General features: G+C 54.0%; 47 protein-coding genes and 2 pseudogenes (1 of these 49 running past the window's edge). 30 read left to right on the forward strand and 19 right to left on the reverse strand.

Translation table 11 applies throughout. The features are described 5' to 3' along the window. Nucleotides 1-189 precede the first annotated feature (189 nt). The 7 genes from NOV86_RS22425 to NOV86_RS22455 all read left to right on the forward strand — a co-directional run bounded on the left by NOV86_RS22425 (nucleotide 190) and on the right by NOV86_RS22455 (nucleotide 4,926). A complete protein-coding gene (locus NOV86_RS22425) occupies nucleotides 190-1,011 on the forward strand; it encodes a DNA-binding protein (protein ID WP_267644096.1) in 822 nt (273 codons plus the stop codon). Nucleotides 1,012-1,153: 142 nt separating this feature from the next. Further along, complete coding sequence (locus tag NOV86_RS22430; protein ID WP_267644097.1) at nucleotides 1,154-2,617, forward strand: hypothetical protein; 1,464 nt, start codon at nucleotides 1,154-1,156, stop codon at nucleotides 2,615-2,617. Nucleotides 2,618-2,716: 99 nt separating this feature from the next. Continuing rightward, nucleotides 2,717-2,992 (forward strand): DUF7389 domain-containing protein, encoded by a 276-nt coding sequence (locus tag NOV86_RS22435; RefSeq protein ID WP_267644098.1) that lies wholly within the window; start codon nucleotides 2,717-2,719, stop codon nucleotides 2,990-2,992. 17 nt (nucleotides 2,993-3,009) lie between these two features. Further along, nucleotides 3,010-3,270: a DUF8069 family protein gene (locus NOV86_RS23450; RefSeq protein ID WP_464379909.1), complete on the forward strand. Its 261-nt coding sequence runs from the start codon at nucleotides 3,010-3,012 to the stop codon at nucleotides 3,268-3,270. A gap of 65 nt (nucleotides 3,271-3,335) precedes the next feature. After that, nucleotides 3,336-4,313 carry an ImmA/IrrE family metallo-endopeptidase gene (locus NOV86_RS22445; protein ID WP_267644158.1) on the forward strand — a complete coding sequence of 326 codons (978 nt, stop codon included), beginning with the start codon at nucleotides 3,336-3,338 and terminating at the stop codon, nucleotides 4,311-4,313. Between the two features lie 57 nt (nucleotides 4,314-4,370). Then, nucleotides 4,371-4,592 carry a hypothetical protein gene (locus NOV86_RS22450; RefSeq protein ID WP_267644100.1) on the forward strand — a complete coding sequence of 74 codons (222 nt, stop codon included), beginning with the start codon at nucleotides 4,371-4,373 and terminating at the stop codon, nucleotides 4,590-4,592. Between the two features lie 136 nt (nucleotides 4,593-4,728). Further along, nucleotides 4,729-4,926 (forward strand): hypothetical protein, encoded by a 198-nt coding sequence (locus NOV86_RS22455; RefSeq protein WP_267644102.1) that lies wholly within the window; start codon nucleotides 4,729-4,731, stop codon nucleotides 4,924-4,926. A gap of 25 nt (nucleotides 4,927-4,951) precedes the next feature. Here NOV86_RS22455 and NOV86_RS22460 read toward each other — a convergent pair whose 3' ends face one another. From NOV86_RS22460 to NOV86_RS23350, 3 genes are all read right to left on the reverse strand, one after another. Then, entirely contained in the window at nucleotides 4,952-5,428 is a 477-nt protein-coding gene (locus NOV86_RS22460; protein WP_267644103.1) for a hypothetical protein, read from the reverse strand. A 134-nt stretch (nucleotides 5,429-5,562) separates the two neighbouring features. Next, the gene (locus NOV86_RS22465) at nucleotides 5,563-6,984 is read right to left on the reverse strand and encodes a hypothetical protein (protein WP_267644104.1); all 1,422 of its coding nucleotides are present in this window, start codon (nucleotides 6,982-6,984) and stop codon (nucleotides 5,563-5,565) included. A 180-nt stretch (nucleotides 6,985-7,164) separates the two neighbouring features. Beyond that, nucleotides 7,165-7,317, reverse strand: a complete 153-nt coding sequence (locus tag NOV86_RS23350) for a DUF6884 domain-containing protein (protein WP_368408814.1) — start codon at nucleotides 7,315-7,317, stop codon at nucleotides 7,165-7,167. Between the two features lie 266 nt (nucleotides 7,318-7,583). Here NOV86_RS23350 and NOV86_RS22470 point away from each other — a divergent pair, with 266 nt between their 5' ends. From NOV86_RS22470 to NOV86_RS22480, 3 genes are all read left to right on the forward strand, one after another. Next, nucleotides 7,584-8,510, forward strand: coding sequence for a transcription initiation factor IIB (locus NOV86_RS22470; protein ID WP_267644106.1), 927 nt, complete (start codon nucleotides 7,584-7,586; stop codon nucleotides 8,508-8,510). Between the two features lie 290 nt (nucleotides 8,511-8,800). Next, nucleotides 8,801-10,654, forward strand: coding sequence for a hypothetical protein (locus tag NOV86_RS22475; protein ID WP_267644108.1), 1,854 nt, complete (start codon nucleotides 8,801-8,803; stop codon nucleotides 10,652-10,654). A 165-nt stretch (nucleotides 10,655-10,819) separates the two neighbouring features. After that, on the forward strand, nucleotides 10,820-12,094 hold the full coding sequence (locus NOV86_RS22480; protein WP_267644109.1) for a hypothetical protein: 1,275 nt from the start codon (nucleotides 10,820-10,822) through the stop codon (nucleotides 12,092-12,094). Nucleotides 12,095-12,268: 174 nt separating this feature from the next. Here NOV86_RS22480 and NOV86_RS22485 read toward each other — a convergent pair whose 3' ends face one another. Then, nucleotides 12,269-13,897, reverse strand: a complete 1,629-nt coding sequence (locus tag NOV86_RS22485; RefSeq protein ID WP_267644110.1) for a DUF7845 domain-containing protein — start codon at nucleotides 13,895-13,897, stop codon at nucleotides 12,269-12,271. Nucleotides 13,898-14,099: 202 nt separating this feature from the next. On the opposite strand from NOV86_RS22485, the gene NOV86_RS22490 reads away from it, so the two are divergent. From NOV86_RS22490 to NOV86_RS22500, 3 genes and pseudogenes are all read left to right on the forward strand, one after another. Then, nucleotides 14,100-14,528, forward strand: coding sequence for an SWIM zinc finger family protein (locus NOV86_RS22490; RefSeq protein WP_267644111.1), 429 nt, complete (start codon nucleotides 14,100-14,102; stop codon nucleotides 14,526-14,528). 46 nt (nucleotides 14,529-14,574) lie between these two features. After that, on the forward strand, nucleotides 14,575-15,063 hold the full coding sequence (locus tag NOV86_RS22495; protein WP_267644112.1) for a DUF7995 family protein: 489 nt from the start codon (nucleotides 14,575-14,577) through the stop codon (nucleotides 15,061-15,063). Nucleotides 15,064-15,115: 52 nt separating this feature from the next. Continuing rightward, nucleotides 15,116-15,801: pseudogene (locus tag NOV86_RS22500) on the forward strand (DNA-binding protein); the annotation flags it as partial. A 250-nt stretch (nucleotides 15,802-16,051) separates the two neighbouring features. Here NOV86_RS22500 and NOV86_RS22505 read toward each other — a convergent pair. Both NOV86_RS22505 and NOV86_RS22510 read right to left on the reverse strand, forming a co-directional pair. After that, nucleotides 16,052-18,283: a hypothetical protein gene (locus tag NOV86_RS22505; RefSeq protein ID WP_267644115.1), complete on the reverse strand. Its 2,232-nt coding sequence runs from the start codon at nucleotides 18,281-18,283 to the stop codon at nucleotides 16,052-16,054. A 192-nt stretch (nucleotides 18,284-18,475) separates the two neighbouring features. Further along, nucleotides 18,476-19,009, reverse strand: coding sequence for a hypothetical protein (locus tag NOV86_RS22510; RefSeq protein ID WP_267644117.1), 534 nt, complete (start codon nucleotides 19,007-19,009; stop codon nucleotides 18,476-18,478). Between NOV86_RS22510 and NOV86_RS22515 the strand changes: the two genes are divergently transcribed. The 3 genes and pseudogenes from NOV86_RS22515 (at nucleotide 19,008) to NOV86_RS22525 (ending at nucleotide 21,941) form a co-directional block, all read left to right on the forward strand. Further along, a complete protein-coding gene (locus NOV86_RS22515; protein WP_267644119.1) occupies nucleotides 19,008-19,799 on the forward strand; it encodes a hypothetical protein in 792 nt (263 codons plus the stop codon). The genes NOV86_RS22510 and NOV86_RS22515 overlap by 2 nt on opposite strands. Nucleotides 19,800-20,145: 346 nt before the next feature. Then, nucleotides 20,146-20,682 (forward strand): annotated as a pseudogene (locus NOV86_RS23355) (transcription initiation factor IIB); the annotation flags it as partial. 245 nt (nucleotides 20,683-20,927) lie between these two features. After that, entirely contained in the window at nucleotides 20,928-21,941 is a 1,014-nt protein-coding gene (locus tag NOV86_RS22525) for a DUF6610 family protein (protein ID WP_267644120.1), read from the forward strand. Nucleotides 21,942-22,101: 160 nt separating this feature from the next. Here NOV86_RS22525 and NOV86_RS22530 read toward each other — a convergent pair whose 3' ends face one another. Continuing rightward, a complete protein-coding gene (locus NOV86_RS22530) occupies nucleotides 22,102-22,614 on the reverse strand; it encodes a DUF8154 family protein (protein WP_267644121.1) in 513 nt (170 codons plus the stop codon). Then, the gene (locus tag NOV86_RS22535; RefSeq protein ID WP_267644122.1) at nucleotides 22,607-23,302 is read right to left on the reverse strand and encodes a nucleotidyltransferase domain-containing protein; all 696 of its coding nucleotides are present in this window, start codon (nucleotides 23,300-23,302) and stop codon (nucleotides 22,607-22,609) included. Before NOV86_RS22535 ends, NOV86_RS22530 begins: the two co-directional genes overlap by 8 nt. A 467-nt stretch (nucleotides 23,303-23,769) precedes the next feature. On the opposite strand from NOV86_RS22535, the gene NOV86_RS22540 reads away from it, so the two are divergent. Together NOV86_RS22540 and NOV86_RS22545 are read left to right on the forward strand one after the other, a co-directional pair. Beyond that, a complete protein-coding gene (locus NOV86_RS22540) occupies nucleotides 23,770-24,084 on the forward strand; it encodes a DUF6788 family protein (protein WP_267644123.1) in 315 nt (104 codons plus the stop codon). An 894-nt stretch (nucleotides 24,085-24,978) separates the two neighbouring features. Then, complete coding sequence (locus NOV86_RS22545; RefSeq protein WP_267644124.1) at nucleotides 24,979-26,217, forward strand: orc1/cdc6 family replication initiation protein; 1,239 nt, start codon at nucleotides 24,979-24,981, stop codon at nucleotides 26,215-26,217. Between the two features lie 86 nt (nucleotides 26,218-26,303). Here NOV86_RS22545 and NOV86_RS22550 read toward each other — a convergent pair whose 3' ends face one another. After that, complete coding sequence (locus NOV86_RS22550) at nucleotides 26,304-26,549, reverse strand: hypothetical protein (protein WP_267644125.1); 246 nt, start codon at nucleotides 26,547-26,549, stop codon at nucleotides 26,304-26,306. A 298-nt stretch (nucleotides 26,550-26,847) separates the two neighbouring features. On the opposite strand from NOV86_RS22550, the gene NOV86_RS22555 reads away from it, so the two are divergent. Next, entirely contained in the window at nucleotides 26,848-28,191 is a 1,344-nt protein-coding gene (locus tag NOV86_RS22555) for a DNA cytosine methyltransferase (protein ID WP_267644126.1), read from the forward strand. Between the two features lie 13 nt (nucleotides 28,192-28,204). On the opposite strand, the gene NOV86_RS22560 is transcribed toward NOV86_RS22555, so the two are convergent. Together NOV86_RS22560 and NOV86_RS22565 are read right to left on the reverse strand one after the other, a co-directional pair. Continuing rightward, nucleotides 28,205-28,966, reverse strand: a complete 762-nt coding sequence (locus tag NOV86_RS22560) for a CBS domain-containing protein (protein ID WP_267644127.1) — start codon at nucleotides 28,964-28,966, stop codon at nucleotides 28,205-28,207. 267 nt (nucleotides 28,967-29,233) lie between these two features. Beyond that, on the reverse strand, nucleotides 29,234-32,176 hold the full coding sequence (locus NOV86_RS22565) for a helicase-related protein (RefSeq protein WP_368408815.1): 2,943 nt from the start codon (nucleotides 32,174-32,176) through the stop codon (nucleotides 29,234-29,236). Between the two features lie 106 nt (nucleotides 32,177-32,282). Here NOV86_RS22565 and NOV86_RS22570 point away from each other — a divergent pair, with 106 nt between their 5' ends. Next, complete coding sequence (locus tag NOV86_RS22570) at nucleotides 32,283-33,329, forward strand: HNH endonuclease (protein ID WP_267644129.1); 1,047 nt, start codon at nucleotides 32,283-32,285, stop codon at nucleotides 33,327-33,329. Nucleotides 33,330-33,387: 58 nt separating this feature from the next. Here NOV86_RS22570 and NOV86_RS22575 read toward each other — a convergent pair whose 3' ends face one another. After that, nucleotides 33,388-33,939 (reverse strand): TATA-box-binding protein, encoded by a 552-nt coding sequence (locus NOV86_RS22575; RefSeq protein WP_267644130.1) that lies wholly within the window; start codon nucleotides 33,937-33,939, stop codon nucleotides 33,388-33,390. A gap of 126 nt (nucleotides 33,940-34,065) precedes the next feature. Next, the gene (locus NOV86_RS22580; protein WP_267644131.1) at nucleotides 34,066-38,379 is read right to left on the reverse strand and encodes an Eco57I restriction-modification methylase domain-containing protein; all 4,314 of its coding nucleotides are present in this window, start codon (nucleotides 38,377-38,379) and stop codon (nucleotides 34,066-34,068) included. A 273-nt stretch (nucleotides 38,380-38,652) separates the two neighbouring features. On the opposite strand from NOV86_RS22580, the gene NOV86_RS22585 reads away from it, so the two are divergent. From NOV86_RS22585 to NOV86_RS22595, 3 genes are read left to right on the forward strand one after another with little or no spacing between them, the layout of a single operon-like run. Next, on the forward strand, nucleotides 38,653-42,456 hold the full coding sequence (locus NOV86_RS22585; RefSeq protein WP_267644132.1) for a helicase-related protein: 3,804 nt from the start codon (nucleotides 38,653-38,655) through the stop codon (nucleotides 42,454-42,456). Further along, complete coding sequence (locus NOV86_RS22590; RefSeq protein ID WP_267644133.1) at nucleotides 42,414-44,417, forward strand: DUF8724 domain-containing protein; 2,004 nt, start codon at nucleotides 42,414-42,416, stop codon at nucleotides 44,415-44,417. Before NOV86_RS22585 ends, NOV86_RS22590 begins: the two co-directional genes overlap by 43 nt. A gap of 43 nt (nucleotides 44,418-44,460) precedes the next feature. Then, nucleotides 44,461-45,405, forward strand: coding sequence for a phospholipase D-like domain-containing protein (locus NOV86_RS22595; protein ID WP_267644134.1), 945 nt, complete (start codon nucleotides 44,461-44,463; stop codon nucleotides 45,403-45,405). A 107-nt stretch (nucleotides 45,406-45,512) separates the two neighbouring features. Here NOV86_RS22595 and NOV86_RS22600 read toward each other — a convergent pair whose 3' ends face one another. Continuing rightward, nucleotides 45,513-46,376, reverse strand: a complete 864-nt coding sequence (locus NOV86_RS22600; RefSeq protein WP_267644135.1) for an Nmad3 family putative nucleotide modification protein — start codon at nucleotides 46,374-46,376, stop codon at nucleotides 45,513-45,515. Between the two features lie 58 nt (nucleotides 46,377-46,434). Here NOV86_RS22600 and NOV86_RS22605 point away from each other — a divergent pair, with 58 nt between their 5' ends. Further along, the gene (locus NOV86_RS22605) at nucleotides 46,435-47,019 is read left to right on the forward strand and encodes a hypothetical protein (RefSeq protein ID WP_267644136.1); all 585 of its coding nucleotides are present in this window, start codon (nucleotides 46,435-46,437) and stop codon (nucleotides 47,017-47,019) included. A gap of 46 nt (nucleotides 47,020-47,065) precedes the next feature. Here NOV86_RS22605 and NOV86_RS22610 read toward each other — a convergent pair whose 3' ends face one another. Continuing rightward, entirely contained in the window at nucleotides 47,066-47,845 is a 780-nt protein-coding gene (locus NOV86_RS22610) for an HhH-GPD family protein (protein ID WP_267644137.1), read from the reverse strand. Nucleotides 47,846-48,019: 174 nt separating this feature from the next. On the opposite strand from NOV86_RS22610, the gene NOV86_RS22615 reads away from it, so the two are divergent. Then, nucleotides 48,020-50,263, forward strand: a complete 2,244-nt coding sequence (locus tag NOV86_RS22615) for a DNA cytosine methyltransferase (RefSeq protein WP_267644138.1) — start codon at nucleotides 48,020-48,022, stop codon at nucleotides 50,261-50,263. A gap of 106 nt (nucleotides 50,264-50,369) precedes the next feature. Here NOV86_RS22615 and NOV86_RS22620 read toward each other — a convergent pair whose 3' ends face one another. The 4 genes from NOV86_RS22620 to NOV86_RS22635 form a co-directional block, all read right to left on the reverse strand. Beyond that, entirely contained in the window at nucleotides 50,370-50,807 is a 438-nt protein-coding gene (locus NOV86_RS22620; protein ID WP_368408819.1) for a DUF8160 family protein, read from the reverse strand. Between the two features lie 14 nt (nucleotides 50,808-50,821). Further along, nucleotides 50,822-51,733 carry a ParA family protein gene (locus tag NOV86_RS22625; protein ID WP_267644140.1) on the reverse strand — a complete coding sequence of 304 codons (912 nt, stop codon included), beginning with the start codon at nucleotides 51,731-51,733 and terminating at the stop codon, nucleotides 50,822-50,824. Between the two features lie 443 nt (nucleotides 51,734-52,176). Beyond that, the gene (locus NOV86_RS22630) at nucleotides 52,177-53,484 is read right to left on the reverse strand and encodes a tyrosine-type recombinase/integrase (RefSeq protein WP_267644141.1); all 1,308 of its coding nucleotides are present in this window, start codon (nucleotides 53,482-53,484) and stop codon (nucleotides 52,177-52,179) included. Between the two features lie 818 nt (nucleotides 53,485-54,302). Next, on the reverse strand, nucleotides 54,303-55,193 hold the full coding sequence (locus tag NOV86_RS22635; RefSeq protein WP_267644142.1) for a DUF8172 family protein: 891 nt from the start codon (nucleotides 55,191-55,193) through the stop codon (nucleotides 54,303-54,305). A gap of 240 nt (nucleotides 55,194-55,433) precedes the next feature. On the opposite strand from NOV86_RS22635, the gene xseA reads away from it, so the two are divergent. From xseA to NOV86_RS23365, 5 genes are all read left to right on the forward strand, one after another. Beyond that, nucleotides 55,434-56,480 (forward strand): exodeoxyribonuclease VII large subunit, encoded by a 1,047-nt coding sequence (gene xseA / locus NOV86_RS22640; RefSeq protein ID WP_267644143.1) that lies wholly within the window; start codon nucleotides 55,434-55,436, stop codon nucleotides 56,478-56,480. Between the two features lie 2 nt (nucleotides 56,481-56,482). Then, complete coding sequence (locus tag NOV86_RS22645) at nucleotides 56,483-56,665, forward strand: exodeoxyribonuclease VII small subunit (RefSeq protein ID WP_267644144.1); 183 nt, start codon at nucleotides 56,483-56,485, stop codon at nucleotides 56,663-56,665. A gap of 210 nt (nucleotides 56,666-56,875) precedes the next feature. After that, on the forward strand, nucleotides 56,876-57,073 hold the full coding sequence (locus tag NOV86_RS23360; RefSeq protein ID WP_368408816.1) for a hypothetical protein: 198 nt from the start codon (nucleotides 56,876-56,878) through the stop codon (nucleotides 57,071-57,073). A 174-nt stretch (nucleotides 57,074-57,247) separates the two neighbouring features. Continuing rightward, nucleotides 57,248-57,493: a hypothetical protein gene (locus NOV86_RS22655; RefSeq protein WP_267644146.1), complete on the forward strand. Its 246-nt coding sequence runs from the start codon at nucleotides 57,248-57,250 to the stop codon at nucleotides 57,491-57,493. A 16-nt stretch (nucleotides 57,494-57,509) separates the two neighbouring features. Further along, nucleotides 57,510-57,671, forward strand: the 5' end (the start) of a protein-coding gene (locus NOV86_RS23365; protein ID WP_368408817.1) for a DUF7985 family protein. The gene runs 249 nt beyond the window's last position; 162 of the gene's 411 nt are visible here — the first part of the coding sequence; the start codon lies at nucleotides 57,510-57,512; its stop codon lies off the right edge, out of view.

Below are 57,671 nucleotides of genomic sequence, written 5' to 3' on the forward strand. Positions count from 1 at the left end.
CGCGGTTCTGGTAACTTGTTCTCTTCTGGCGCGCTCTCGCTCGCGCCCCAGGGGACGCGAGCGAAGGCGCAAGCGAGAGCGCGCGATGGATGAGTTGGTCGTCGACGAGAGCCAGGGCTGGAGAGTCGTGGTGGTCGGGAAAAGACGCCGAGTGAGCGCCTTCTGCGGTAATTCGGATCAGAACTACCAATGTATAATAGCAACAAGCTCAGTGAAGAAGGTTCGGTTCCAGAACGATACAGAGACCCCACGGATGCGTACGTGGTTGAGGAGACGCCGACGCTCGAGGCGACTGTGGAACTGGAGATCCAAGCGAAGGTGGACTGCAATCACCCCGACGTGAACCCGGAAGCGATGACTCTCGAAGCAGAGGAACGGATGGTGGCGCGCGAGCTGGAGATAGGGCGAACGCGAGAACGGTTGGATCGGTCACAGGAGTCGACTCGTGAGGCGGAGTGTCGAACCGACGTAGAAGCGCAGGCAGCGACGCTGGAGGGCGTCTGGGAGCCCCAACCCGACCCGAGAGAGAAGCTCAGTCGCGAAGAGCTGGGGAAGGTGAACGAGAAGGCGGCGAAGATTCACAGTCGCATCGAACACGGCAGTTCTAGGGCAGCCATCGCCAGGCAGTTGGCAGAGCGCGTCGCAGACGGTGGGAGCGTCCTGAGCGCAATCATTGCCGTGAGTGAAGCCGAGCGTGACCGGCCTGGTACCATCGTCCCCATCGCCAGTCTCAAAGACGTGCAGCGGCGCGAGGTGAGTATTCAGGGTCGTGTGAAAACGCTGTGGGAGCCTGCTCACCCATCGATTCAGCAAGTCGGGCTCATCGAGGACGAAACTGGAACGACGAAATTTACGTCCTGGGTCAGGAGCAACGCGAAAATGGTCGAAGAAGGTGAGCTCGTTCGGATGCGGAACGTCGCGAAGAACTGGTATCAGGGGCGCGTCTCGGTGGCCGTGACGGGCTGGTCGCGGCTGATCTTCCCCGAGCGCGGCCGGTGGTGGGAACAGTAGTCGACGCCGGCGGTCCTTTCTTTTTCGTCGACTCCACCACCCAACACCCACCTCCCCACCCACCGCTCCGTGCTCGCTGCGCTGCGCGCGCAGCCACGACCTTCATTGATGAAGTTACCGAACGCTTACAACTAAGAGAGGTGTGGCTAATAAACAACATCTGACTATGACCTCTGCTTGGCAATCAAAAATCCGTTCCGTGCTGTGGTTCTCTTTCCTGAGCCTTTGCATTATAGCGTCTCTCTCAATTCTCTCAGCTCCCGTATTTTCTACAGGACAAAGTCAAATTGAAGAAAAATATCCAGTCCAGACCGCTCCAGAGAAATGCATCTCATCCAGTGGGTCACCACTGCCAGCTGACCGGAGTTTCACTGCTAGTCAATACGGCTCATCTTCGGATTTCCCAATCACTGCTTCTGTTTCGAGGATTGAATCGAATGCGTCCCTCTTCAGAATCAATTACTCCATCAGCCCGTCCTACGATGGAAACTTACAATTAAAACCATTGAAAGGTGCGGCTCCAGTCGAAAACCACGGTTTCGTAAAGGGCTCATTTGGATCAGGATACATCTGGAACAAGTCGACTCGCACACCATCACTCGTTTTCGAGCTAGTCTCATTTGAAGACGGTCTCGAATACCCTCGAGGAGAGAACTGGATGATCGGCCCCTCGCTGCAGCATACAGGAAACGTAACACTCCAGATGAACCCAAACGGTTCGATTGGCCCCGACTTCATGTACATCGGAGATTACTCTACTGAAATAAAGAAGGTGGGATGCCAGAAACTACTCTTAGTTGTCCCCGACCCTTTGAAACCTGAGCTGAGTGTCTCGAAATCCAGAATCGTGAATACCGTCGCTGAGTCTTCTAGACGGTTGAATGTTGGTGCTGCACGTAACGTCGTCCGAATGTATGCGGTTGAAGGAAGTTTAGGTCAGTATGGGAATAATGAACCTAGCGGGTATACAACCACATCTGGAAATTTCCTTGCAACAGCATCTCAAGGCTTCGATCGCGCAGATAACGTCTGGATTCACGAGTACGTACATACTCGTCAAGATTATATTGCCATATCAGGCTCCCAGTGGACTGTCGAGGGAACAGCAACGTATCTTACCGCTCGACTGGCGGTAGAACAGGGTCTTGCTACGCCCAGGCAGTACGATTCGGTACTCGCACGTTCTGAAGTTTTACCGAACGGGACCAGTCTCAATGAAAATCATCAGCGGACAAAGTACGCTTATTTCTGGGGTGCCAGCACGCTTTCCTCGCTGGAACATGAATTGGACGAATCAAATGCAACAATAGAAGACCTGCTACGGTTCATGAACCGTCAAGCCACAGTACAACAACCAATGTTGGACGACTGGTCCAAAGAAAGGACAAATAAGAATTACAGCCTGCACACTGTGGTCTTCTCCGGAAAGTCGCCGGAACCTCGGTATCTACTAGGGCCATCATGGTTGCCACCTGAAGCCAGAATCGTTATACCTCTATTCGCAACTTTGCCTTTGAGAATCTTCTCACTGGCTCTATTGATTATCAGTCTCTACCGACTCAATGAAGGCTACGTCGGTATCTCTCTAGAAGATATTCAAGACTGAATCTAAATCCCCTAGTTCGTCATTTGACAACCTCCTCTGAAATTCGAGCCTTTCCCACAGCATTTTATCGCTCCCTCAGGGGTGAGGGAGAATCCTCAGATGTCGACAGACACAGACCCAACTAACGACGAACAGAACAGACTTCCAGACGATTTCGAGACAACCGAGCACGTCACGCGAACCGACACGGGAGCATCAATCAAGCTCACGATGACCCGGGGGACGGGCACTCGGGACCAAGACCGACTCGAAGGGAAGGTGAAAGCACCGACTGTCGAGCAGGCGAAAGCAGACGTCGACGTGCTGTTCCCGAAACTGTGCCGCCTCGCTGAAGCCGCACGAGCGTTCGACCCGAGCATCGACACCAGCGAATAAGCATCCTCTCACGACCCATGACACCACATCCATACGAATCCGACAGCCACGAACAGTTCGAACGACGCCAGCTCGCCCGAGACCGTGACCCTACCAGTGCACTCCAAATCGCAGAGGAGGACGCCCGACACATCGTCACCGACCTCGTCGACGCCGGCATCGTCGCCCCCAATCCAGAAACGAAGCAGTTCAGACACCGTCCGACCGGAGAGGTATTCCGCTCTTGCATCTGTCTCGCGTACTTCCATCGCGGTTGGCTAGCCGGCGTCGACAGCTGAGCCATTTTATCTCCCCCTGGCGGGTGAGGGGGACTTCGAGTTCTCCTCGGAGACATTCGATGTCGATAGAATCCTACCAGACAGAGGCTAGTGGCAACCGCACCAAAAACCAGGAGACCACCCACACGCAGTTCGACGACTCTGACACCCGTCGCGACGAGATGCACGGCTCACTCGAAGCGTGGGTCGAACAGTTTGCGGAGCTCTCAGACGAAGCCAGAGCAAGCGCAGAACTGCAGGAGTGGTTAGACGTCCAGTCGCACTTCCACGACTACTCCTACCGGAACACGCTGCTCATCAAGCACCAGTGTCCCGACGCGACGAAGGTCGCCGGATACAACACATGGCTGAACGAGTTCGACCGCCACGTCCAAGAGGGCGAATCCGCCATCTGGATCTGGGCACCCATCATCACGAGCAAGTGTCCCGGCTGTGGGAATTCACCGTCCTACCACGACAGTATCGACTGTGAGTACGACGAAACGCCGCCAGACGAGTGGAACGATGGTCTCGTCGGGTTCAAACCTGTTCCAGTGTTCGATGTCTCTCAGACAGACGGTGAACCACTCCCCGAACTCGAAACCGAATCACAGAGTGACGGGAGCGAAGAGGGACTCCTCGATGCACTCCTGAGTGCGGATTCGAGCCTCGGTGCCCGTGCGGCCATTGTCCCACCTGAAGACTGGGAACATGGAGGTGCTGCCGGCGTCTGTACTGAACGAAGTGCCTACGACTGCTCGCTGCGCGTCGAGGTGAAAGACGACGAGAACGAAGCACAGGTCGCGAGTTTACTCGCCCACGAGTACGCACACGCACTCCTGCACTTCGACGTGGAGGACCGGGAGGAACAAAAGAAACGCGAGGTCGAAGCTGAGAGCGTAGCCTACGTCGTCTCACAGCACTTCGGTCTGGATGCCTCGAACAGCGCGCTGTACGTTGCTGCTTGGGACGGTGATCCAGCCGAAGCGATTCGTGGACGTCTTCAGCGTATAGTACAGGCCGCTCGGGAGATTGTGAATACGGTCGAACGAAACATAGCCTGAATCAGTAGGGGATAGCTCTATTGGACTCGAACGAATATAGGAGGACGAATTGGACCCATGCAAGGCGAATCAACGCCGATACCCCCCTTCGCCGAGGACTGTCTCGATGTCCTTTCCGGGACTATCTCCCCGCCTGAGCCGGGCATCGACGAAGCAAGCGCGAAAGACGCGCTCATGAACGAAGGCTTCACACGAGCCAATGCTCGCGAGGCGCTCGAAGTACTGGAGATGCGTGGGTACATCTATCGCGTCAACTCCGAGATTCGAGTTACAGACTAAGAAACTCATTTTCGGGACCTAATCTGACTGTCCTCTTCCGCACACAGTACCGACTATGTCGTCGATACGGGCACCTCAGCTTCGAGACTCAAAGAGTGAGCCATCTTTTAAATACCAGACCGACTCCAACCAAATTATGACAGGCAAATCGTGGTACAACGCTGACCTTGACCTAGCTGACCTCGTCGATGGACTCGATGAGGAATACGTGGTTGCACGCATCAAAGTTCAAAAAGATATCTCAGATGAAGAACGCCAGATCCTGGCATCCCATTTCCGTGGACTCGCTGCATCACTATCTGAAAGAACCCACCAAGAAAGACGTGGTCACTAAGACCGTCCACACGCGGTAGTTCCCGTTATCGTATATCCGCTGGTGTCCACGAAGGGTCAGTCGACAGATACTGATCGACTATATCTACGGGCTCGCTAGCCTCTATTTCATACTTAGTGATAGAATCTCCGTCGGGAATGTCCATCTCATAGTAGTCAGCTTCCAGTTGGATGGATTCGCCTGTTTCAGTCTCTTCGATGGTCAACGTACACGGTTTGGGAGCTGGACCAATTCCCTCTTCTAAGTTTGCAGATGCGAGCAAGTATCTAATCTTACCATCGTCTCCATCCTCACGTCGGATGCTTAGGTATCCAGGGAGGTATTTGATTGTGTCTTCATCTTGGTCTGCTGTTATTTTTAGCACACTGCCCGGTGGTGCAGTCAAACTAATAATCCTTCTGGCAGGTATAGCCCTGATTCCTGTCACGGAAAAACAGAGATACGCAAGAGATTCGAAGTCTGACAGTGCCCCGACTTTATACACTAGTGTTTGAATTATCATAGACACAGTCAGGTTTCGTCTTAGCCGTGTCCCTAAGGAGATATGCCGAAAAAATACTAGAGTAACCTCCGCAGACCCCAGTTCAAACAGTGGGATGGTGGAGTCAACCGAATGGAATAGATGCGGACTTGAGTTCACCCACCATGTGGCCACTCTGAGAGAATCTGATTACACTCAGGGGAATCTACGATATCATCCAATTGCATGTAATCGGCGATACCGTCTTCGTTGAGAAGTTGATACTGCCGAATCCACCGGACTATCTTTGAGTCGGAAAACCAATATCCTGCGTTGGAGCTATAGTACTCAATCACCCTCTTCGATTTACTCCTGAGATATTCCTTCAATGTCGGAGCCACTTGCTCTAGGAGGGCATAAACGCCATTGATGATTAAGAGGTAAAGCCTCTTTCCACCGACTTTTCTTATATAGCCTAGTAAGAATTCATCAAGTGCAGACACGATAGTTGAGGAAACACGGGCCACAACTCCATAGCTGAGTAATGCGATATCTGCTACCAAGAAACCTAATGAGATTATGAAAGACTCCATCAGAGTGGTTGCTTTCTCGCTTTCTAAATTCCCTTTATTTAATTCCTGTACACGGCAAGCGTTCGAACAAACAGAGACAAGAGAACCTAGGATAGGAGCATAACTAGCTGTCCACCGAGAAGCAGATCGGAGCATCTGATCCAGATTCTCTGGTATCTCTACATCATAGATAGAAAGAGCGGACATAACCCTATTTGTGACATTGGCTATCCTCGAGGCTTCAGAAGACAGTTCAGTAGTTGTTTTCGTACTTATTGCCCCGACACCTGAAAGGCCACAGATTGTTCCTGCCAACTGATGAAGCTCCCTTTTCGGTTCTGCTGCCTCCAACATCTGCTTGTAGAGGTTATTCATGTTCTCGGCAGCTCGTCTTTCTGCCCTTGCATATTCGTCACTGAGTATTCTAAGGTGGACATCGGCCGAAAGAGAAGTATATTTTTGACCCACTTGTTCCGGGTTCCAGATATTTGAGGCATCAAATATTAACTTGAAATCTTGTTTGGGGATTAGCAAGCGTTTATACTGAACTCCTTCATCAACTGCCGAGCTTGCAACTTGATTAGAATCTATACTTTGATACCCGTCACTGATGTCCTTACACCGGTCGAGCGCCTCAAGACATCCCTTTTCGTTTTTTACATAGGTTCGATAAGATTCGTAATCGTAATCCGATATCATTCTAATGTCAAGAGGGATGTCCTCACGAGAAGCGCTGGTCACGTCCACTTCATATTCCAGTACTAAGCATTCTGATGCGATTTCTCGATCTAAAGTGGAGAATGAAACCGGAAAATAAGGGGTGTCAGAGTTGAGTTCGAGGTGGCCATGTCGTTCCAGTTCTACGACTTCACGCTTCGCACTAGGGAACGACGTCTGAGAACTTGATGATGAAATATCTTGGAGTTCGGCTTTCTGGCCGCCTACCCTCTCTCTTGAACAGCCAGAAAGCAGAGGGCTGGATGCAGCTAAGGTTGAGAGGAAAGCTCTCCTCTTGTAGGAAGTCATAATCCCACCGTCATTTCCAATATTGTTATTTCTTTTGGGTAGTAAAACCTCACTGGGTACGTCCCAAATCAGCGGCTCATTCTACCATCTCATGGGAGGGGATCAGTACCATGTTCGGACAATTTCTTCACTGTAAAGAAACCACCTGGAGAAGGCGGTCGAAGGTCACAAGTCCAAGGGTCAATGAGTTGGTCGTAGTACGCCTTCCCGGCATAGAATACCAGAGTCGTATTGATTCTGCTCAGCGTAAGTTCGCATCTTCGTGAAGTAGTCAAAGATGTAGAGGTCCTTCGGTTGAGCAGGCTCGTCTCGTTTCGACTTGCCACAGCTCACGAGGGCGATCTCTCGATGGGAATCCTAGACCATGCATCTGTGCTCTACATCTCGATAGTAAGTTCTTCTGCGTCTCCAAGCAATCCTCAATCGAGACAATCGAGTACTATTGCTGACCAGGTTAACCAACAAATTCGATAGGTCTGGCTTCTCCGTTGGTTAATTCAAAGGTGCTTCTGGTACCCAACTCCCGCACGGTATTTTTTCGCCCCCTGAAGGGTGCGGGGCGTTCCTAAAGAGTGCCCTGCGGAGCAGTGATTTCGACAATGGCGAGTAGACACATCTACGCGAGTGGCTTCGACGAAAACAAACGACTTCCGATCAACCTGCCGTGTCCCGAGTGCAACGGTGACCTCGAACGTGAGGAGCGACAAACCTACTGCATCGAGTGCGGGCTTGTGGTTCGAGAGTACAACATCGACCATGGACCAGACTGGTACGACGGCCAGGGTCAAGAGTCGAACAAACACGTTGGCTCACCGTTGACGCCCGCCAGACATGACAAGGGACTCTCCTCGGAAATCGGGGAACGACGAGACGGGATGGGCAACCGACTTCCCGGGCGGACGAGGCGGCGCTTCAGCAGACTCAGGCGGTACCACAGCCAGGCCCGCCAGCCGACGAAGCGGTCACGAAACACGCTTCGAGGGCTTGTCGACGTGCGGCGGATTACGAGCGCACTTGAACTTCCGACAAGCGTCCGTGACCGGGCTGCCTCCCTGTTCCGCGAGTCGCAGTCCCGAGGGCTCCTGCCAGGACGCTCAGTCCACTCCTTCACCGCAGGGAGTGTGTACGCCGCGTGTCGGTGCTTCGACCTCCCACGGACGCTGGAGGAAGTCGAGAGCGTCGCTCGCTGTGACCGCTCTGCCCTCCGGAACGCCTACCGCGTCATGAACGTCGAGTTGGGACTGGAAGTGACTCCCCCATCACCCGGTGCATTCATCCCGAAGTTAGCCTCCAGATTCGATGTCTCGGATTCAACCAGGCAGCAGGCAATCACACTCGCACGGCGACTCGAATCTGACGGAAAGGCAGTCGGGAAGCAACCCGTAGGAGTTGCAGCTGCGTGTCTCTACGAAGCCGGACAGCGAACTGGTGAGAGACTTCTGCAGAAAGAACTCGCGAGCGAAGCAGCTGTGTCAACCCCGACGATTCGAAGCAGACGAAACGAGATAGGAGAACTAGCTGATTGAATACCAGTTGGAGTAGGGGAGGATGGTGGATAACCGATTCCTTAGGAGAAGCCGTTTACTTCCACAGGATGCTGCCTCATTTTGAAGTTCCTATCCAGAAACACCAGATCAGGAACAACTGGTTAGTGGGACAAGTCGATTAGAAAGAGTGGTTAGCTCTACAACATCCGACGACCGAGAAACTCGAATCAGGTACCAGTGTTCCTCGTGAAGCAGTCCAAGTAACCTTTAATGGAGATCCAGATTGTCGTATTTCTCGTCATATTTATGTTCCACCAATAAACAGTAGTATGATAATGGAATTCGGGGGGAAGGAGATAGTCTTGGCCGTCGTAGTACTTTCAATCTGTATTGTTGGGTGGGGGGAAATTGATATTGATGGAGATGGTCTCAAAAACTCGGTCGAGGACCAACACGGTTTAGACAAATTCTCTATCGACACTGACGGTGATGGGCTGAATGATTCAATCGAGGTTGCGAGAGAAGATCTGGATGGGTCAGAATCCGATTCAGACGAGGATGGACTATCTGATAGTAAAGAACTCAGGTTCGGTTCGGACCCTTCGAAACCCGATACAGACGGTGACGGAGCGACGGATAAACAGGAATTCCGGTTCGGTTCAAACCCTAACGCAAAGCACTCCGACAAAGATGGTGTGCCAGACGGGGTGGAGATAAGTAACCTCTCAGACCCAACAAAGTTGGACACGGACAAAGACGGCTTACCTGATCCTCAAGAGATCAGGAACGACAAAACGAAACCAAACCGCCCAGATACCGACTTCGATGGTCTTGAAGATAAATTCGAATTAGAAGGCGATACTGACCCGAATCATCCAGACACCGATTCTGACGGTCTAAACGACAGTGTAGAAATTCATGGGCCTACTGACCCGACTCTTCCTGACACCGATGGAGACGGACTTGAGGACGGGTTTGAGTCACGTCAGAATGGATTCGATCCGACACGAGTAGACACTGATGGTGACGGTCTCAATGACAAGACCGAATATGAGATCGATACAGACCCAGCGAACAGTGATACCGACGGTGATGGTCGGCCAGACAAACAGGAGTACGCTGCAGAGGGCCTAGACCCATCAAAAGTCGAATTAACGACCATCAGCGGTTCTGGAGAGGGTGGAATATCGACTGAGAGCCTTCGAACGAAGACATTGGACTCAGTCACACAGATGGGTGATTTGGCCCAGAACCGGACAGAATGGAATCAAACGGTGACAGACACAGCGACTACGATTTGCAACAGCCACGATGAAGTCGTACCCCAGACGGCCTCTAACATTACAGGGAATAGTAGCGAAATCTATCGTGATACATATCGCATCCAACACGCAGCGGGAGCGATGCAAACTCTCGGTGCGGACTTGAACGTGAATTCGGTTGAAAATCGAATGCAAACTGCACGGAGATACACGAGTCTACTCTCTGATTATACCCCAATCGTAGGCAGTTATCAGCGTCTACACAATGCCTCATGTGCGGTAAAACAAGGCAAAGAAGGTGCGAAGCAGGACTTCTATATTGCATCCGCGGAATTCACCGCAGATATCGCTCTTGCTAAGGAAGGAGTAATCTACAAGGCGTCATTCAAAACGACCGGAATGGCAGCTCGTGCTGTCGGACTGAATCGACTTTCCCGAATTTGTGGATACAAATGTGTGGGTCTCGTCCAAAGTGAACTCCACTGGTTCATCAGAGGAACCTACAATAACGCGCTTGATACTGCATCAATCAAAGCCATCAACGGGGATGTCTCACTCAGTAGTTGGAATGAATCGGTCCGTCAAGATGTCGCTCAATACGTAAGTGAACACACTGAGGCCAGGGTTATCGGTGAACAGTTAATCCAAGAGCAGCGAATCGTGTCTTGTGTCAACGACAATCTGGGGAAGGAAGATATACTCACCCTCGCGACCAGCCTTTCGACCGAGTCAGTGAAAACACTTCGAACGGTAATCGAGCATCAGAAGCTCCCAGAGGACGTGGATCTCGCGTTTCTTGAAGAGATTGATGGAGTCGAGAGTTGTTTGAATGGTACTAATTCCTCTCCTGAACCAAGGGTATCAACACACCCTTCTACGGGATATGAGTTCACGCCTTCAATACGGAAACCTTGGTCCTAATCCCCTTTCAAACGCTTAGTTGAACAAGTCGTTTATCCATAGGGAGCCAGAGCCACTTCTTGTACTGACTCAGTTCCTCACCAAATTGGAGAAGTTTAGTAAGGGCATCGTTACTCCGTTAATAAATACATTACAAATATATAATTAGCTTTCATCAAGCGGCTTGTGGCTAGTGGGTTTACGATTGCTGGAACGATAATCGCAGCAGTAGCAGGAATCATAGCGATTCACAAATTCGTGGTCCGCCGGCCACGTTTACAACTTACCGGAGAAATATCGGGCGTTACGCGTTACCAGAAACAGGTCTCTGGGATATTGAATTTAGGAATAGAAAATACTGGGTTTGGGAACGCTGAAGAGGTATATTTAGAGGTTCACACTCCAACGTGGGACTTTCCGAAAGAAGAAATCTCTGACGAGGATTCAATTTTGGAATTCGACCACGATAGCCATGGATATATCGGAGCATCTGGCAAAAGACACAGGTTCAAAATAAGCGATATGCTCCACCCTGGATCTGAATATAAGTTAATCCACGGAGATATTCAACTTGAGCCCCATCGAAGTTATCATATAAAGTATGAGTCAAGTTCTCAGTCGCATGGGCCAAGAAAAGGGTCTCTGGAGATTCTCACAGACTATGATACTGTCAGGATATCCCATGATTCACCCTACTTCTGGACCCCTTACGCTAGAAGGATACTAGACATTGGAACCGCCATCGGTAGCATCGTACCATTCTCACTTACTCAGCCTCAAGTTCAAATCCGCGACGAGGGAATAGTACACAAGGCTGGCTCTTTTTTTGAATGGTTTGTAACGCCAGTCGTAGAGGTTGAAACTAAAGAGGAATCAAAAATATCGGCATATTCAATCACAGTTCACGGAACAATTTGGATGAGAAAGGGCTCTTCAAAGACCGCTGTTGGTTCTATAGATTTGTCTCGTTGCTCGGTCCCACCAGGAGACACAGTGGTTTTTGTTATGGAAGATCAAAATCGGCGCGCAAAACAAACCCTCGCTTGTAGTTCTGAATATAAAGTATTCAAACAGATTCCGCTCCGGTACACTCCAAAAGAGCCGCCTTACCCTTCGTTTCCCTTATCAGATATAGAGATTGATTGGTCCGTTGAGTATGAGGTGCCTGAAAAGGGAGATCAAAGAGGTATTGAAATCCAATCATACCAGATGGAGACAAATACCTTTGGGGGCCCCACTCAGGTCAAAATACGTGGAAAAATCAGAAATGAGAACGCTAAGGGCAGAGGATTCTTTGTAATTGGAAGAGTGTATGATTCGTCGGGGAAATTAATTGGCACTCCAAATCGGCGAATTCAGATATCTTCTGATAGCGTAACTGAGTTCAATATTAGTTGTTATTTACCAATAGAGGAGAGCAAAATTTCCACTTGCAGGGTTGTACTACAGCGAACACTCTGACACCGGAAGTGTAAGACTTCCTCTTAGACGTGTCCCTAAGGGGACGTTCTCAAAACACCACCCACACCCTCGGGGGCAGGGAGGGGGTGGGGTCAGGCCGAGTCAGCGGGAGAAATGCGCGCGCGAACCGGGAATTCAGGGGTTCTGGACAGTGTTGCCACTACGCTGGCTGCTTCAGTCGAGGTAGTGCCACGCCGTTGTGGCAAACGATTTCGTCTCGTCTGAGTCAACCGAGCGAAGATCACTGGTCACCTTCTTCTCGAATCGAACCTTGGCTATCCGATATCGTGCCTCCGGCATGTCTGCGGCTTTCCAGAGCTTGAATCCCTCGCGGAGCTTCCGACGGATATCGTCGACGACGCCGAAATCCAACTGTAACTCCGTACTCTCTCGGTCCGTCACGTCGATGTCGTGCTTAGCTGCCCACGCGATGAACGCGCTCGTCGACGTATCGAGCCCACGCCTGGACGCCTCGATAGCCTTTGCACCCACTTCAGCAGCACGCTGAGTGGCCTCTCTCGCTTCCTTCACTGCATCGTAGACCAGGTCCGCGATGTAGTCCGAACGGAGTGCGACCTTCCCGTACTCACGCTCTACCAGCTCGGGAATCCGCTTCAGGGCACGCCGGACGCTTCCGGGATGTCTCCCAGTTTCGTCGGCAATATCCTTCGGGCTCACCTCTCCACCGTCGGTCACCAGCACTTCGAGCGACTCCCAAGCCGTTGGTGCGAGTCCATCCGCGATGTGCTTGATGACCACCGACTCCTGTCGGTGCTTGATTCGCGTGAAATCCAGTTCGACCAGGTTGCGGTCACGGTCTGACTCCCCTAGCTGGAAGTACTCACCTTCGACGTAGGTCCCACCACCTTGACGAATCGGGAGACCTGCTTCGGCAAGTACGCTCAACAGGGTCTCCTCGAGTTCTCGATTCAGTTGTTCGATGTCGTCCTCGGACGCAGAGAGCTGTTCCCGCCAGAATGACTTCTGGTAGGACACGCCGACCTTCGGATGGGAGAGCGAGCCGCTGAGACTGACGGACTCCTTCGCGTAGTAGTGCTTGACCTCCTTCGGCAGGTCGTGCGTGGGGAACGCCTCAGCCACGCGTCGCGGGCCCAGAGTCGCCGTGTGGTAGTACCCTGGACGGTCGCGACCGTGCTCGTCGCTGTCGAACTGAACGAGTTTGCGCCGTCCCGTCCGGTCGTGTTCCAGAAGGTGGCCCAGTTGGGCTATCGGACCATCCCGTGCGTGGACTGGTCCACTCGCTTCCTCGTGGACCCGGACGTAACGCTCCGCGTCGAGAATCGTCGAGAAACCGTGCGGGTCCTCGAAGTACATGCTCTCGATGCCGACCGCGAGCACCGCGCGGCGAAGCAGCGGGAGGTACTGGTCGAACTCGATGTTCGACCCCTGGACGTGGAGGTTTACCGCCTCGTCGATGTCGGCTGAAATCGAGATCTCGTGACCACTCTCGGAACGCATACCCTGCCAGCGCGGGGCGAGATGGACGTGGAACGACCGCTGTCCAACGGGGTCTTCCGCGCTCTCGACGTGCAGGTCGAACTCGCGCATCTCTTCCAGACGGAACTCGGTACCGCTCGGGAGCCGCGTGCCGGGGTGTTCGGGACCGGAGTCACGGTAAGAGAGTCGAGAGACCCACTTCTCCCCGTCGAAGTCGAATTCGGCTTCCTGACTCCCGCCACCGTCCTTGATGCGCCGGTCGCACGCGAAGAACGGGGCGAGTCCGTGCTGATCGAAGAGGAAGTGCGCCGCGAACTCGTGGGGTGCGGTCTCGATCAGCTGCACCGCGGCTCACCCCCGTCAAGCGTCGAATCGAATAGACCCCTCGCTACGGGGGTAGTCGTTACGGCATGTAAACCGAGAAGGGTATGCCGCCTCCCGGCACTGTCCCTCCGACAACGAAACTAACCTCGGCCTACACCAGCCAATAGCGTTTTATCACCCCCTGAGGGGTGCGGGGGGCTGAAACGGCCTCTCGTCGATTAGAATGTCGACAAACCCACTCTCCAAACTGAAATACCTGACCCGCGTCGGGAAGCGAGCACAGTACGAAGCCTTCGAGTTCGAACTCACGCCGGCAGGCGTTCGCATCCGAAACTGCAGCCACGCGAACCCGAGTGAACACGAATACCTCGTCACCGTCGACGACGGTGTTCCATCATCGTGCACCTGCCCTGCCAACGCGAACTACGACGGGGCCTGTAAGCACCGTATCGCCGTCGCGATCAGACAGCCAGTCCTCGAATCAGCTACCCAGAACCAACTAGTCGCTGACGGCGGGACGCGGCCTGCAAAGTCCTCGGTTGACTCCGAGGACAGCTCTTCACTAGAGGATTGTGACTGCGACAGTCTCACCGACGGCTTCCCCTGCTGGCCGTGTTACCGCGATGAAAAGCGAGACTTCGAGAACGAATAGCCCACGCTGTCGCCGGCGTTGAACAACCAACCTTCACTCACGAAGAATGCATCAACTCATCTACGCACTCGTCCAGGCATCGACCGAAGAACAAGCACTCCAAGACGCCCACTGCGTCTTCGACCGACTCGTCGGATGTAGACCAGAAGCAACGCCTGTGTTCGACTACTACGTCACATTCGACGACCGGAGCTCTCGCTGTGCCGGCCCGGCGCGTTGGGGCGACCTTCCAGTTGCAGTTCCAGCCGGATCCCCGAGAGGGGCTGAACTCATCGAACGTGGCTGGAAAGATACGCTCAACCAGTTCGAACGCAACCTCGGCATCGTCCAAGACGCGATTGCGCAGTACTCGACGGAAGAAATCATGCAGGACACCGACCTCGTCAGACACGCTTTCTACAACGTCGGCCGCTACCAGGGGCCGACCATCGCACTCTACGACGGACACGGCTGCGGAATCCGCCATCGGCGACAACTCAACTCCGTCCTTGAACGTGAGAACATCTGGGTTGTCCCCGCTGACGTGCATTACTGATTGCAGCTCCGGACTGTTACAGAAAATCAAATCCGCCGACGAGCTAATTTACAGTGCGACCCTCGAACAGAAAGAGCGCATTCGTGCGCGGGAAGCCGAACTGGAGCGCATCAGTGCCCAGGCAGAGATGGGGACGCAAGACGGTCGGGAGAAGCGGACGCGAGACATCGCGGCGAGGCTGAGCGGCGTGCAGAGTTCCAGAAGCGGGCGGCGAGCGTGAATCCGATGGCTGACCCGGAGCGAGGCGATCCTCGTGCAAAACTCACGCAGGAGCAGTTGGCGGCGGTGAACAAGCAGTCTGTGCGGCTGGCGAAGAAGCTGGATGGCTGGTCGCGAGCAGCGATTGGTCGGCGGCTGGGTGAAGCCGTCGTCGGTGGGAAAGACCTGATGAGCGCGGTCTTCGGAGTGTTCGAGGAGTTGCAGACCGCACCGGGGTCAGTGGTTCCCATCGGGAAGCTTGAGGACGTCGATCGCAAAGAGGTGAGCATCGAGGGTCGTGTGACACAGCTTTGGGAGTCGTCGAGTTCAGCGATTTCCCAAGTCGGCCTCATCGAAGACGAAAGTGGACGGACGAATCTGACGTCGTGGGTTACGAGTGACCAACCCTGGATCGAAGAGGGCGAGCGCGTGCGGATCCACGGCGCGGCGAGAAATTGGTACGAAGGACGCGTCTCACTGGCCGTCACTGGGTGGAGCACCATACATTTCCCTGAGCGCGGTCGGTGGTGGGAAGCGTAGCCAGCGTACGCGGCCTTCTTTTTTGCTACGTGCCGGACCGACCCAGACCCCACCGCCCCACCCTCCGCTCCGTGCTCGCTACGCTGCGCGCGCAGCCACGACCTTAACAAAGGATTGAAAATAACTCTACGTATTGGATAACCGAAACCCAGATATCATGAGTCTATTCAGCTGACAGCGTAGGGATCGTCTTTCAGCATATCTTACTCGTCAACATAGATGCAGAGAACTAGTCACAGCCTTCTTTCGTCTAATTAGCCTCCGATTCCAGATATTCATGGTACTCAGCACCTTTAGTACTGATATCTTCATAGAATTCGGTCTCAACTACTTGTTGCAACTGCCGCCATGTCTGACTTGATGAGAGCTTCTTGATACCATGTCCACGTCCAGTTGGATAACCCAGTTCTTCATGCCACGGTCGAATCGCTTGTCCACCATAGTCCGGTATGTCATAGAAATCAGCAACGAGCCGCTCATCAAGTATTTCCTGCGTCTTCTTTAGGTCATCAAACTGCGCAGCTATGCAACCACACAGTTTTAGATGCTTGTAGATCCAACGGGTGTCGTCCTCGCCGAACCTGCTTTTTGCCTTTCCGTAGAAGTCATCTACTTGCTTGAAAATCTCCGAAAGTCTCTCATCATTGCCTTGGAAGAAGAAAATTGCAATAAGAAGGAAATCTCCAAAATAATGTCTAACCGTAGAATCCGGTCTGCTATACCTTGCACCGTCTATTTCCCGTAACATCAAACTCAGGAAGTCAGAAGTCAGCCCATCCACCAAATCGGTTTTCTCTACAAATTTTACCTGAATGTCGTTGCAGAAGATGAACAACATCTGGGGATAAGCGGAATATACATCGTGGTAATTCGTGTCCGGAAAAAGACTCGCCATGTCACTTAAAAACTCAACTAACGCCTCACAACAATCAATAAATTCAGATTCCAAACGGGCATTATCAAAACCTACTGCCTCACGTGGATCAGTACTGAACTCCTCTGGAGGGGAAGTCGTGATTGACCCAAGTCCAGCAGCCATATCTGGTGTTAAAGAATACAGACCATAGTATCGAAATTGAGTCAGGAAAGATTCCGAGCCGAAAAATACGGCTTCGAGCAATCCCTTATCAAACTGGTTGCTCTTCCATGCCGTGGAAAAGAGTTCAAGAATTTCGTCTAATGGTTTCTCGACTTGATGGCTCTGAAAATAGAGTTCCTCGGAAATCAGAGAATCTACCATAGAGATGTAGTGCCATTGGAATTGAGAGAGGCACACCCTTAGTGGCATACTTGCTTTATTCGCCAGACTCCATTTCCCGATCCTTTCCAAGTAGGACGAATACTGCCAGTAGTGTGAATGACCAGTAGCAGTTTTAGTTTCCAATGATAAGACCACTGTCCGATTGATTTCTCGGATCGACTTTCCCAGAGCATCTGTCCGGTCCATCTCAGGATACGTGATTTTGAATATATCCCATAATGATTGAAGCCACAAAGAAGTCTGGACTGCGTTCTCAGTGTTTCTAAAGGTTGATCTCGACAAACCCCCCAAGGATTCAGATAGTGGTTCCAAATATTTCTGACTCGTATAGTCCTTTCCTGTTCTCTCGATTATGAACTGAAATTGGTCGTTTAACTCCCTCACGAAATTATCTTCGACAGGCGAAATCAACATTCCCAAATATTTCGTCCCAATGTTTTCCAAAGATTGGACACATGTGATCACAAGAATGTGATCGTTATTTTCAATCGCACGGATCGACGTGTTGGTAATTAATAAAGTATCTTGGTTGAGTTCTGTAAGAAACTTCTCATCCTTCAGCGGTACGCGGGCAGATGATTGGTAGATGTTGTCTCTAGTGACTTTTCCATTGATGCGGTCCTCTACCCTGCCGATTGCATTTGAAACATCTAAATAATGACCCGTGACGAGAGACAATGAAACCAGATAGAGAAATGAAGAAAAAGTCAAAATATAGCTCAGGGATTGAAGTACACCTGACCATTGAAAGTATAGTCCAGAAAGGTTGTATAAGGCGATGAGCAGCAGCCCCATGAATATCAAAATGAGATAGAAATCTCTGTAGATCTCCTTCGAGAGACCCGGATTATACTCTTGAGTTGTATTTTGGATGACGAAGATCAAGATGATGAAGACGAAGCCAATCATATTCACAAGAAGCAATAGCGAATTCGAGAAAAACGCGTTCTCCTTCGAAATAGCAAATAATTCGACTACCTGAGAATTGGGATAGCTTATTGAAATCCCCACAAACACCAACGGTAAAATTGAGATGGTCCAAAAGGATATTTTCCCCCAAGAGTATAGGTCCAGATTCGATCTCCAAGCTTGAAATCTTGCTATCCTGGACTCTAAAAATATTCTCACCTGATTATGAGTCCACTGCCATTTTGCAACGATCGCTCTCCGCAGGAGAGACAGAGTTATCGCAACACCAAGTGCAATAATGCTTCCCCCCATCAGATACAGTCTCGGTCCAGAGTTGTTGGCGAAAGCTGTGAAGACCAATGTCCCTCCCAATGAGGAGGTATAAATTACAAAAACCTTCTTTGCCAATTGGACGAACATTAGTGCCAACTGACTTGATAGTTCCAGGTCCTATAATTGTATCCAAATCCAGTTAGAAGTGAAGATATAGTCTCGAACAGGCGCTCACAGAAGGGCTATTGTTTGATCTTCGAATATAAACAAGATAGCCCAGATTGTACCAGCGAAATCACCGTCCCTGACTACAAACTGAACTCGATCTATATCCATGACCTGAGTGGACCCTCCGTTGTCAGCCGACGGTAACTTCTTGAGTTGTTCCTGCAGTTCATACCCTGATCCAGTTTCAGTTGCTAATACCCCGCTCTCTTTCCCCTTATACTCATTTCCAAGGAAGATAGCGCGATAGCTGGAGTTTGAAGAACGAAATCGTATTTCGATCTCAGCGTCGTCATCTAACTGCTCAACATCAGCATTGATGTATACACTGCTTCTGGAAGCCTCAGAGATAGAAACCGGGATTTCACCGACTACTTCCCCATCAGCAACCGAGTCTTCGGTCGAAATCTTCAACCCAGAATTGTTGTTATTCTTGACATTATTGGCAGTGAGCTTGGCAGACCCACTTGACGAAACGGACAGGTCTGATGAATCAACCACCCCTGGCCGCTGGCTGGTCCTTCCGAGACACCCGGTCATGGAACCCAACACTGCTGCGGCGACCAGAAACTTTCGACGGCTTGTATTTTCAATTCCGACCATTGTGTTAGGAAATCTAGTAGCCGATGGATTAACCCCGGATAATATTTTACACCCTGAATTATATTATCAAGCAGAGTTTATTGAGCGGTATAATTTGGCGATGTCTGGCGATTCCACCGACTCACATCCAGCAAGGAAGATTGACCGAGGGGAGCTCAAAGGTAAGTTAGGTGAACTCAACGAGGATGTACCCGCATTGACTAGGAGAGTGCTCGCAACCGAGTTTCCTGAAGTTGAACCACAGACTGTGGGTAACAACTTAGACGAATTGGCAAATATCGGAGAAATTTGCAGATTCAACGATGGCGATACGAAACTCTACTGGTACCCCCGTGAACGCGACGAGGGTGGGACAGTCAAGTACAACGAACTTATCGACGATTCGATTGACTGGGGAGAAATCGACGTGACTACTGTTCCTAAACAGGTTGCCCAAGAAATCGCTGCCGAACGACTCCCATATTATCAACCCCGGAGCTTCTGGACTCAAACCACCTATGCCAGCCAACTCGGCGTGATGATCGCCTTCGGAATGGTCATACTGGGGATCGGTGGGCTCGTTGGCGGTACTCTAGGACTGGGACAGAACACTGCCGCTAGGATATTCCAAGCAGGGCTATGGCTGTCACTATTCGCAATGATCGGCTTCGTGATTTCGTTAGCCCTGGACAATCTTGCCGCACAAGATCGCGTTCCGGTGGATCCACTTTCGAAATTCCGGCGATAAGCATGGAGTGTCCCGCTGACGCGGTGAAAGATGGTCCGTGTAAACACCGGATAGTCGCAGCCATTCAACCTCAAGTCCCCGATATCGCGACGAAGATGTGAGCTGTCGCCGACGGAGGCGTCGGAACCGACAGAAATCGACTGGCAGGTCAATCTGGTGACGAAGACACAACGGAGTTCGATTGTGAGGACCTGGCCGACAACTTTCCATGCTAGGATTGCGTACGGAATGGCCGCCAAAATCTCCTTGAGTCGTTCAGCAGACGCCCGCACACAGCCTTAGTCTCGGCTGTTTATCTCCCCTGAGAGGGGTGCGGGGTGCAGACAAGACATCTCGCAAACTACCGATGGCGACGAGACACATCGACGACACTGGCTTCGGCGAAGACGTACCGAACAACAACACACCGTGTCCCGGGTGAAAGGGGCCAGGTGAGAACGAATGCAGTCGAGACAATCTGTAAGGATTGTGGACTCATCATCTACGAGCAGAAAATCGACTACGGACCGGAGTGACGATCGTTCGAAGACGACTAAGAAACCCCGAATCGTACAGGCGCACCACTCACCGTCACACGTCACGGCCGAGGACTATCGACGGATATCGGTCGCGGGAAAGATGCGAACGGGGACGAACTGTCTGTGCAAAAGCGTCAGGGACTGTCCCGAATGCGGCGGGAACAGAATCGTGGGCGGTTCCAGTCGAAAGCCGAACGAAGTCTCGCACATGGCTTGAGCGAAGTTCGAAGAACCGCGAGCGTCCTCAAACACTCGGATTCGATTCGTGACCAGGCGTGTCAACTGTTCCGGAGCGTTCAGAATGAAGACAGCTTTGAGACCGATCAATCGAGGTGATAGTTGCAGCAAGCGTCTACAGGGCCTGTCCAAGCGAGGCTTGGAACAGGCCACTCACACCATCGGGTTACTGCAGTCGATAAACCGTGTGAGCGCACCGTTATTGACACTCATCGATAGCGTTGCTATCGACTCGTTCCACAAATCTATATAAGGGCCAAAACAATTAACCAACAAGGTCAGAAACCACCGAGACTGTTGGTTAAGCCGCGTCGATGCCTGTTTTTCAGCCCCTGAAGGGTGCGGGGCGACATCGTCTCGCGGATGATCTCCTGTGTCCATACACAAGCTTCCAGAAGCAGGTAGCGACAGCACTTCGAAAACAATCGCTGATGCACGACAGGCAGACTACGTCGCGTTCCTCCACAGAGTTCCCTTCGCCATCGACGCCCTGAATCTCGGGTTTCTGACCGGATTTCGTGAAGATTGCTCGTACCAACAGCAGCGATTTGACCGACTTGACCTGCCTGTCGGGATGCTCGACAACGACTTCAGAAATCCCAACCTCAACCGGTACATCGAGCGCGTCTGTGAACACGAACCGAGAGTAGGCGTTATCGGTGACGCCTACGACGCCGCTAAAGCAGAGACGTACGTTCAGACCGTCAGGGAGCTCCAGGAGACAGTTCCAAAGACAGAGTTCATCATCGTCCCGAAATGCAGAGAAGCAATCGATGCGATTCCCGACGATATCGTCCTCGGGTACTCACGTGGTTACGCCGATATCCTAACGCACGAATTCTCGGACTTCATGGACTGGCGTGGTCGTCGCGTTCACATCCTCGGTGGAAGTCCGCCCAAACAACTCCACGTCATTGACCAGCTCACCCGGCCAACCCTCACGGGTGATTCTCCCGCTGACATCGTCGGACTTGACTGGAACGGTCTGCATCGCGGTGCGCAATTCGGTGAGTTCTGGACAGCGAACGGATGGAGCGCTGACGGTCGCGATGCGGATCACATGACGATACGAAAGACCGTCCGACACAGTCTCGGGCGGGTTCGTACGTTCTGGGAATCTCAGGGGGTCTGGCCGGAATCCACCTCTCCAGCGGAACGTCATCGTATCGAGTACCAAGGACCGTCCCCTGACGACCTTCGCAGCGATACCTGCTCTGAGTGCGGTGGAAGTGTCTGGTCGTCGGACCGCGCTCCCTACGTCGCTGAATACGACACCGGCGACATCTGTGGATACTGCAACTACGACTGCTACTTCTCCCACCGCCACCAGAACCGGCTCGAAGAAATCGTCGACGAGCGAAGCGTGTATCTCCCACCAGCCAGCTGAATCTTAACCAACGAATCTAAGTTTATGTCGATTGTGTTGGTTAACCCGACCGAGATCCATGCCCGACTCCCCGCCAGACCCACCAGAAGTGCTCCCGGACGACATCGGCACTGACCGGGCCTCCCGGCTTGACTGACTGGGACAGGCGTTCTCCGTGTGTTCAACCATTGCAGCAACACTCGTACGACTGCTGGCTAAAGTTCTTCACGTGCTCATGGATCGTTTCGGCAAGACTGAACATCATGTCGGCCTGCTCAGCGGTTGCAACCGTATCGCGATAATACGCTGCCGATCGATTATCCGTGTAGAGCGTCTGGAGACGGCGAGCCGTCTGCTCGGAGAAGACACCAAGCGCCGCGGCGCGGTTGTAGGCACGCGTATGGTTCTGAAAGTCGTTGACCGAGTCGTTCGACGCAGAGAGGGCGTAGAATTCCAGGGTCCGCTCGATGGCGGCGAACGACATTTCGATCACACTCGTATGGTAGCCATCGTGTTCACGGAGAGTGCGGCACGCATCGAGAAGACGGCATGCCTTTCGAAGCTGTATGACCGATGGTTGGTTCGCCTCCGGGTCGAGGTGTGCCTCGTAGTCGGGTTCACCGGTCGTGTAGCCGCCGAATGCGTCCTCAGCTCGATCCAGCGCGTTGAGTATAGCCGACGCATCCTCAGGCATTGGACAACACGTCCTTCTTGAGCTTCCGGAGCGCCTCGCTCTCGTGGAGCGTGATGGCATCCGTAAAAATATCTGTAAGGCGGTCAGCATAGCCCTGGGCCGACTCAATTGACTCAACCATCACCTGGAACTCGTATCGCTCCCCATCGAACCGTTCCTGACCGAGTTCCGTCGCGATTTCGTTCGCTCGATGCTGCTCGCCGCGGGAATCCGCGACCAACACCCACAGATCGATATCGCTCTGCCTGTCCGCCTGTCCGCGGGCAACGCTCCCGAACACGAGGACCCCTCGGACGTCGTCCAGTTCAGCCTGGAGTCGATCAAGTGCCGTTCGGATAGGCACGTGAAACTCCGGTTGCGGAACCCGAAGGACAGGATCATCCGGCTTGCTCACTCGGGTTCGATTGATCCCGACTGGCCGTCGATTGCCTTCGGACTCTGCAGTTACTAGGTCGTTGTCCTCGAGTACATCGACAGCACTCTTGATTGAATACGTCGAATGATCGGTGAGCCGGCTCAACTCGCGGATCGTGAACGTCTCGTATGGGTTATCGAGGAGCAGTCGAAGGATATCGTTTGTAGCTTTATGTCGAAAGAGCTCCGGATTCAGTGCCGGGACTGGAAGCTGAATAGCTGCTGCCTCGTTCGACCTTGAGGGCCCGTCATCCGAGCGATTCTGTTTTGCCATACCTAACACGTTTGCTCTAACAACACAGTATTTAAAGAATCTTGCGATGGACTACCAGGCAACCAACAAGGGACAGGGCGGTGGGAAGCTCAAGGAACACGGACTGAATCAGTCAGTCGAGAACGTCAAGGACGGGTTCGGCGAGTTTATAGCCGCTTAACCTGCCCCACCCCACTACTTCCAGTGTCTCAGCTGAGCTCCTTCTACCAATGAGCCGCAATCATTCTAGAATTACTAGAATAAGCTTAAGACAGATTGGCAAGAGCCGTAACGATATACTGTTGGGAACTAAGACGGTAACCCCCCGCGAAGCGGTGGGATGGTGTCGCTGTTTCTCTGAACACTGGAAGTAGTAGGGTGGGAGAGTATACATCGGTGATAAGAGAGGATCCGTAACGCTCAGCACCATCTTAACCAACAAATCTATCAAATCGGCGTCTGTGTTGGTTAACACGGGCCAAGTTAGTATGTCCTCCGACCCACCAACACCTCCACCGGAAGTTCCCGCCGGTATCATCGATACACTCGACGACTCTTCAGCTGAGAAACTCCAGTGCATTGCTTCATATGCCGAGGAACTCGCCGAGTACAAAGAACGAGAAGCGCATCTCGCAGAGGAAGCCGCCGAAAACGAACGTCGCGACGACCTGCCCGATGACGTTCCCTCGAAAGCAACGATTACCATCAAGGAGATCAACGACAACCGCTACTACTACTGGCAGTGGCGAGAAGGAGAGAAGATACGTTCAAAATACAAAGGACCAGTCGATTCGGGTAACTAGACCTCGTTTGTCGGTGAGATGGAGAGACGGTGTTTTACTGGAAATAGTGGTGTGGTGGCTGGCAATTCGGTTTCGCCAGCTCATCGGACACGAGTAAACGTCGATGCTACTCACGGTTAGTTATTAACCAACGAGTGAACAGTATTCCGCTCCACGTTGGTTAACCTACCCAGAGCGTCTGACGAGTGTCAGACCCCACCATTTCCACTAATACACTTACATGATGGGGCCAACGGGCCTAGCCACCCACTCTCCCCCCACTATTTCCAGTAAAACTAGTGGCGAAGGCCTCCCGAACTCTCTCATTAGTTTCTTTCACTAGAACCAGGCACAACAACAACACCGCTCTAGCTCTCCTACGGACTAGCTCAAACGCTATTAATATAAACTTTTCTCTAATTTAGAATTCCTTCTGACTAGGTGGCTCTCTTTCGTCGTGCTTTACTGGAAATAGTGGGGAGGGGGTGTTCCGCTCTTCCCGTCAACTGTCACCCTCCGCAGTCTAGCGATTCGGGTTCTCGACGACTATACTGGAAACATCGGGGTGTCTTGAGTATATAAAGAACCGTTTACTGGAAATACTGGAACCCTGTGGTTCTTTCCTCTCGTGACCAACCGCCTGGATTCACCGTGAATTACTGGAAACGGTGGGGTGGGTCGGTCAACCGTGAGGTGATGGTTTTACTGGAAATGGTGGGGTGAGGTTCCTCCTCGAGAGTCAGATCTGTCCGGGTTCTTTCCTCATGACAGTCAACACGACATTCTTCCAATTGACTGGAAACGGTGGGGTCAATATCGATTAGTGGAACTCTCACCCCATGGTGGTTATACTGGAAATAGCGGAAACGACGGTCGAAACAGTTATGATTCTAGCTTGAATCAGTCGAGCACAACATGACTCCCCGATTCCAGCCCGACGACACGCTCTACAAAAGACGGAATACACTCAAAGTCGAGTACGTTCCAGACGACATCGTCGGGCGGGATAACGAGATCGAGGAGTACGAAGCAGCCCTGCAGCCGATTATCAACGGTGAGTACCCCGACAACATCTTCATCTACGGCAAGACAGGCGTCGGCAAAACCGCCGTAACGAACTTCCTCCTGAACGAGCTTCTGGAATCGGCGGAGCATTTCGAAGTCGACCTCTCTGTCATCTCGGTCAACTGCGACGGTCTCAGCACGAGCTACCAGGCCGCGATTAGTCTGGTGAACAACCTCCGAGAACCTGAGCACCACATCGCCGAAACCGGTCACCCTCAATCCAAAGTCTATCGTCTGCTTTGGGATGAGCTCAACAAGCTCTCTGGGACCGTGATCATCGTTCTCGACGAGATTGACCACATTACGGACGACACGTTCCTCTACCAGATCACCCGTGCCGACAACAACGGATACATCGACAACATCCAGCTCGGCCTTGTCGGGATCAGTAACGACTCGACGTTCAGAGAGCAGCTCGACGCGAAGGTTCAGTCGTCGCTGTGTGAAACCGAGATTTCGTTCCCGCCGTACGGCACGGAAGAGCTCCAGAAGGTCCTCGAACAGCGGGCAGACATCGCGTTCCACGAGAGCGCACTCGAAGAGGGCGTGATTCCGCTGTGTGCAGCCCTCGGTCGCCAAGATGGTGGTGACGCCCGACGCGCGATTACACTCCTTCGGAAGGCGGGTGATCTTGCACGCACCGAGAACGCGGATTCAGTAACGACCGACCACGTCGAACGCGCCCAGGAGAAACTCGAGGCACAGCAGAGCATGGACATCATGCGCGACCTCACCGAACACGAGCAACTCACACTCTATGCACTGACCACGCTCGCTGCCGAGGACGCTACCCCTGCCCGGTCGCGGAGCGTCTACCAGCGCTACAAAGAACTCTGCGAGTTGCAGGGTCGAGATCCACGTACTGCTCGCCGGATGCGCAGCTTCTTATCCGACTTCGAGATCCTCAATCTGACCCTCTCGCACATGGAACACCGTGGTCAGGACGGCGGAACATACCGCGAGCACGAACTCAACCGGGACATCGCGACTGTCGTCGACGCGCTACAGACGATCATCAGCGAGTTCGGTGCCCACCGGAGTATCATCGAGTACCTCCCCGACTCTGGTGAAGAGTTCGCTGCGATGTAGTGTGGTGCCAGGGGTGCAAAGTTGGTTTATCTTGCCGAAACATTCGTCCACTACCCCACGAGTGAGGACTATGGGTCAAAAGACAGCTAAGAAAGTCGCTTGACAAACTGGTGAACTACTTCGCGGGCCTCAGCAAGGTTGACCGTGGAGTGAGAAAATTCAGAGCTGATGAGTTCTGTGAACCCGGGGCGGTGGTAATCAGGTCCGGCGGTCTCACTGGCTTCTACGTACCACTTCCCGTCGAGATACTGGAGCGAAACGACTCTAATCGGCACATCGGTACCCACGAGTGAAACATCCTCCAAATCCCATGAGTATTCATCATCGGACATCGCCCGAACCCACTGGTAACTGTCCTTGTCGAATTTTGTTCGTTCCCATCGGTGGTCGTTCTCTTCGATAGATTGAGGAGGAAGATTCACGTCATCTTCGGTCGATATACCCGAAATACTGGTCGGACCGGTTAAATAATGTAGGCCAGCTCGACCGACTTATGACTGCAATTACGACGCAGGTCAACCAACCAGATAACTAAATGTTTGAGTGACTCCCTTGGTCCCGCCACTGACTGCTCCAGAAGTATCCATAGTTCCGAACTGCTTTGCTGGTGCCCCCTCAATCCTACAAATAATGGAACGGCGGCCATCGGCAATTGATTTGTTTTGTGGAGCTGGAGGGTTCACACAGGGACTACTGAATGCAGGTTTCGATGTCTGCTGGGCAATTGACAGCGACACTGCTGCTGTAGAAACCTATCGACGAAATCACGGCGAGCATGTGCTCGGAAAAGATATTCGAGAGACGGATCCGGCGACGGATGGGCCAGACATTGAGCCGGGTACGCTTGACCTCGTCGCAGGTGGTCCACCGTGTCCATCGTTCTCTACTATTGGCCGGGCAAAACTTGGTTCGCTGGAAAACAGATCGACCGATGAAGACGACAGGAATGTCCTCTATCGCGACTTCCTCCGGTACGTCGACTATTTCGAGCCAGCTGCCTTCATAATGGAGAACGTTACTGGCCTGATCAGTGATACCGCAGTCATCGAAACAGACACGATTCAGCAGTCCCTGCCAACAGATTCTGCGTCCACTGGGGAACCGGTCGGCAAGGAAACCCCGGTCCCCGAGATCATCCTTGAGGAGATGGAAGCGCTCGGGTATCACGCTGACTGGGAAGTGATTGACGCAGCTGACTACGGGGTTCCTCAGCATCGAGAACGGGTTTTCTTCATCGGGGCACGTGAGGGCGACATACTTCCCGACCTACAGCAGTGGAAAACACACCGCGAACCGACGGACGAGAGGGAACGAAAAATGGGTGTCAGGAACACTCCCGGAGCGTTCAAAGAGTCCTCTCAGACCACGTTCGATACGGAGCCAGAAGTTCCACCTATTTCCCGAGAAAACACGGCCAGACGACCGTATGTGACGGTTGCGGACGCAATCATGGATCTGCCTCCGGTCTCACCTGATGGAGAGATGCCGCCGAAAGAAGCAACGGAATACACCCTCCCTCCGGTGTCACCATATCAGGAATGGCTACGTGATATCCCGGAAGATGAAGACTGGGACGATCAAACGCTCCGGAACCACAGTTGTCGGTGGCACAACCATTTGGACCTCTCCATCTACAAATTGCTTGGGCACGGTGTCGGATGGAATATTGGGGACGTAAGCCAGGAGCTCCAGCCTTACCGCGATGATGTCTTCCCAGACAAGTACAAGAAACAGAACCCCTCTAGGCCAGCATCAACCATTCTGGCGCATATTCAGAAGGACGGTCACATGTTTATCCACCCCACAGAAGCACGATCGTTGACTGTCCGAGAGGCCGCGCGGTTACAGTCATTTCGTGACTCGTACTGGTTCCCCGAGAGCCGGACAAACGCGTATCGACTTGTCGGCAACGCTGTTCCACCACGGTTGGCGCACGCTGTAGGCCATGCGATTAGAGAAGAAGTTCTTGAGTGATGTCTCGGGGGCTCTACCGAGGACGCGGATTATCGGCGACAGCGGTGATGTATCCGTGAGCAAACTCGATTATATCGAGATCCAATTCGCTTCGGTCTTCGATGCGGAAGTGGAAGAGACGATTGCGGTGTTCTCCAATACTGCTGACCAGCTGTCGGACGAAATCCTGCCGCTCGTGAAAGAATTCGTCGAACCCGTCATCCCAGTTTTTCGAAAATAGAAACTCGTAGTGACTGAAGCTGCACTCATCGAGGCTCTCAACGAGACGTAGATGACCAGAATCCGAAGATAGATTTTTCAACACTCCTGGAACCTCATCGCCATACACATCCTGAATGATGCTACGGATGGCGTTCTCAATTCCTTCAATCAACAGAAAGGGCTGGGTTGATTTCCTCCAGAACTCGCGGATGTCGTAGTCGGTGACAATTCTGTATCCGTCTGGGGAGTCCACGAGCACGTATGAGCGTTCGCCAAGAATACTGAACAGAGTATTGAACTCGTCGTCGTGGTCGACGATTCGTGGTTTTTCAACCGCGAGTTCGGCTGTCCGGTTGCTCAGCCTCTTCGGCGCGTCAAACAGTTCGTCAGTCGCAAGCAAGGCTCTCGAAATCGACTGATACGATACGGCCCCGATGAGTTCACCACCGCGGGTGATTCCAACCTGAGAGTACTGCTGTGCCAGCATCAGTTCGATCACGTCCCGAAGGCTTGTCTCCGCAGTAACCGTCTCAAAAGAGGGAGCGTCGATCTCACCAACCGTATCAAACACCATAGGGGTACACATGAACCCCTTTCAGAAAAATATGAGCGGGTGCCTGATAGAGTCGTCCTGGATGAGCTACAAAAGCAACTGATCAATGCGTTCATCTACCGTTTAACCGGAAATGACCAATTCGCGAAGATGACCTGTCTGGCCCGCACGACTTGGCAGTACTCTCGCAAGACCTTGTTCAGACGAGTATCTGAGTTGCAACGATTTCATATGCGATTGCGCGTGGAATGCGTCAAATAGAGTCCACCGGACAACCGGGTTCTGTGGCTAATTCTCGAAGGCGTCGATAACGACGGCCATGTTGATGAGCTCTAGTTCGTCAGGAATTACCTGTTCCTCCTCTTCAAGTCTCGCTATCTCCGAATCTCGTTCTTTCTTTAATTCCTTGAGCTGGCTCTGTGCCTTCGCGAGGACGATACGCATGTCTTCATTCGGCTTCGTGTCGCGCTCTTCGAAACGCTCGATCCGGTCTTCGATATCGTCGATACGGTACTCGAAGTATTTTTGTGTATGCTCCCGCCGAATGCGCGCTTCTCGCTGCCGGTTTTCTCGTGCCTCGGCTGCCAGACCCTCTATGACCTCCCATGCGACAGTCTCCGCCCGGTCCACGAGCTCGTCAGAACACGTAGAAATCGCTCCGACAGCGGGATAATCGTTGGCGGCGGAAGGTGGGAGACCACCTGTGATGTTGATGTCCCCGGTCTTCTCAACGCCGTCTGGTGTCACGTAGACTTGGACGAGGCGCTCAGTGACCGTCTCGCCAGTCCCCGAGAGGTATCCGACCCGGAAGTGACAGAGCAGGCCCGGTGTTTCCAGGTCTCTGCCTCCCGTTAGAACGGCGGTCTGTCCCCCGACCACATCACTGTCAAGACAGAACTGCATCATCGACCGTACGACCGGATGGTCGAGGGCGATGAATTCGAGTGACTCGTCCTCGACTGCGTTCTTCCGGTCGAACGTCGAAGCATCGTACCGGTCCTTCACTTCGCCCCCCGAGATGGGGTCCGGAACGACGAGGTCGAATATCTCACCACCGTCCTCGGCGGGGCCGGACCGTACGTTGACAATCCGACCACCGAACTCGTTGCACACGGTCCGGACGAGGTACTCCACGTCTGCCTCGCTGATCGTGTCCTCTGCACTCTCGTCGATGATGTCGAGGATCTCTCGGTCCTCCTCACTCAGGTCAAATCGGTCACGGATGAGCAGTTCTTCGTCGACGCGGCGAACGGCCTCCTCCTGATCTTCGACAATCGCATCGAGGTCAGCAGCAATCGAATCCGCCCCGTCCTTCTGCGTGATGGCGGTCATGATCTGCTCCTCGAGGTCGACGTTCTCCAGCACCAGTCCGAGGACATCAGAACTCATGCCCAGAGTTTCCTCGATCTCGTCGAGTTTGCTCAGCAGAAGCTCAAGGATGTCGCTCTCCCGTGTATCGTCGACGAACAGGTTCCGGATCTCGACCGTGCGTTCCTGCCCGTAGCGGTGGAGTCGACCGATGCGCTGGTCGATTCGCGTCGGATTCCACGGGAGGTCGTAGTTGACCATGATGTGCGCGAACTGGAGGTTCAGCCCCTCCCGGGCCGCGTCCGTCGCGAGCATGATGTTGGCCTCCTTCTCGAACTTCTTCAGCTGGCGTCTCCGCTCGGGCTGTGAGAGGTCGCCGTAGACTTGAGCGACGTCGTGCTCGCTGAACAGCCGGTCTCTGAGGTATTCTAGTGTGTCCGTGTACTCGGTGAAGATGAGGACCTTCTCGTCTGGGTCCTCGGCTAGGACGCCGTCGACGAACTCGCGGAGCTGTTCGGCCTTGGAGTCGACGTCGATCGCCTTCGCCTGGTTGTACAGGTCCCGGACGATTTGCAACTCCTGTTTGACCTTCGCCGGGTCACTCGATGCCGCCACACTCCCGAGCTCCTCCTCGACCTTCTCCCGCTGCGCGTCGGTCAGCATATCGGGGTCCTCGCGATACTGCGGGAGGAGACTCTTCGTGATTTGCGATAGGTCTCCCGGGTCTGCACCACCGGCCTGGATGGATTTCATCCGGTTCTTGAGCGACTTCCTGATGGCGTGAATCGACGAAACGAGCCGCTTCTGGTAGAGGACCATCGCGAAGCCCGCGGTGTCGTTGTCCTCCCTGTGGGCGAGATTGTAGTGCTCGGTGATGTACTCGGTGACGTTCTCGTAGAGCTCCCGTTCCTCGGGTGTAAACGTGACCGGCAGCGTCTCGATGTTCTTCTCTGGGAACATCTTCGAGCCGTCGGACTCGTACATCTCGCTCTTCAGCCGACGGATCATCAGGTCCCGCAGGCCCTCCTTGTTGACGTCGTGCTCGTCACGGAAGCGGTAGGGATCAAGCAGGGAGATCATGAAGTAAAACTGGTCGCGTTTCCCCTTGTGCGGCGTCCCGGTGAGGAAGAGAAGCCCATCCGAGTTCTGTGACACCGCCTCGCCGACGCGGTAGCGCTCGGTCCTGTTGATCCCGCGCTTGCCCTCACGGCGGGCTGTGAGGTGGTGAGATTCGTCGAAGATTGCGATATCCCACTCTTCGTCCAGATTCTCCAGCGCCGCGAGCATATCGTCCTGCTTGGCGAAGTCGATGGAGGTGATGATACGGTCGTCGTGTGTCCAGACATTTTTGTTCGGGTGGGCACCGCGCTTCGCGTCGACGTAGTCGCGGTCGTACACGACGTAGTTGCTGTCGAACTTCTCGCGGAGTTCCTCCTGCCACTGGGTCGTGAGGGGTGCAGGAGCGACGATCAGCACCCTGTCGGCCTGTCCACGGGCGGCGAGTTCCTCGATGACGATGGCGGCCTCGATGGTCTTGCCGAGACCGACCTCGTCACCGATTAGATACCGATGATCGTACGAGGTGAGAATCTCGTAGGCGGCCTTCACCTGGTGTGGTGCGATGTCGATGCGGCTGCTCTCCAGTGTGACGAACCGGTCCTGCCGATGGGCCAGATCGAGTTCCGCAGCCCGCGACCGGAGGTTGAAACGGTCGGGCGCGTCGAACTCGCGGTTCGCCAGTAACGTGTCGCTCCCCTCCACTTTGTCAACGACCGCGCTGGGGCGCTTGGTCTGTCCACTGTCGGTCAGAATCGTGAGCAGACACTGGCCACTCGGGCGGTGGTTGGCCTTTGCAATTTCGCCATTACCACCCGCGAAACTTACGCGGTCACCGACTTCGAATCCACATTCGCAACTGGTCACTGATAGGTACGATGTGACTCTCGGATTTAATGTCTTTGCGGATAAAAGTCGCCACAGTGCACCCGGTGTCTCGAATGACCACTCACACTCCCCCATCCCGAGAACCATGAACAGGGCCTTCAGAATTGGCGAGCGATACCGAGACAAGGGGAGCTACAGGAATCCAGACGACCAGTTCCTGCGCTGGATCCGGGGACCGCTGAGCAGTGGCATCAAAAATACGGGTGGCATTCGCGACTTAGGGACGGACCGCAGTGACACTCCCGCGGCACTGGTACTCGTCTCGAACGACAAGGGCGTCTCTCAGCACGACGACCCGTGGGAGGACACGCTTGCCGTCGATTCGGGATACATCAGCTACTGGGGCGACGCCAAGGCAGAGAACCCCTACGACGAGTCGAAACAGAACGAGAAGATCAAGGACGCGTTCGACAGGAAAGCGTCCGGTCGGCGTGAGGAGGTCCCGCCAGTTCTTGTGTTTCGGAAACCAGAGTCCGGTGTCGTAGAGTTCTGTGGACTCTGCGTTCCCGACCATCTCGAGATCCGTTCGTATCAGGACGACTCGGGCGCACAGATTCCGAACTATTTCTTCCATTTCTCGATCCTCAACACGCAGTCAGTACCTGTTTCCTGGCTCCACGACCGTGCACGGACGAACAGTTCTGAGAACGCCCCCGAGGTGTGGAAGCAGTGGGTGCGGACCGGGGACGTCAAGCAGTGGCCGACCGGAGAATTGCTCGACTCTGTCGGGGGGACTATCCGTCGCTACGAGCAACCGGAAGTTGTCGTGAGCGACGCGTTCAGGGCTGAAACGTTTGAGCGGTACGGGAAGGCGTGTACGATGACCGGCATCCGAGAAGAAGCCCTGCTCGACCTGGCACACGTGTTGCCCCGGAGCCAGCGACCAGAACTCGCCGAGCATCCGGAGAACGTGTTCGTGCTAAACTCGCTCCATCACCGGGCGTTCGACGCCGGTCTATTTACCTTGGATACTGATTACAGGATACGGGTCAGTCCGACATTCGATCCCGGCCATCCGTTTCTCAGGGAAACTATAGTCGAACAACAAGGAGATCAGCTGTCATTACCACCGGGGGTCCGGTTAGGACTAGGGTTCATCGAGGACCTGAACGCAGATCTGGGTTGGTTGTAATTCACCTTATATTGAGCTTTTGAAAACACGTAAATACACCATAAGATTGAATAGACCCTTAGATACCATTGTTTTTTAACGTATCATCGATCTCATCATAAGCGTCCTCGAGCACTTCTAAGTCTGGATCGCCATCTATAACCACAGATCCGGAAGCGAACAATATAGCAAACCAGTCTCTATTCTTTGGCCGATAAAACAAGCCCGGGAATTGTTCGGGTTCATATTCAGTTTCATCAAGTCCCAAAGAAACCGCTGCGGTGGAGAGATCGAGGGGTCGCTCTAGGTTCCCCGTTGTAACAAAGAATCGTATCTCTATGGAAGGTTCAATCTCAAGCCCGGTAATCGATTCCAGTTCATCACAAAATCTTTGGAATGTCAGGTTAGTTTCTTGGACAGATTTACCACCAGCTATACTGAATTTCCCAGAACGGAATAACATAATTGTCGGGTCAAACTCATGAGATCTTAGTACTATTGCGGCATACGATTCGGGTTCATACTGAATATCGAATTTTTCAAATTCAGCTGTCGATACCGAATGGAGATCAATCTCCGTCCCGATGGCACCACCTCCTACTACATTTTTGATGGTTAGTTTCTCACTCATCGTTGTCTAGTGTGAAAATCACAGAACCCACAGAGCTTTTTGAACCATGGATAATATCAGACGATACAATTCAAATATAAATGCAAATCAAGTTTGCTCAAGTGTTTATAGAGAGTTCAAATTGCATCAACTGTTCTTTAGTGACTCTTCAATAATAGACCGTTGGTCGTCATCAATTCCATATGCAGTATAAACCATGTCATCAATAATCTCTTCTGACTCCATTTGACGCTCTTCAAGTTTGTTGTGTTTAGATTTAGCCTGTAAAAATTGGTCCAACCCCTTCGATATGTCTTCAATCTCCGGTAGCGTTAGTTTCTCTAGGCGATCTATCAATGAGTTTGTTTTCGTCGCGGTTTCGCGAAAGCTGGCGAATCCGTTACCTTGTTCTACTGCATACGGCACAAACTCTAGAACAAGTTCTTCCACTTTGTCGTCAGCTCCCACGAACTCCAGTGCCGGGATAAAATCTGTTTCTGTGTATCCCCAACGGTCAGTCTCATAACCTTCTTTGTCCTCAGGCTTATATCGAGCTGTAACATTGAGTGATATTTTTGAGCCATGGTCTACAATTTCACAATCGCCAATACGTAGGTTTTCTCGCTTTTCTGCTGTATCTACTAGAATCGTATCATTCACTCCAGTGGCTGGCTGGAATGAGGCTAAGTCCCCTAAACTGTCTCCCCATTGATAATTGCCCAAATAGTCCGGTAGAGAGGTGTTGATCTCTCTTTTGTTTTCAATTGTCGAGATTATATCTTCAGTCAGTGATATTAGGCCTTGCTCAAGCGAATCACTTTCATTAAGTAACTGGTGGTCAGAGGCCATCTCGATAGGCTCACTGAGCTTTTTGCCACATATGGGTAAAATCTCAAGGTATCGTTTCGCGTAGGAGTAATACCCTCCGCGGAATCGAGAAGTTTCTTTCTTTAGTGTCCAGTCTAAAAGAGAGCTATTGAGTAACGCGAGGAGTGCCGGGTAGCTCAACTTGTCCTTATCCACAGTTATTCCATAACCGCCAGCAGTCCCGCCGCCGACGAATGTTATCAGCCCTTTCCGATCCAGGGCTAAGGACGCTTCTTTAGCAAGGACCTGTGTGAGGAGTTTCGGAGATTCGAACTTATCTAGGTTTTGTGGCCTTCCATATTGCCACCAAGTTGTTTCATCGACACCAGAACGGTCAATCAGTCGATCGCGATTTTGAGAAAGGTATTTCCATGTCTTTGGATATTTGCTTTCCATCTCTTGTTTAGTAATAAGCGAGTACTCTCCTTTCTCAGAGTCAGTATTGTATGGGAAAATGACACGGGAATCGTATTGTGTAATAGTCCACTTTTGCATATCTTGACCCCGGAGCAGAGGCTTCGTAATCTCCTTTTCAATTTCAATTTCTTCGCCAATCTCTTTTGAATAGGCTTCTATAGTGTCCCCAGTTTCATCAATTACGTCCAGAATATAGACCGGATCAGCACTAGTTTGTAGACCTACGAAAATAGTATCTGTGAAATCTTCCAAAACGGGGAAATCATCTAGATAGTCCAGTATTTTTCTTTCACCGGGGAGTGCGAAAACCCAAGGAGAGCTATCCAGTCGGTCGATAGATTCAGTGTATGAATACAGGTCATCGCGGATGACCTGATCCGATGACCGAACTTCCCTTAGCTGGTCAACAGTTCCGTCTAAATCCAATATTTCTGCATAACGGAAGCTCTCATTTTCTGTTTTTTGCAGAAATAGTAACACCGTGTAAGTACTAGCTCCGGGGAATACCTGTTGATCCCCAAAGTCAATTAATTCATAAACTGCCCTGTTTTTGGCGAGATACTCTCGCAAATTTTCACCATATTCACCTTGAATCCATTTCTTTGTTTCAATAAACCCGAACAGGCCATCCTCTCGGAGAAGTTCATATCCTGCCTCAGTAAATGGAACCGCTAAATCGTAGTTCTGGTGAGTCGTGTCATAATATGTGTCAAGATATTCGGCTAACGACTTGTCTGTCTTTTTGAGATTCTGAATACGTACGTAAGGGGGATTACCGATAATAGCATCGAAGCCAGCGATTTTAGCATCGTCTCCCTCACTTGTATAGAATACCTCTGGATATTCGAGCTTCCAGTGGAAATAGTTGTGATCCTTTGCCCATTCTTGAGCATCCCCAAACCACTGCATTTGCTCAATATTTTTCCACTTTTCGTCATCCTCTAGAGCTGCTGCCATCCGCTCATACGCATCCGAGGGTAGATTGTCCAGACCGAACCTCTCTGCGGTATGAACATTTGTCATAGATTCCAGTCGTTGGCGGAGCTTGTTTTGCTCGAACTCGTCGTATTTCGCCTCCATCAGCTTGACGTCGGCGAGATCCTGATTCTCGATAGAAACAAATTCCTGATATATATGCATAAGTTGTTCAATAGTTCCCTTCCGAGCGATTCCAAACTCGGCTAGAGTTGTGTTCCCATCGGTACCTCCGCTCTCCGACTCTAGTTCTTCGATCTCCTCGATGTTACTCCCCACGAGAGAGTTTCCAGTCTTGAGGTGATGATCGAGGAACGCTAATGGTTGTTCGGCAGCGAGCGTCCGAAGCCATAGAGAAACCTTTGCGAGTTCCGTTGCGAGCGGGTTCAGGTCAACGCCATAGATACACCGCTGGGCAACCTTCCTCCGCGCCCAGTTGATATCCCGGAGTTCACCTTCTTCAGTCCGGGGGTCGCTAATCGCGTCGTCGTCGCCCCGCTTGACTGCCTGCTGGTCCTGCCGCTCCTGCGCGTCGATAATCTCACGGGCGAGATAGTCAACAGCGTTCACGAGGAAGTGCCCGCTCCCCATCGCCGGGTCGAGTACCTTGAGGTCGAACACACGGTCGGCGAACTCCCCGGCAAAGCCACCCTGCTTGTATGATTCAGTCCCGACCAGATCCTCCCGGATACCGTCGACGAGTGGCCCAAGTGTCTCGTCGACGATGTATTCGACGACGTACTCCGGCGTGTAGTAGGAACCAGTGGCCTTCCGCTCCCCAGCGTCCGTACGGAGGTACACATCACCTTCCGCAACCTCGATATCGTCACCGTCGCCGGCAGGCGAGTACTCGCCGTCGTCGACCGTCAGTGGCTCGTCGGCAACGTCGAGTTTGTACTCCAGCAGTCCCTCGTAGATCGACCCGAGGTGGCGTTCGTCTAGTGAGGAGTAGTCGACGAAGACCTGGCCGTCGCCCTCGTCGGCGTCACGACGGGTCAGGAGGTCGATCACCTCTGCGAGGTGCGCGTCGTCAGCCTCGTGGCTCGCGAGGAACTGTGCCTCCGCGCTGTCGTCCGGGTCGGGGGTGGTTCGGAACAGCCCACCGTTGTAGGCCGGGATGTAGAGCTGGTCCTTCGGGATGTTCTTCCCCTGGCTTCCCTGGTCGATGAGGACGAAAAGTTCCTCGAGCCGGTCCCAGAGGTGCGTCTGGAAGGTCTGGTAGTGTTGCTGCGTCTCGTCGCGGTTGTCCGCGACCGTCTGCTTCAGCTCGTTCAGGCTGTAGCTATCACTGTAGATGTCGTTGCCAGTGGGGAGGAGGTCGCGTCCCTCACTCTCTGCGTACAGAACGAAGATGAGCCGGTACAGGTAGATGAGCGAACTGTCGTGGATCAGCGACAGGTCGTCCTCGTCGAGGTCGTCGTTCGTGTCGAGGAACCCCTCCGCGAGAACGCGGATGGCCTCGTAGATGTTGTTCTGGAGGTCTTCCCCGATCGCTTCCGCGAAGACGCTGGATTCGTCGTAGACGTCGTCGAGGAAACAGTCTCCTGACCGGTCAGGTAGGAAGGCCTGCTGTCGGAAGAAGAGATAGAAGTCTTTGAAATCCTCGATGCCACCCTCCCCTTCGACGACCTCGAAGAGTTCGGGCAGGTCGATCTCGTAGTAGGAGTCCAGGCGGTGACTCGTCGGCCCGTAGTAGAGCCGCCACTGCTTCCCGTTCGTCAGGACTGCCCACTGGGGTGGGGTCTCCTGAAGGTAGGCGTGAATCTGGTAGCTCGGGTTCTCGAAGTCGCGTTTCTCCTCGCCACGGGTGTCGAGCTTCCGACCCCATCGCTTGGCGTCCGCAACGGCGATGGCCTCCTCGTAGAAGTCTTCCCGGTCGAATGCCGCGTCCGCGGCGTCTGCACTCGGGAAGAAGCCGTAGTCCGGGCGACGGGCGTTCCGCATGACCGTCTCCTCAATTTCGAACGGAATCCCGAGAATGTCGAAGACAGGGCGAATGAAATTGCGCTCCAGCTGAGCCTCGTTGTAATCCTCGACCCGGTCCTGTTTGTCTTCCCAGAGTTCGTTGATCTCGTCGTACGCTTCACGGACCTCGGCCTCGCCAACTTCCTGCCAGGGCTCTGTCTGCCGGAGATGCTCCGTGAGGTAGTGGTTGGAAAAGAGGTCCCGATTCGTGCGATAGGGGTGAGATTGCTGAGACATGTGTGCTGAACTGATGGCGTCATGGCGTCGCCATCTGTGAATATTCAGACAGGCACATTCCTGCCCTATAACAGTTAGTGAAAAACGGGTGTCGAACGAATTTGACTCTGGCTCTCCCGCGTGTGCGCTCGCGCGTTGCGCAACGCGCACGCGCAGCGCGAACGCGCACGTCGCTAAAATCTCAGACCAGCACCGAGCTTACGCTCTTTTGTTTGAGGTGCTGGTCTGAGGCAAAAGTATAAGTGGGATGACCCGAGATGTGCTAGGCGCAACATGACAGGGTCCGAGCCAGATCCGGACGCCGGCCCTCCGGACGACGAAGAACGCATCGCACGACACCTCCGAAAACGCATCACTGACCGGGTGAGCGGCAATCTCGAGGGCGAGGACGCTCGGGTCAAGCGGGACGCCCCGAGCGACAAATTCTTCGCCGGAGCACTGGCCCCGGAGGGGAACAGCGACCTCGAGGACAGCGACGACGACCTCCAGTCGAAGATGGAGCCCAGCGCCATCGGTACCATGACCCGCATCCGAAACGGGTCCGCGGGTGACACGATCTCCATCGACATCACGGGGAGCGTGTGGGTGCGCGTGAACCCGACCTACGAGGAGATGGACCGACGCGAGGAGTACGTCTCGCTGGCCGACCGCGACGACGACGAGACCGAGAACACCACGCTCCTCCCCGTCTTCGAACGCCTCGAACTGGAGGTGCCGTCGATCGAGGTACCCTACGAGGCCATCGCGGGTGGAACCCGAACAACGCCGGAAGTCGTTCGGGAACGCGCCTCCGAGGCGATTCGGGCAGCCGTCGACGACGCTCGCGAGCGAGCTGTGGCACGCGACGACATCTACCTCGACAACGGCGACGACAAGCCCGACGAAGACGTCCCGAACTACGTCCTCGAGAACGAGACCGCGTTCAACGACTACCTCGCGGAGCGGGACGGGACGCCGGCGATACCGGACTGGGACCTGTCCGTTCAGGTCACCACCACCGAGGACCGTGAGAGCAACGGTGGCGAACTCCTGCTCGACATCGAGGTCACGAACACGGGCCGGCAGTCGAAGCGAGACTACGTCTACACGCTCCGCGACCCGACGCTGTTCGAGGTTCAGCTCGACCTGCAAGCGAACGGCGACGTAGAGTTCACGCCGTTCACCTTCGACCCGCTTCCCGAGGACTTCCGCTACAACCGGGACCTGTGGGGACACGGACGGAACTGCACCATCAACGCTCCCGGCTACAAGGAGACCCTCGGTGATGCGACGCCCGGGCGATCCGCCCCTCGTGCGGACCCGCACACGGACCACCTCCGGACGGACTTCATCCCCGAGTACCGCCAGCTCGTCTACGAGTCCGCTGATCGAGGCGTGAAACCCGCGTTCAGCGAACTCGCGGATCTTCAGGGTGGCGGATACGAGGTGCTGGAGTCGGTCGCGGACGCCATGGACGAGTACCTCGAAACCGCCTACCCGGAAGCCCTCCGGGAATACAGCAAGCGGGGCGACTGGACGGACGCCGACCGCGAGGACTTCGAGGAGGACAAGGCTGCGTTCGAGCGCGAGATCACCCGGTTCCGACGTGGCATCCGCGTGCTTCGCGAGCACCCGGACACGGTCGGGCGCGCGTTCGAACTGATGAACGAGTCGATGGACCGGATGCACGACTTCAACACGTGGCGACTGTTCCAGCTCGTGTTCATCGTCATGCTCGTCCCCGACATCGCGGGCCGCGAGTACGAGGAATGGGACGAGATCAGCTGGCGTGACGAGGAGGAGCTCTCAGAGCGGTTCGAGGAGGCCGAGGGCGCCCTCGACGTCGTCGACGTGCTCTGGTTCCCGACGGGCGGCGGGAAGTCCGAGGCCTTCTTCGGTGTTGCGGTCTGGAACATGTTCTTCGACCGCATCCGCGGCAAGCACTTCGGGGTGACGACGTGGACACGGTTCCCACTCCGACTTTTGTCGCTCCAGCAACTCCAGCGGATGTCGGAGACCATCATGTACGCCGATCTCGTTCGGCGTGACCAGGACGACATCGGGAGCCGCCCGTCCCGTCCGTTCAGTGTCGGGTTCCTCGTCGGCAAGAAGAACACCCCGAACGCGCTCACGGGCTACAACAACGACAACTTCACGCGCTACAAGCAGGACGAGAAGCTCCGGGAGGAGTCGAAAGTCGTTCCGAGCTGCCCGGCCTGTGGTGCCCGGGTCAAGATGCGCGTCACTGAAGAGGACCACCGCCTCGCGCACGTCTGCACCGGGACCCCGTTCGAGTGTGACTGGCAGAAGCGCGAGACCACGGCCCAGGAGGTCTACGCGGAAGACGAACTCCCGATCCACGTCGTCGACAACGAACTCTACCGTTACGCGCCGAGCATCCTCGCCGGGACCATCGACAAGATCACCGCGGTCGGGTACCAGCGGAAGATGGCGCACATCCTGACCGGAGAGATGGAGTACGAGTGCCCGACGCACGGCTTCGCCAGTCTCGGTGAGTGTACGGAGAAGTACGGCTGTGACATCGACAAGAACGAGTTCGAGTTGATGGCGTCGCCGATAGACGTGTACGACCCGGCACCATCCCTGATGGTTCCCGACGAACTCCACCTCCTCGAAGAGAGCGTGGGGAGTTTCGACGGCCACTACGAGACGGGCGTCCAGACGCTCCAGGAGATAGTCGACGCCGGGAAGACGAAGATACTCGCTCCCACGGCGACGATCACGGCCTACGAGGACCAGGTGTACCACCTGTTCCTTCGGCCCGCAGAGCGCTTCCCGTCGCCGGGGCCATTCCTGCGCGAGAACTTCTACGCGATGGAGCAGCCCGAGACACAGCGCTACTACATGGGGCTCATCCCGCACGGGAAGACGCACATCAACTCCATCATCGACGTCCTGTTCACCTTCCACGAGGAAGTCCAGGACCTCCTCAGGGTGGCGATGGAGTCCCCCGAGGACCTCCTTACGGGCGTCGCTCTGGAGGGGACTGACACCAGTGAGGCCCTGTCAGCAGACTCCATCTCGGAGATCATCGACATCCTCACGCTCTACAGCACGAGCCTGACGTACCTGCTGTCGAAGAAAGATGGAGACCGTCTGGACCAGTCGTTCGTCAGCCAGCTGAACGCGTACTTCCGTGGGGAAGGTCGCCCACCGCTCAACTCCGAGCGCATGACCGGTGGGACGCCCTTCGAGGAGGTCCAGACCATCCTGGACCAGCTCGACGACCCGTGGCAGGAGGACGAAGACGAGTCCCTCCTGCACAGCCTCGCCGACGACGACCTCGTCGACGAGGAGGACATCCCGGACATCATGGAACTCCGTGATGTGCTCGCGGCGGAGCTCGACGATGACAGAACTCCGCGGACGGAGTTCCGGGTTGCTCTTCGTGCGGCGTCCCCCGAAGTCCGAGAAGGACTCGCGTGGCTACTCGCGTATCGTCCGAATACGGTGACGGCTACCAGCATGATCAGCCACGGGGTGGACGTGGAGCGGTTCAACATGATGGTGTTCTTCGGAATGCCACGCGCCACGGCCGAGTACATCCAGTCGAGCTCCCGCGCTGGGCGGTCCCACCCCGGACTCGTCTTCAACATCCTTCACCCCATCCGGGAGCGCGACCTGAGCCACTACCACTTCTTCGAGAAATACCACCAGTTCCTCGACCGACTCGTCGAACCAGTCTCTGTCAACCGGTGGGCGAAGAACAGCGTCAAGCGGACGCAGCCGGGGCTGTTCATGGCACTCCTGCTCAACCACTACATGTACACCGACGACGGGGAGATGATGTACTTCGGTGACCGGGCCGAAGAGTTCCTCTCGACGGTCGACGACGTCGACCTCGAGAACCTCCTCGTGGACATGTACGGTGGGTCGGAGGTCCCACCGGAGTTCAGCGACGACGTGAGGCAGCTCACCCGCAGTGCGATCTCCGAGGTCCAGTTGAGTGACCGTCAGTGGACGAGCGAACGCCTCCCCGGGTCTCCGATGCGGAGCCTCCGTGACGTCGACGCACAGCTCCCGATCGATCCGGAGTGGAAGTACAAGGACATCCTCAGCACCTACAACAACCGATAACAATGTCAATGGAACGTAGCAAGTCGCAGGTACTCTACCAGTTCCTGCCCGAGAACACGTTCGACTACAGCGGTCAGCGGGGCATCTGGAAGACTACGCGACTTGAAACGAGCGATGCGAGTGGTACCGTCAGCAAAGACTACATCCTCGGTCGCGTCCTCGCACGCGTCCGAAACTGGGACGGGGGCCAGAATGGCTTCGTCTCGAACAACACCGACCACTACCACTTCGGCGTACCCGAAGGTGTCCGGGCCGAGCCGTTCCCCACGACCTACGAGTGCCAGAAGTGCGACAAAGCGCACGGGTACTACACTGCGGACGAGGTCAAGAACAACAACCCTGATCTCACCTGTGAGCGATCCGGCTGTGACGGGAACCTCGAACAGTACCAGTTCGTGAGTGTTCACACGTGCGGGGAGATTCGTCGCCTCTACCCACAGAAGTGCCCAACTCACGGAGACCAGCACGTCATACTCAACCGCCGAAACAGTCAGCGTGTCCGGAACTTCCACTGGAGCTGCAATGTCAGTGGCTGTTCGTGGGAGACTCCCATCCGAAACTACCAGAACTGCAACTGTGATTACAGGGCTCCCGAAGCGGAGGAGAACGACGGGATGTACACGACGGTCCACCGGGCAGGGAGTGTCTTCTACCCGCACTACCTCTCCACGGTGAACCTGCACACCGCAGGCATCGGGCACCTCAGGAACTCCGAGGACGGAGCAAAGAGGGCGATCGCGAAGCTGTTCGGACTGTCCGATGCTGACTCCCTCCAGGACGTCAGCCTGCACCAGCGAACCGGAGAGGTGGAGGTGGACGACGAGAAGGTGGTGGAGATCTACACCACACACGACGACATCACCACGCTCGACCAGGCGCGCGAGTACCTCCGTGAACAGGGGACGCTGGAGAGCCAGACCATCCTCGAGCGTCTCGGCGAGACACTCGCACTCGATGCAGACGGCGAAACGTCCGAGCTCACCGAGGCGGGTGACGAGATTCTCCAGTACGTCCTCAGCCGCGAGTCGCTCACGACGGATACGCTGGACGAACTCGAATCGGACGCCCGGGACCGTGGCTTCTCCGACAAAGCAGACCGCATCAACAGCTACCACGACGACCTGGAGGCGCTCGGATTCGACGACGTCCGCGTCATCGAGGACTTCCCCGTGCAGACGTTCGTCTACGGGTACACCCGTGGCAGCCGTGAGGAAGGAGAAGCGCGTATCAACGCGTTCTCACAGAGCGCGAGTGACGGGGACGGGACGCCGATTTTCGTCGACACGTCCGAGACAGAGGCGGTTCAGTTCGACCTAGACCCCGCACAGGTCCTACTGTGGCTCGCGCTCAACATCCCCGGGACGAGCGACCCGAGCGCGGTGAACGGAGACATCGTTCTCCCTGAGGTCAGCAGCCGTGACGACGCCGCGCTCGAGCACGCGAGAAGTGAAATCGAATCGCTCTCCACCGATGAGCAGTGGGCGTTCCTGCTCAACCACCTCGCGCCGGTCGAACGGTACGGCAAGTTCCAGACGGACCTCGACGACTCGGTCGAGGAACAGGTCACGGAGCACGTGTTCCAGCTGGTCCACACGCTGAGTCACATCCTGCTGAAGCAGGCCAGTACCATCAGTGGGTTCGACCGCACGAACCTCAGCGAGTTCCTCTTCCCGCGCGCGCTATCTGTCGTCATCTACGCGAATAACCGGGAGGAATTCAACATCGGTGGGATGCACACGATGGTCGAACAGCAACTAGATAACCTCCTCGGACAGGCCGAAACGCACGGCAACGAGTGTGTGTACGACCCGGTCTGCTCACAGCGCGGTGGGGCGTGTCTCTCCTGCCTGCACGTGAGTGAGATCAGCTGTTCGTACTTCAACCAGGTCCTCTCCCGGGACTTCCTGTTCGGGAGCCGACCGAACACTGACAAGGACATCGCCGGATACTGGACACTGTAATCGGCTCCCAGCGTGTACGGTCACCGATTTATATACAATTCATATGAACGACGACGAATCAGAATCGACGTGGTTGCCCCTTGCTATTGCTGAGTACGTCGATCGTGACGAACAACTCCTCTCCCAGCTCGAAGGCCTGTTAGTCCTATCCGGTGGCCGTGATGAACTGGTAACACCTGCGGAGATTGCGAACGGAACAGATGTCTCCGTTGCCGCAACGACCGACGTATTTCGACAGCTCTCACAGACTGACGCGGTCACTCGCGAGTCGTTCAGAACGAGTGTCGAGGACAGTTCCTACCGGATCAACGTAGAAGCGTGCCGGAAGGTATTCGAGACAGCCAGGCACGCTGCACGCAGCGTCAACGCATACGAAGCCCGTCAACCACCAGCGACAGAGGCAACACCGCTGGTGACGTTCCCCGCGGATCCTGCCTTCGAGGAGGTGAGCCCGACATCGTTCGGGATGTCGTGGCTGATGCCAACTCTCACGCGGCAGATCAAGAGAAGCGAGACATCAATCACGCTGGTCGCACCGTTCTTTGAAAAAGACGGATTCGCACATCTCGAAGATGTGCTGCTCTCGGCCATGGAGCGAGGTGTGCGGGTGCGGGTGATTTCTCGGTATCTCACCGACACGGACTCGTACAACTACTCGGTACTGAAGTCATTCGCGGAGAGAGCGGATGAGCGAAACATCGACCGATCGCTCCTCAGGTGCGTGGACTATACTCGCTGGAGTCGTGGGACACCGCCGGCACAGCGTCGTCAAGATGGAGCTACCCCTGCGTTCACACTCCATGCTAAGATCATGCTCTTCGACGATACAGCAGCGTACGTGGGGAGTGCGAACGTAACGGACTACGGATTTGAGCACTACCTCGAGACCGGTGTGCTCCTCGAAGGTCCACCCGTTGAGGGATTCGTTGACTTGGTGGAGTTTCTGCTCAACTCGGAGGCTGCGACAATAGTCTCATTGATTGATTAGCATGGCCTTGTCTGATTAATGTATTCAGAATCGCCGTTAACAGCCCGCTCCAGAAACAGCACAAACTAGGAAGTGTATTCTGCCGAGGGGGTTCTGCTCGGCTGCTTTCAGTATCTCGGTCGTTCTGTTACAATGTCTATGAATTCTTGTCCTGAGAGATCCAGACGGTGAGCCTTCTTGAACCCACCCAGAAATCCAGTTTCTCGATGTGACGCGGTTGAAACGACTCTGAGCTGTTCTTCAACATCTTCTGTGAATGCATGCCCCCCGGGCACAGTGTGACTTATATTATATCCCCTTCCAAGTAATTCTCCTGGGGCGCCCCCATCTACAATCATTAGATTGGGATGGATGGTTCCACTTTCTGAATATCGTTTGGCATGTGAATTCTTTGAATGCGTACTCAGATGCGACTCCACGACATCGCGCGTGTCAGAGTCTAATTCCGAAACTATGACCCGACCATCATCGTTTGTGGGTGGGTTTTCTCCGAGAAGGGGTTCAAAGTCCACTATATCGTTCACTGTGAAATAACCGATAATGTATCGGTGAGGTGTTCCCGAGTCAGGCGTGGCCAATCCTGTATAGAAGGCCAGAACGTCGTTCTGTTCGGGATCGAGCTGTCTAATCTGGTTCTTGTTCGCAGTCTTTACTTCTCCATACGTGAACTTAGAGAAGTTTGGATCCCAGTGAATTTGATGGGAGTTGATGTCAGCACCTCTTATTGTATCTCCCTTACTTTCTCGCGGCTTTATTTCATCCAGCACATCAGCGAGCGTGTCCTCAGAGCGGGTCGTTTTCTGTAAATGCCCTACCTCTGATTTGCGGCTAATGGTACCGAAGGTATTGGTTTCAGAAGATGGGTATGCCTCCGGGATGGGTACATATTCGAAGCTCCCGTCATCGTATATTTGTGGATACGGACTCGAATTGGACTGATCTGCCCCAACACCGATGAGTACGACCGTCATATGACGAAGTCATCAGGTAGCAATAAAGTATTTCTCACTGTTAATACAGTATGACACAATGACAGACCCTGGGCCTGAGGAGCCGACAGGACGGGTAATGAAATTCATCCACGAGGGAGAATCAAAATTACCGGTACGGGATATCAAAGCGAACTACAAAAGTAGCACAGCAAAAGAACCGTATATCGAATACGGACTGGATAGAGGATTGGATGAGGGAGTAATAATTGGGGCGGAGAATTACTGGGCTTGCTGTTATCAAAACGCTGTTGAGAAAGTGGTTGAACTTGATCAAGAGTACTTATTCCTAGCATCATACCCCCACCATGCTGGAGGAGACGCGACTGAAAACGTTATTGTTGGTTATATTCGACATGAAGATCATGAATGGAGAACCGGAGATCGTGTTGCCGTCATTGGTGAAATGAAACTGTATCCGTTTGAGCACGGCATCCCTCCGAGTGAGTTCGATTACAAACCAACGAAATGGTCTCTTGGTCCATATGGGCGAAATTTGAATGCCTCTCAAACGCAGGAAGTTATCGAGCATTTCAGCCAATTTCCAGATGTTACAGAAGAATGCCTAGAGCGAACGTTGGAACTTAAGCGTGAGAGCGGTTCCGGTGGGAATAGTAAGTGCTGAATTCTGTCACCCATAACATTCCAACCATGTACGAGGAAGTAGAAAATCAAGACCAGTATTCCTTGAAGTAGGTGCAACTAGGAGCGAGGGAGCAACTGGGACATTCCGGGTTGTCATTCGTACAGATGAGGGCACCGAGGTCTAACAACGCCAAATTGAATGCTCGAGCGAGTGCCGGGTCCGACGGAACGAGCGCGTCAAGAAGGCGATAGACACGGGTGCTCTTGTGCGGCTGCGCCGGTAGGGGATAATCGAAGACACGGCCGGTAATCCTCGCAGTGTTGGTATCGACCAGTGCCAGCGGTTCGTCGAACGCAAATAGCAAACAAGCACGGGCGGTGTAGGGTCCTACTCTCCACGGTCGCTGGAGAGCCTGAAGGTCTTCTGGCACCTCACCGTCATACTCTGCACAGAGTTCCGCCGCTTCACGAAGGGTCCTGACCCGATGATTTGCGAATCCGAGAGGACGAACGGTATTCTCGAGTTCTATCTCCTCTGCGGTGATGACCTCCTGGGGGTCAGGGAAACAGTCGAAGAAATCAGCATAGAGATCGGCGACTGCATCACTTCGGGTTCGCTGAAGCAGTATCTCAGTCGCATAGATGTGCCATGAATCGGTAGCCAACCGCCACGGATATTCTCGCCCGTACTCTTCGAGCCACTCCAGAAGGGGAGGAATCGCCTGTATGAATGATTCAACTGCGTTGTCTGCATTCGGCACGTCAGCTGATGCCAGCTCCTTACTGGCGGTTTTCCTGTCGATGTATTCGTGTAGTTCGTCAACTGTGACCTGCGTACGTCCGAACGGGAGATCAACAGTTGTCATTGTTCAATCTACGGATAGCCTACGCTTTAGAGAAGCGGTCCGCGAATCAATTTCTGTACTGCTATCCTGAGAGAGCTGTCATCAGCCGCGCTCAAGATGTGTCCCACCGGTTGCCTGAATTTCTGGAACCGCATGACCAGGAAGTTTAAATCATTCCACGGAGAAAAGGTGCTTATGTCCGGACCGGCCACTTCTTGCGGTTCTCCATCCGAGCAGGTACGTTCGGCTCCAGAAGCCGAACGCAGACTGCATAAACAGATACTTCTGGATAATATTGATTTCCTCATAGACACCCTGACTGCGGAGCACGTTCGGCGTCAACAGCATCCTCCTGCCGGCTGCCCTCGTGCTACGCCTGAAAACATCGCTCGAAATCAGTCAAAAACCGGTGACCCCTGCCAGTATCACGCCATTCAGAGGAGGGGTAACGAGTCAGACAAAGAGTGTCCGTGTGGCGACCCGCTGGTTGACAGCGACGATCCGCTTGATACCGTTGCTACGGTAGTCCTCGGGAAGCAGGCGATCTCTCCTTCAGAACGGTTCTTCGACCGAGTCCCGAGACGGACAGTGGCCAACCTCCGCGAGAGCCACGGGACCTGGGAAAACATCGCAACGCTGGATCAGGAAGACCTGCATGAGGCCGTCCGTGCTGCAAGTCCTCGGAAGGGAGTGAGCACGAAACGGATCGAGTGCTTGCAGTCACTGCTGGAGGCTGTGACGGAGACACACTATACAGAGGGTACAACACTTCGTGGGTTCTCAAGAGTCCAGTACTCCACCTATGTCAAATTCCTCCAAACTATTCCAGGCGTCGAAGAGCAGGACGCTTGGTGGATCGTTCAGACCGCATTTGACAAGCCGGTCTGGCCCGCCGATCCGCTGATTGACGAGCTGCTGGTCTCGCTGGGTTTGCTTGACCCCGCTTCTTCGCTGGATTCCACCGGGCGTCACACCGATTTAGAGGACGAGCTGATCGATCGTCAGATTCCAGTCCTGTACCGTGCGCTTGCAACCCACGCTGTCAATTCGGATGCTGGTAACTGTGGTGAAAACTGTGAAATTCGGAAGTTCTTGCTAACATACCGGCTTGAGGAACAGCGAAAAGAGCGTGAGGGCCCCGTTGTCGTCGACCTGTTCGCCGGAGCAGGAGGACTGTCACACGGTCTTTCTCAAGCAGGATATGATGTCCGCTGGGCGATTGATATCGAGCCCGATGCGGTTGCGACATACCGCCTGAACCATCCGGAGATTCCACACCAGAATGTAGTCTGTGGCGACGTGAGAGAGATCGATATCGCTGCGGAGGTTCGGAATGCTGCGCCCGACCCGGACGTTATTGTGGGAGGGCCCCCCTGTCAGTCCCTCTCTCAGGCAGGCTACCGGTCTCGTCGAGCGAAAGACGACGACTATAGCGTGCTTGACGACGACCGGACGAACCTGTACACAAAGTATGTCGAGGCTGTCGACGAGCTTCGTCCGAAGGCCATCGTGATGGAGAACGTGGAAGGGATGGTCAACAAGGTCGGAGATACGGATGTACGCGTAATCGACTGGATAATCGAGGACCTGAAAGCTCTTGATAAGAACGGAGAAGGGTACCAGGTCGGGTTCCGCCTTCAGGACATGACTGAGCTCGGAATTCCGCAGGAACGTGAACGTGTGCTGCTCATCGGAATTCGGAACGATCTCGTCGTCAGTGAAAACGAGGTAGAGGACCTGCTGGATAGTCTCAAAAGCACGGATTGTGACCGGACCATCCGACAGGGTCTGTCCGGACTTCCACGTCTACGTCGTGGAGAAGGCGGGCGAGTCCTGGCCGAGACTGGCCGAGGGTCGAAAAGCCAGTACGTGAAGCAGAACAGACTCCATGAGGGGACCGAACTCTGCTTCAATCACCAGGCACGCGAACACCCGATGGAAAAAGACAGAATCCTGTTCGATGAAGGGCTACAGCCGGGAGACACCGGATGGGATGTCAAGTACGACTCTGATGGCGAGTATGCCGAATATATCGAGTACGACGTCGGAACCGCCGACAATCCTCGCTTTCGGGACAAATATCGGAAGCTCGAATGGTCGAAACCCTCACCGACAATAGTCGCTCACCTCGCCAAGGACGCGAATGGGTTTGTACTACCCGACTACTACGAACACGCCCGTCCGGACCGTGAACATGCAGACCCTAGACGAAACCGAGGAATTACCCCTCGAGAGGCAGCGAGATTGCAATCGTTCCCGGACCACTATATCTTCCTCGGGCCGTTTACCAGCTGGTTCCGTCAGATCGGGAATGCAGTCCCTCCTGTCGCAGGAAAAATTATCGGTACTGCTCTGTGGGCCGTATTTTCTGATGAGATTGATGAGACCGCTCCCACAGCTGAACAGCATCCGGCTGCGGAAATTGCATCCGATGACTGAGACACTTGATCGGTTCGCAGAGTTGACCAGTGGGTCGCTCAGTTGAATCTGAATCTGGTAATTGGCATTACCGTCTAATGCGTCTGTAATTCAGTGAATCACTGATTCATTGATCAGCGTCTTGCTTTGCGAGCTCGCAAATCTTCTCCTTTGTCTCCTCTCTATACTCGCCAAAGGCGACCTCGAAGACGCCTCGGTAGAAGTGTTTGTTCTTCTCCAGTGTGACGTCCTCGCGCTTCAGCTGCTTCTTCAGGCGAGTAAATGTGATCTCGATGTCTTCGCTCTGCTCTGGTTCCACGTATATCGTGGCAGAATCCCAATCCTCGCGGATATTCAGCGGCTCATTGTCTGATTCTTCTGGTATACTCGTAGACGAGTCGTCGCTCGTCGTGGATGCAGTTTCTTGGTTGTTTGACCGCTGTTCAGTGGCCGCTACAGTATCGCTGCTTTCCGCTTCTGGGTCTGACGACGTCTCCGCGCCTCCCTCTTCGGCGCTATCTTCGTCGTCCTCTTCGCCTGATGGATCCTCAAATCGCTCGTCCATTCCTCGGGGCATACTTACGCCTCCACCTGCGTCTTGTCGAACGCCCGTTCCATCGTCTGTGCAACTTCCAGGAAGAGGTCACGCTCTACTTGCTGATCGTTCGCGTCCTCCCACTCGAAAATATCTCGTCCGTTGTCCCACGCGCGTTGAATCGCCACTCGCATCGGGAGCTTGAAAATCGGTGCCATCGACGCGAAAGATTCGTCGAAGGCGTTGAGGAACTTTTTCGACTGACCGTCGTCCCGGTACATATTCGCCAGGAGTCCGACGATCGCAATCTCGATCTGCTGGTTGTCTTCGATTGACTCCAGCTGGTCCCACAGGTCGTCAAGTGCGTCCCGTGATGTTGCTTGGGTCTGTGCAGCCAGGAAAACGTTCTGGGCCGCGATGAACGCTGCGTCGGTCAGTACGGAGAGGTCTGGTGGGCAGTCGATTACGATGAAATCGTAGTTGTAGCCGCCGTCGACCATCTCCTCGAGTGCGAGTTTCAGCGAGAGGCGAGCGTTCGCATCATCCATCCAATCTCGAGCAAGGCCCATGTCCTTGTGACTGGGAATCAGGTCAAAGTTCAGATGGTCGTACTCGTCAGCCTCGATCACGATTTCTGAAAGACTAGTATCGTGCGTGCGCGGATTGTCGACGAGTACGTCGAGGAGGTTCGCGTCATCGGTAACAAGTGTGTTGGGGAGTTCGTTCTTCGGGCTGGAGGGGTCGTTGTCGTCGCCTGGCCCCAGACCGAGGCCTTTCGTCATGTCGGCCTGTGGGTCCATATCGATTGCAAGAACATCGTGGCCGCGAGTTGCCAGCGCCGCTGCGCTGTTGATCGTTGCCGTTGTCTTCCCAGTCCCGCCTTTCTGGTTCCCGAAGGCAATCGTCGGGATACCAGTCGATGGTGTGACGCCCCATCCACGAGGTGTCTCGGTCATAGTTCGATCATTGAATCAATGACTCATAAATCCATGTCAGACACTCAGTCGTATCTATCTTAACCTGGTTCTGCCGAATACGGGCGACTGAATAGCTGTAGGGCGCAATTCCTCGTTCTCCGTTCTCTATCACTGAATCATTGATTCTTGGATTCAATGATTCACAATATCCAGAATTCCTTGATTCATTGATTTATTGCGCGGGTTACAGTCCCTGAATCCGCAATTCAAGTTCTCAGACACTCACTGATTCACTGATTCAATGATTCCGTTACTCTTTGATTTCTTGACTCTCATATCTTTGTGTCGCCGTTGACTCTCTGAATCATGCAATCTCTGACTCACGACTTCCAGTACTCACTACTTCATGGATTCTGTGATTCAATGATTCAAAGAATCAATTGTCAATCAAGGAGTGACCACGGGAAGGGTGGTAGATGATGCTACGTTCTCTCTCCGAAGGCTTCGTCCAGTTGTTCTCGCATGAACTCGCGCCGGACTCGACGGGAACGTGAGTCAGAGAGGTAATTCTGCATCACCACCCGAGGATCGCTACTCCCCTGCTCTGCAGCGATTTCGTCGACGCCTTCAAGTACACCTTCGAGTACTGCGGTATAGGTGTCGTACCAGAACCGACGACAGAGCTGCGGACTCGGTCGCTCTCCAGCGATTCGCTCCGGGAGACCTGCTTTCGATGCAAGCTTCTGGAACCAATTACGAATCGTATCTCGGGTCACGTACGGCGTTTCTCCTTGTGGGGACGGGAACAGGTATCCAGTCCACTCCTCATCTTCCGCTAGTTCGTCGATCCGGGAGTCGAACACGTCCATCCCGTAGAGGAGAGACACCTCACCGGGCCCGTTCTTACGGCTCTCGAACGTGATGAAGGGGACGTCGTCTTCGGGAACATCACGGTGGAACTGCGAGACGTGGAGTGCTGCGACCTCACTCGCTCGAAGTCCCCAGCCAGCTAACGCCACGATGAGCAGTTGGTCTCGCGTTGTCTCCGCCACCTGCATCAGCTCCCGGATATGATTTGCCGAAAGGGACGGTGTCGGGGAATCTTCGACTTCCCACTTGAATTCGTCGTAGAGGCCGCTTGCAGGGTTCATCGAGGCAACCCGCCGACCGACCAGATGCTGATACCACGCGTCGACGACGCGCCGCACACGCTGGAGCGTCTGGGCACTGTACTCTCGCTCAGTTCCCTCGTTCAACCAGTCGAATGCTGCATAGACCGCGTCAACGGCTTCGTAGGCTGGATTTTCTTGGCCTCGTTGAATCGGTGTGAGGAGGTCGTCTGTACCGTTTGCCTCTCGGTAAGCACGGACGTAGAGATTCAGTCGCGTTCGGAGGGCGTCGACGGACGACGTCGAAAGACTGTATCGTGATTTCCGTCGGTTGAGGAACTGTTCGAGGGCGTCGATTGTCGCATCGTCCGTTGTTGCCCATGAGTAGCCTTCTTCACCGTCACCGAGCCCGAGGTCCTCGGTCCAGAACTCACTGAACGAACGGTCGTGATGGCGACGGAGCGCCGCGAGGAATGACCGTGCATCGTGATCTCGAAACCATTGATGGGTGGGCTTCTCGCTTGATGGGTCGATATCCTCTGCTTCGAGGCAGGGGGCGATCTCGTTCCAGTACAGGTCCGTGAAGTCCTCGAGCGAACACGAGGTCCATCGGACACCCTCGAATGATGGCACCTGCTCAGCGTCGGTCTCGCCCTCCTGTTCGACATCAGACCGACTCATGATAGTGTTCTCTGCAGGCTTCGACCGGTTGCAACTGGGTTTCTGCAGAAATTGGCTAGAAGCCCAATCGCGCTGCGGTATGGCGATTCTAAGAGTGGCATATTCGGGTTACTTAACGTTTCAGTTGGATTCCTTATCAGTTTGTGGGTTCGGCTGACCGAGAGAGTCTGCGTAACCCACGACAAATTCGGCTATGAAATGCGCAACAAGAATAAACCATATATTGCGATACAATTTCTGTTTTGGCCATCCCCTCCTCAGAGATTCACAGTATGGTTTCTACCGAGGACTTAGATTAGAATGGCCTCAACGTCATCGCCAGGCCGCGAATGGGTGGGTACGTGCGAGATGACCATCGGCGTGTGCCTTCTGAGTTGGGATAGTATCTCTGAACCTGTCTCTGACGGAGAATTTATTCGCAGGAGTCTCGTACGAACAGTCAATGCAACTCGCCGGATTTGAGGTCGCGGTTTCCCATACCGAGTGGAGCGAACGGTCGCTCTCAGAGGGGCGCTCGAAGCACCGATGGAGCGGGTAGAGGGAGGAGTTTACCAGCTACCAAGCCATGTCGCAAAACAGGCCGACGGATTCCCAGTTGAGGCGATCGGATTCTCGCAGCGGTAGCTCCATCCAGTCATTAGACAGTCTGGTCATCTCCTCCGTAGTCATGATACAGCACTAGGTTTATACTGATCGGAGCGCTCCCTTCACGTATGAGCCTCGAAGAGACGGTTGATTACCTCGCTGAGGAACTTGACCTCGAGCGAAGTGCCCACGTCCGAGAGGTCGGTCAGTCGGTCGCAGAGCTTCGCGACTGATCAAAACAGGTCTCTGAAATCCCGTTCGACGAGCCCAGACTCCAGATAGTCGATGAACTCCTGCTTTGTCGGCCCCGTTTTCTTGAGGAGATTGTCTCGCTCTGCGCGCTCCAAGACTGCGCGAGCAAACTCTGTACAGTGATCTTCATGCCGAGTGGCGTACGTCGACAGTGCGTCACGCCAGTGCATATCCAGATCGAACTCGTCTAACTGAATCTGAATCCCGTCTTTTCGCTCCACAAGGTCGACGCCAAGCTCTTGCAGTTGCTTGAATCGAATGTTGTTCCGTCGAACAGTGATGAGGCGCTTCGAGTCGACGATATAGGGATCAACCCACTCCTGCCAGGTTTCATCATCGAGGTGAGTGCGAGGCATTTCGAAATCTGGCTCCACACTCTCGATACAGAACTGCAGCATCGCAATCCCCGTCCGATGATTCGCATTCGGCAGCGAATGCCGGAGAATGAGATTTGACATCACCTCACCGGCGACCTGTGGGAGTGGTGCGCCCCACGAGACGTGGTCAAGTGCCTGCCGAATCTTCTGTGGTTCAAACTCCTTGTAGAGGCGGAACTCTTCTTCTTCTCCTCTCACGTCTACAGCCGCTTCGAGCAATTCCACTAATCGAAACGCGACGACCTGCCCCTCACGGGGAAGCTCGGCGATTCGATCGCTGAGCCATTTCTGGTCGAAATCAATCTCGTTTGCTTCTTTGATCTCCGTGTCGCTCTCATAGAGGACGTAGACGGGGGTATCAAACGGATAGCCGATGAGCTTCGTCGTACCGTCCGAATCCTTACGACGGGAAAGAATCTCAGATTGAGAGGCCGAGCTATACTTCAGCGAGAAGTTCTCGGCTTGGGGATGGTGATAGTAGACGACACGAGCCATCTGTGCAGAGGGCTTGGTGATACGTGCTTAAATCAACTCGGCGTTCGCGCAATCAGGGCCCCGGCGCTGCTCTGTCTCGGTATCACAGCTGTCTGAAAGATTGAAGGGTGTTTGGATTTGGAATTACAACTCGATTCAGCCATAGATTCGCTTGGAAGTAGAGTTAGGGGACTTGGTGTCGCAATATCCTCCACGACTGTAGATATATAGTTGTGGAGAGTCAATCAAACGACGGATCAGATGGGAAGAACCTCCGAAGCCGACGCTGACGTGGTCGAACCCTCTAGAGAGATCCTTTCTGTACAGCAGCTCAATCAGCGTATCTCAGACGTCGTAGATACATCCGAACCGCTCCAGGATGTCCGCTGTTATGGTGAGGTCACGAATCTCGGAGGGAGTAGTGCAGCCCTCTACTTCACGCTCACCGACGGCACACACGAGCTTCCGTGTATGCTCTGGCGGAGCCGCTATCGGAACATGGACATTGAACTCGAGGATGGTCTCGAAGTCATCGTTCACGGTGACATCGATTACTGGGTCGAAGGTGGGAAACTCGACATCAAGCCGTGGCGGATCACAGTCGTCGGCGAGGGGGAACAGGCTGCCGCTCTCGAACGTCTCACATCCGAGCTCGAACAGCGCGGATGGTTCGATGACGAGCACAAGAAAGACCCACCACGATTTCCGGATCGAGTCGGCGTCGTCACTTCCCTCCAGGGCGATGCCCGATACGACATTCAGGACTCGGTCCATAGTCGAAACCCCACAATTGACCTCGTGATGAAGGATGCGAGCGTCCAGGGGCCGAACGCGCCGACGTCACTCGCAAACGGAATCCACCATCTTGACCGCAACCAGGACGTCGATTCCATCATCGTGGGTCGAGGCGGCGGAAGCGACACCGACCTGATGGCGTTCAACCACGAGTCCGTCGCAGAGGCCATCTTCACGTCTAACACCCCGGTTGTCGCCGCCGTCGGTCACGCAGAAGACCGGACGATAGCAGGACGCGTTGCGGATCGAAACGCGATCACGCCGACTGACGCCGGTGAGTACGTTACTGCGGACGTGGAGCAGTTCCTCTCTGGCGAGGTGGACAGATTAGAGCAAGAATTGGAAGCTGCCTACGAGTCGTTCAGGCGGGAGTTCGAACACGAAAGAGAACTGGAGCAAGCCGCTGCGGAGGCGGGTGGGCCAACAGGAATGAGCCCAGCCTACTACAAGGCAATCATCGCGGTCCTCATCGTGCTCTTGCTGGTCGTGCTCGTATTGTGGCTGTTCACGTGACCATGGCTAAAGACACAGAGATTTCGGAGAATGTCGAGCGAATCAACACCCTCATCGAGCAGCTGGAATCCGGTGACCATTCGAAGTCCACTGGGGAGGAGCTCTTTCAGGAGGGACAGGGTCGTCTTGCGAAGCTCCGTGAACTCGTCAACGATGGGGATGGCGAGACCATCGAGCTGGACTGACAGACCTGCTCTGGATGGCTTAACCAACGTGGGACGGCACTTCACCAATTTTGTTGGTTAAGACGTGTACGATGCTGTCCTCCAGTCAAAACCTCCCGATCTATTTCTAGCTTAGTAACACTCGTAATATCCAGAAAATGTGCATTTCTCATCCAAATATTCGGTCAATATTTACCACGACTCCGTTGGTGCATACCCATACTCGTACGTATGATAACCCGGTCAGTCACCATCGAAGACATCGATGACCTGTACCTGATGTGGAACGACCACATCGACGCCTCCGCCCTCTATCGCCGTGCTCTCCGGGAGGAAATGGAAGTCCGCGATGTTGACCCCGACGACCTCCGCACCCTCCTCAAATGGGCCCGCGAGCAGAGTTACACGAAAGAAGAAATCGCAAACTAAACCAACCGGTACGCCGATCTGAAAGCACTCGTCGAAGACGGCCATCTCTTTTCACTCTTGGCCCGCCAAGACAGCTTATATTCCAAGATAATAATTTAGAAAACTATTTATCTGCACTTCCTTTATTCTTGTAATATAGCACGGATTAAACCTGTGCTGACCCCACCACAACACATGATAACACGGTCAGTCACCATCGAAGCCATCGATGACCTATACTTGGAGTGGAACGACCATCTCAACTGCTCAGCTCTCTACAGGCGGGCACTCCGCGAGGAGATGCAGCTCCGAGACGTCAACCCGCACGAATTGAGAGACCTGCTCAACCGCGCTCAAGAGCAGGGCTACACGCTCGAAGAAATCGCCGCGGAAACCAACCGAGTCGCCGACCTGGAAGTGCTCGTCAAGGACACAGAGTAACTACAACTGAATCACAATGACACAGCCCGACACTCACAATACAGCAAAATCGAACACCAAACCATCCCACCGTCGAACACTCGCGCGGAAGATCGCAATCAGCACGATCCTCCTGAGTCTCATTGCTGTACAGCCTGTCGCTGCTCAGAACGCAGTCTGTAACGCAGACAAGCTCCCG

This window comes from Haloarchaeobius amylolyticus (assembly GCF_026616195.1).
GTDB classification, from domain to species: Archaea; Halobacteriota; Halobacteria; order Halobacteriales; family Natrialbaceae; genus Haloarchaeobius; species Haloarchaeobius amylolyticus.

Bases quoted from the DNA above. Each gene is read 5' to 3' on its own strand.
- NOV86_RS22625 (WP_267644140.1), bottom strand. From the start codon at position 51,733: ATGACCGAGACACCTCGTGGATGGGGCGTCACACCATCGACTGGTATC.
- NOV86_RS22470 (WP_267644106.1), top strand. From the start codon at position 7,584: ATGGCGAGTAGACACATCTACGCGAGTGGCTTCGACGAAAACAAACGA.
- NOV86_RS22610 (WP_267644137.1), bottom strand. From the start codon at position 47,845: ATGACAACTGTTGATCTCCCGTTCGGACGTACGCAGGTCACAGTTGAC.
- NOV86_RS22550 (WP_267644125.1), bottom strand. From the start codon at position 26,549: ATGTCCGATGATGAATACTCATGGGATTTGGAGGATGTTTCACTCGTG.
- NOV86_RS22605 (WP_267644136.1), top strand. From the start codon at position 46,435: ATGACAGACCCTGGGCCTGAGGAGCCGACAGGACGGGTAATGAAATTC.
- NOV86_RS22615 (WP_267644138.1), top strand. From the start codon at position 48,020: ATGTCCGGACCGGCCACTTCTTGCGGTTCTCCATCCGAGCAGGTACGT.
- NOV86_RS22450 (WP_267644100.1), top strand. From the start codon at position 4,371: ATGCAAGGCGAATCAACGCCGATACCCCCCTTCGCCGAGGACTGTCTC.
- NOV86_RS22555 (WP_267644126.1), top strand. From the start codon at position 26,848: ATGGAACGGCGGCCATCGGCAATTGATTTGTTTTGTGGAGCTGGAGGG.
- NOV86_RS22580 (WP_267644131.1), bottom strand. From the start codon at position 38,379: ATGTCTCAGCAATCTCACCCCTATCGCACGAATCGGGACCTCTTTTCC.
- NOV86_RS22585 (WP_267644132.1), top strand. From the start codon at position 38,653: ATGACAGGGTCCGAGCCAGATCCGGACGCCGGCCCTCCGGACGACGAA.
- NOV86_RS22425 (WP_267644096.1), top strand. From the start codon at position 190: ATGTATAATAGCAACAAGCTCAGTGAAGAAGGTTCGGTTCCAGAACGA.
- NOV86_RS22570 (WP_267644129.1), top strand. From the start codon at position 32,283: ATGAACAGGGCCTTCAGAATTGGCGAGCGATACCGAGACAAGGGGAGC.
- NOV86_RS22455 (WP_267644102.1), top strand. From the start codon at position 4,729: ATGACAGGCAAATCGTGGTACAACGCTGACCTTGACCTAGCTGACCTC.
- NOV86_RS22465 (WP_267644104.1), bottom strand. From the start codon at position 6,984: ATGACTTCCTACAAGAGGAGAGCTTTCCTCTCAACCTTAGCTGCATCC.
- NOV86_RS22595 (WP_267644134.1), top strand. From the start codon at position 44,461: ATGAACGACGACGAATCAGAATCGACGTGGTTGCCCCTTGCTATTGCT.
- NOV86_RS22620 (WP_368408819.1), bottom strand. From the start codon at position 50,807: ATGGACGAGCGATTTGAGGATCCATCAGGCGAAGAGGACGACGAAGAT.
- NOV86_RS22540 (WP_267644123.1), top strand. From the start codon at position 23,770: ATGTCCTCCGACCCACCAACACCTCCACCGGAAGTTCCCGCCGGTATC.
- NOV86_RS22635 (WP_267644142.1), bottom strand. From the start codon at position 55,193: ATGGCTCGTGTCGTCTACTATCACCATCCCCAAGCCGAGAACTTCTCG.
- NOV86_RS22515 (WP_267644119.1), top strand. From the start codon at position 19,008: ATGGAACCCAACACTGCTGCGGCGACCAGAAACTTTCGACGGCTTGTA.
- NOV86_RS22510 (WP_267644117.1), bottom strand. From the start codon at position 19,009: ATGACCGGGTGTCTCGGAAGGACCAGCCAGCGGCCAGGGGTGGTTGAT.
- NOV86_RS22530 (WP_267644121.1), bottom strand. From the start codon at position 22,614: ATGCCTGAGGATGCGTCGGCTATACTCAACGCGCTGGATCGAGCTGAG.
- NOV86_RS22460 (WP_267644103.1), bottom strand. From the start codon at position 5,428: ATGATAATTCAAACACTAGTGTATAAAGTCGGGGCACTGTCAGACTTC.
- NOV86_RS22490 (WP_267644111.1), top strand. From the start codon at position 14,100: ATGTCGACAAACCCACTCTCCAAACTGAAATACCTGACCCGCGTCGGG.
- NOV86_RS22535 (WP_267644122.1), bottom strand. From the start codon at position 23,302: ATGGCAAAACAGAATCGCTCGGATGACGGGCCCTCAAGGTCGAACGAG.
- NOV86_RS22545 (WP_267644124.1), top strand. From the start codon at position 24,979: ATGACTCCCCGATTCCAGCCCGACGACACGCTCTACAAAAGACGGAAT.
- NOV86_RS23360 (WP_368408816.1), top strand. From the start codon at position 56,876: ATGATAACCCGGTCAGTCACCATCGAAGACATCGATGACCTGTACCTG.
- NOV86_RS22630 (WP_267644141.1), bottom strand. From the start codon at position 53,484: ATGAGTCGGTCTGATGTCGAACAGGAGGGCGAGACCGACGCTGAGCAG.
- NOV86_RS22645 (WP_267644144.1), top strand. From the start codon at position 56,483: ATGGCTAAAGACACAGAGATTTCGGAGAATGTCGAGCGAATCAACACC.
- NOV86_RS23450 (WP_464379909.1), top strand. From the start codon at position 3,010: ATGACACCACATCCATACGAATCCGACAGCCACGAACAGTTCGAACGA.
- xseA (WP_267644143.1), top strand. From the start codon at position 55,434: ATGGGAAGAACCTCCGAAGCCGACGCTGACGTGGTCGAACCCTCTAGA.
- NOV86_RS22600 (WP_267644135.1), bottom strand. From the start codon at position 46,376: ATGACGGTCGTACTCATCGGTGTTGGGGCAGATCAGTCCAATTCGAGT.
- NOV86_RS22475 (WP_267644108.1), top strand. From the start codon at position 8,801: ATGATAATGGAATTCGGGGGGAAGGAGATAGTCTTGGCCGTCGTAGTA.
- NOV86_RS22505 (WP_267644115.1), bottom strand. From the start codon at position 18,283: ATGGGGGGAAGCATTATTGCACTTGGTGTTGCGATAACTCTGTCTCTC.
- NOV86_RS22560 (WP_267644127.1), bottom strand. From the start codon at position 28,966: ATGGTGTTTGATACGGTTGGTGAGATCGACGCTCCCTCTTTTGAGACG.
- NOV86_RS22435 (WP_267644098.1), top strand. From the start codon at position 2,717: ATGTCGACAGACACAGACCCAACTAACGACGAACAGAACAGACTTCCA.
- NOV86_RS22655 (WP_267644146.1), top strand. From the start codon at position 57,248: ATGATAACACGGTCAGTCACCATCGAAGCCATCGATGACCTATACTTG.
- NOV86_RS22575 (WP_267644130.1), bottom strand. From the start codon at position 33,939: ATGAGTGAGAAACTAACCATCAAAAATGTAGTAGGAGGTGGTGCCATC.
- NOV86_RS22495 (WP_267644112.1), top strand. From the start codon at position 14,575: ATGCATCAACTCATCTACGCACTCGTCCAGGCATCGACCGAAGAACAA.